This is a genomic window from Pedobacter antarcticus (genome assembly GCF_900112985.1).
Taxonomy (GTDB): domain Bacteria; phylum Bacteroidota; class Bacteroidia; order Sphingobacteriales; family Sphingobacteriaceae; genus Pedobacter; species Pedobacter antarcticus.
Genome location: NZ_FONS01000001.1, coordinates 640772 through 698442, shown reverse-complemented (window position 1 = coordinate 698442; position 57671 = coordinate 640772). Strand labels below are relative to the sequence as shown.

The following is a 57671-nucleotide window of genomic DNA, read 5'->3' as shown; positions in this document are numbered from 1 at the left end:
TGGAGAAACGGTAAGAAGTTAATCCCAAGTGAATGGTATGAGCAGGAAACTGATTAATTATTGAACTTAGTATATAAATATTCTGATATCGCTTGCTGTATTTGTTTTCCTTTTTCAGTATTTCATGTAGGAACTTGTTGTCAAGGTTAAGCTGAATTTAAGACAGATCTCTGAACATTATTTAATGTTGTTATAAACAAAACCAATTTATGAATTATTGATAACTATGGCCAGACAAAAATCAAGTGATTTGAAAGACTTTCAACAATTTTATATTCAGGAAGTTGAGCCTCTTTTGAATAAAGAGCCCAAATATATAAGGCTTGACGGAGGAACGACGGGGAGTAGTAGAAAGGTGTTTGGTCATTTCTCTTACCTTGGTCGCAGATGGAAGGTTGATGAAGACACGCACATAGAAAAGCTTAAAATTGCATATGAAAGATCTCTAAAGGATGTTGCGCCATTTCACATATCACGTACAAAAGGTGGTGAAAATTATTGCTTAGTATTGGACGAGAAATCAACGGTGAAAAAGATGATGTATATCTATGAAATATAACTGTGCTTGGATAATTGCTTCTAATGTTGACAAATATTACAACATTTTTCAACATCGTATAAAAACAACATTTTTTTTTAAAGAAATTAATCTAACTAATGTTTTCAATTATAAACAATGATTGGCTTTCTCATTTTAAGGAGCAGGTGAAGGGTGCGGACAATGTTCGTATAATCTCACCCTTTATAACTGATGTAATGGTGGACCATTTGATCAGGCTTTATGGCAAATCTGAGGTGAAAATTATCACTAGGTATAATATGAATGATTTTCGTTCTAAAGTTTCAAGCTTGTCAGCCTTAAGGAAGTTGGTAGAGAAGGGATTTAAAGTCAAAGGTATAAAACAGCTTCATAGTAAGCTTTACTTATTTGATAATAGGTGTGCAATTATATCATCTGCAAATTTTACGGGAGGTGGATTCTTTGGTAATTATGAACTTGGTGTAAAAATCCTTGATGCTCAGATGATTCTTAAATCTGAAAGTTATTTTGAAGAACTCTTCAATATTGATCCAAAATGTTTGGTTGTTGAGACAGTTAATATGTGGGAAGCTGAACTTGCGACTGCGACTCCATTGAAATCACTTCCACATGATCTAAAAGATTATGGCATGTCACCTTTAAAAGGTAATAATTCAAATAGAAAGTATTTTGTGAAGTTTTTCGGACAGTCTAAATCAAGAGCGGATCAAAATTTTCGAATCCGTGATATGGTAGAAGGTAGTCACTGTCATTTTGCAATAACTTTTTCAGGAAAGAAAGGTAGACCGCGAAGATATAGTGATGGCGATATTGTATATCTAGCAATGATGCTTCCAAATGGGGAGTATGCTATATTTGGTAAGGCAATAGCTATTAAACATCTGGATAAAAGAGATGTTGCGACGACTGAAGATATTAAGTATGTTCCTTGGAAGGAAGATTATGGTGTTTATATTAGGATTAAAGACTCGAAATTTATTGATGCAACGATGGCCGAATGTCCAAAAATGAGCGATCTGATTGAGTCTTTAAGTTACGAATCATTTCACCGAACAAAAATGAGACATGAACAAGGAGAGACAAAGATCAATGTTAGGGATTCACTTCGTCAACAAGCTGATGTTCAATTGAGCGATTTAGGCGCACAGTGGTTAGAAAACAAGTTCGCTATAGCTACTGATAATTGCGGGGAAATCCCAGACGAATTTATCAAAAGTCTATATACGCCAATATTTTAATTTAATGAATTCGCTATGGTTTCGAATTGATAAATACGTTAAATCAAAGGATTTTTTACAATAATTTATGTTATCACTATTGTGTCCAGATGAATGTCTAGGTGGTTGCAATGGCTTTACGCTGACTGAGACCGGCCATGTTAAAATAAGGATCTCTTTCCACTTGCTGATTTTCTGTTCAAACTTTAGATTTGTGGAATTGGAAAAAGAATTGGCAAATTGGCACCATCTTTTTGAAGATAATCTCTTATGATAAAGGTCTGCGGAGAATCAGATGTTTCGCGCATCTGTTGTATGATGATCTGATCTGAGGTTTGAAATTTTAGCCTGATTTTCCCTATTCTTCTAGATTTTCAAAAAAACATTCTAGCGCAGATAAATCTGGAATATTAACTTCCCTTGCATGAGAGCCTTCAAATGGACCAATCACCCCGATCTCTTCAAGTTGGTCTATAATTCTTCCTGCTCTATTATATCCCAACTTTAATTTGCGTTGGATTAGAGATGTAGAACCTTGTTGTTGTATTACGATTAATCGCGCTGCTTCTTTTATCATAGAATCTAACCTCTCTAATTTGATCTTCGCTTTTGGATTGGGGTTATATAGTTTATAAGATTCTGAATAACCCTTTTGTTCTGCAATTCTAACAATTAATTTTTGAAGTTCTGAATATTCAATCAATGGGACATTGGTTTTTATAAGTTGTCCGCTAAAGTCGTAAATTAATTCCCCTGGATCATTAAGTCGTTCTGCTCCCGGAGAATCCAGTATCTTCCTGGAATCACGTTGTGACATAAGCTTAAAAGCGACTCTTAAAACAAAATTGCTTCGTAGTTGAGTTGAGAATGCCGGGATATTTATCTGGCTAGTGGCAGCAATGATATAAATCCCTGTATGAATATTCATTTGAGTGAGTGCAATTAATAGAGCTGTATTACTTTCTGAAAATATAAAAGTAGAAATATCGTCTATGATGACAGTAATATCTGGTAAAAAATGATGTCTCTGCTTGGGGTCAAGTTTTTGTTCTATAAAAAGTGAGTTGTACTGATTAATCGTTTTTACTCCAGCCAATGTAAAAAGACGAATACGCTCCTCCACTTCGTTAATTAGTGAAATTATTGTATGATGAAATTCTGAGGCATGTATAATGCCTGTGCCCGTATATGGCGCTGCCATAAAGTGGCGGTCTAATGTATTGAAAGATGTATAATCTATGCTCTTGCTACCACATAGTATAAGTTTGAGTTGAGATGGGTGTTTGTGAAAAAGCCAAAAAGCTATTTGAGTGTAAATAAATTGCGTTTTTCCACTTCCTGTTATTCCTGCTATTAATACGTTAGGTCGGTTGAAAATATCTTCAATCCGTATTTCAGAATCACAGCCCAAGACAAGTGGGAACTGACAATTTTGCCTTTTGTTTATAGAGTTGATTAAGGCAGCTCTGAATGTTTCAGATACAAGTGAAACTTCTGGGTACTCGTAGTCTGAAAGATTCTCTACCGAATTGTAAACTGAATCAGATATGTTTGACTGTATGTTCTGTTCCTCCATGCGTATTTTTAAGGTCTTATAAACTTAAGCAATTGGTATAATTTATTGGAATTTAAATTTCAAATAGTTTCCTTGTTTAGGAGGATGAATGGTAAAGCTGTCTGGGATTTATTATTTAACTTCTTGCATCATCATATGGTTGGAAAACCTATGTCACTTGCTGTTTTATAAAGGATATGTTTGCCGGCTGATATAATTAATTAAATCTACAATAAAATTAAAAATCAGTACTTTTGCAAAAGATTAATATGACTATTTTTAGCTGTGGATAAAGAAATAAAGGATCAACTTGATTGTAGTGTTATAGACCTTTTTTGTGGAATTGGGGGGTTGTCACATGGGTTTAAAAAGGAAAATTTCAGTGTTACCGCAGGGTATGATATTGATGAAACATGTAGGTATGCATTTGAAGCTAATAATCAAGCTAAATTTCACTCTACTGACGTTTCTGAACTTACTGGTGAAGATTTAATGAAGCATTATAAAAAGGCTAAGATTAAGATCTTGGTAGGGTGTGCTCCATGTCAACCCTTTTCCTCTTATTCTTTCAAGAATAAAGAAGATTACAATGCTAAATGGGGGCTTTTATATCAGTTTTCTAGATTAATAAAGGAAACACAACCCGAGATTGTCTCAATGGAAAATGTGGCCCAATTAATTAATTTTAAAAAAGCTCCGGTATTTGAAGATTTTATTAATGATTTAAAAGATCAAGGCTATTATATTAGTTTTGAGGTCGTAAATTGCCCTGACTATGGTATACCTCAAAATAGAAAAAGACTGGTTCTGCTTGCATCGAAATTGGGTGAAATTAAGTTGATTCCTAAGACACATGATTCGAAGAATTATGTTACAGTAAAGGATATAATAGGTCATCTTCCAGCTATTAATGATGGGGAACACTATAAAGACGATCATCTTCATTTTTCGAGAAAACTTAGCTCTTTAAATAAAAAACGGATAAAGGCTACACCATACGGAGGGGGGTGGAAAAATTGGCCTAAAGACTTATGGTTAGATTGCCATAAGAAGGATTCCGGCAAAACCTATGCAAGTGTATATGGAAGAATGAGATGGGAAGAACCAGCCCCAACTGTTACTACTCATTGTATAGGATATGGTAATGGACGATTTGGTCATCCTGAGCAAGACAGAGCTATTTCACTCCGAGAAGCGGCCTTATTTCAAACATTTCCTATTGATTATAAGTTTTTTGATCCGTCAAAAGAATTGTCAACAGTAACAGTTGCCAGGCAGCTAGGAAACGCAGTTCCAGTAGCTTTGGGACAAGTAATAGCAAAAAGTATAAAACAACACCTAAATTCTATAAATATATGAGTGCAAATGTTGAAAAAGTTGCAAATCTTGAAGTAGAAGAACAGATTAAGGAGACGGAAAAAGATTATAACTACAGATTGGTTGAATGGCCGATTGAGGTTTTAACTAAAAAGTTTATTAAGAAAACAGCAGGCCAAGAATATCGAACTCTCATTAACGCAGAATCAAGTAATTCAATAATTATAGTCCCTGAGTATCAAAGAGAATTCGTTTGGAATGAAGGAATGAAGGCGAAATTTATTGAATCAATTTTCATGAAAGTTCCAATGCCTCCACTTTTCGCATTTACTTTAGACGATGAGGGAAATATGGAATTAATTGACGGGGTACAAAGGCTATCGACAATTAAGGAATTCGTTGATGGGGTATTGGTTCTTAATAATTTAGAGGTCTTAGATACTCTAAATGGTTATAGATTTTCTGAGCTTGAAATTTCAAGGCAGAGAAAGTTTAATGCTCTTTCGTTGAAGATTTACATGTTAGATGAAGAGACTGATGAGGGTGTAAGAGCTGATATATTTAATCGAATAAATTCTACAGGACAAAAGCTAACATCAGCAGAAATAAGAAAAGGAAGTTATTTAAATAATAAATTTTATGATTTCATCCTGTATTGTGTAACCTTGGACGAGTTTACCTCGTTGTTTTCATCAGCTAGAAATGATGATAAATTACGTGGTGAAAAGGAGGAATTAATAACAAGATTCTTTGCTTATTCAGAAAGGTATAATGAATTTGATCATTCTGTCAAAGGTTTTTTAGACGATTATATTAAAGATAAAAACGACGATTTTAGTGATGTTGAAAAACAACAAAAGGAGGATGAGTTAAAAAGAGCACTGCAATTTGTTTCAGAGTACTTCCCTTCCGGTTTTAAAAGAACACCGTCTTCAAAGTCCATACCTAAAGTCAGATTTGAATCAATATCAGTAGGGGTCAACCTTGCGTTGAAAGAAAACCCAAATTTAACAAACCCAGATCTACGATGGCTTACTTCGGCAGAGTATAAAAATTTAGTCACCTCTGGATCTTCTAACAATAAGAGTAAACTGGTTGCAAGAATAGAGTTCGTGAAAAACTGTTTGTTGTCATCCATTAATATAAATGAATTAGATTATGGTGATTCGGGAAGAGTTTGATAGAAGAATAACTGAGATTAACCTTTACTTCGAAATTTTAAAGGTGATTGAATTAGATAAGCCAAAATTGACAGCTTTTGATGCTGTAAGTGACACTAACATTGATATTATATTTGATTCTCAAAAAATTAATATATTTAGAGCTAGCACTTTTTTACTATTATATAACTTAGTAGAATCAACTGTATTTAACTCCGTGATAACCATATTCGACTCAATTAATTCGGATAGACATAATCCTAAACTTAAATATTTCGATGTGATAGATGATGTGAAAAAGTATTGGCTTGATAATGTTTATAAGCACGATGAGAAAATGAAAAAAGATGCCGTGATTAATAATTTTATCAAGCTTTCGAATTTAATATTTAACGAGTCATTGGTGCTAGCATCTTATTACATCAAATATGGTGGATCGTTAGATGCATTTAAGATTCAAGAAACAGCCAAGTCTTTAGGTGTAAATATTGATAAACTGAAAGATGGCTATCGAAAAGATATTCATGGAGAAGCATTTAAAGAGGTGCAGCAAAAACGTAATTGGCTGGCACACGGCGAAAAAACTTTTGCAGAAATAGGCCAAGACTATCCGTTCGGTCGCTTGGATGAGTTTAGACAATATATAGTTGAACATTTGGAAAAGTTCATTATATCTATTGATGACTATATTAGAGATGCATCATATAAACGATCTAACGTTGAAGAAATAGCAGCTGTCGAATAATTTAATAAATGTAGTTAATGATCTGTTTAGTAAAGTATTTAACATTATTAAACGGATCATATTGGCTTTTAATTACCTTTCTTAAGGTATTTTGGTTTAATTAAAGGCATAGTTTTCAGTATATTTATTGTAACATGCTGATTGATATTGCACTTCACTTTTTGTATTGGCAAATAATCGATGATAAATACTGCATAATTACGATAAATACTGACAAGTAAATAGCTTATTGTTAATAAGTTATGTGAATTTCTTTTGTCCATGTTTTTGGATTTATTCTTTTGTTTTTCTGACTTTTGTAGCGCATTTGTAGCTTTTTTCTCCTAAAAATCAGGTGTGAAAATCATCTGGTAGATTATGGCGACTAACGACATCTAATGACACTAAATAACACTTATCGACGCTTAATGACACTTAAATTGGCGAGATAACTACAGGTGTTTTTCGGTAGAATTTGATCAAAAAGCGCCAGTGCTTTAGACTTAAAGCAACAAAGGATGAGTTCGAACATTAAGGTAAAAAGGATTTGTGAATTCTGTGGAAATGCTTTCATGGCAAAGACTACCGTGACTAGATTTTGCAGCCATATGTGTAATAGCAGATACGGAAAACGAAAGGCCAGAGAATTGAAAATAGAGGCCTCTGAAAAGCAAGTTTTAGAGACTATAGCCGCGACCACTAAGAGTATAGTAGTGGCAGAATTTCTAACGGTTAAGGAGGCTGCCAGATTATTGAATACTTCAGTCAGAAGCATTTACAATATCATTCAAAGTGGTAGAATAAAAGCCATTAGGTTCACACCTCGAAAAACACTGATTAAACGAGTTGATCTTGATCAGATGCTTGTACTCCCGGAATTTCAGGTGCCTGTGCTGCGGGCACGTAAAAAGAATCCACATCCGAAGTTCTGCTATTCCATGTCGGAGGCTCAAGAGGCGCTTAATTTTTCTGAGAAAGCGTTGTGGGATCTGCTGAAGCGTAATAATATCCCTAAATACCGTGAAGGTAAGTATAGTTATGTTTTGAAGTCTGATCTAAATAAATTTTCAAACCAAAACAATTAAGTTATGGCGAAAGTGAAAATGAGAATGAGAACTATCGTGAATAACAGAAAAAGCATCGTGCTGGATTATTCACCACCGATCAAAAACCCAACTTCTGGTAAGAAGTTACATCGGTTTGAAACCCTTAAATTATATGTTTATGATGATCCTGCTGACCAGTGGGAGCGGCAACATAATAAGGAAACTATGATGTTGGCTCGTGCAGTTTGTGCCCAACGGCAATTGGATATACAAAATCGTAGGTTTGGTTTTATTTCAGATACGTTAAGAGATTCAAGCTTTATTGACTTTTTTAAAATCGAAGCCCGCAAAAAGCAACAATCTTTTTCAGATAACTGGGGAATGGGGTTAAGATACTTTATAGCCTTTGCTGGTCATGATTTAAAATTTCCTGAGCTCAATGACTATTTATGTGAGGATTATAAAAATTATTTACTTAGTGGACCTGGTATTAGTAGAACTGGAAGGCCTATCTCAAGAAATACGGCCGTAAGCTATTACGCGAAGCTGAGGCATATTTTAAGAATTGCCTACAAAAAGGGCTTAATTACGCAGGACCTACATGCTATTGTTAAGCCCGTTACACCCAAGGAAACACATAGAGAACGGCTTACTCTCGAAGAGTTTCAGCATTTAGCTGAAACACCTGCCGACTCAGATTTGATGAGAAGGGCTGCGCTCTTCTCTGGACTAACCGGATTGAGATTTTCTGATGTAGCAACACTGAAGTGGTCAGAATTACGTGGAACGATCGGGAAATATGAACTTCAGTTTTCACAGGAAAAAACGGAAGCTGCAGAAGTAATGCCTATCTCCGATCAAGCAGTATTTTTTATGGGGAATCAAAATCCTGAGAATACTTTTGTATTTCAGGGATTAAGGTATTCAAGGTTGAAGACTTTCTTTAGGCATTGGCTTGCAGCAGCAGGTATCAGTAAGAATATTACTTTCCATAGTTTTCGCCATACGTTCGCAACATTGCAATTAGAACTGGGAACGGATATTTATACCGTTTCAAAAATGTTAGGTCATAAAGCTTTTAAAAATACGGAGATCTACGCTAAAATTGTAGATAAGACCAAACGTAATGCCGCAGACAAAATTATGCTGAAGATGCTTGACGAAGCTGCCAAGGAGGACTTGGATGAAAATTTATCGAAGAAATCGTTCAAGTTTATCGTGCATCGGAATGAAAAGAAGTACTCCTAGGACGTCTTGATAAAAAAGTGAGATATTAATTGACACAGGTCATTTTACAGTCTTCTTTTTTCGAAGTCTAATCGAATACAGGAAACTTGTTCAAGAGACCATGCCAGAAATATTAACTGGTTGCCTTATTTTTATGATATCCGTGTTATTTTGGTTTTTACCGCAAATGTTAAGTAAAATTTTTATGCTTATTAACTATTTTCATATGCTTTTCTGATTTCAATAACTGTTTTCCTTCTCGAATCAGTGATCCATTTCTTAAGGTCATATTCATTGAAGTATAACCTTTTACCAGGTTTGCTTACTGGGATTTCCCGTCTGCTCACTTTTGTGTACAGGGCGGGTACAGTGACCTTCAGGAATTTTGCGGCTTCTTGAATCTTCAAAATTTCATTTTCACTGGAATCTTCAGGTTGTAAACCCTGAAGCAAATCTTCAATATGCTCTACTTTCTCCAATAGAACTCTGATTACTTCGGGAAGTTTTTCAAAACTAAATGGTTCCATTGGCCGAATTCCTATTTTTTATTATAACAGTCTATTGAGATTAGTACAATATTGTCCTAATAAGATCAAGGAAGTCCCATATGGGAAGTTTTTTTCGAAGTAGGGCACCATTATCGCTTGAGTAGCTCTCGTCTCTCATTCTAATAAGAGCTATTTCTCATTCTTTAATCAAAACAAGATTTCGCTGAGTTTACAGCTCAGTGCGGGACTGATAAGATCTGTAGATGCCCAGGGTGTTGTGTATGATAGGTGCACTTCCAGGCAGTCAATGAAAATGCGGTGACCATACAAGCTGCTGAACTTACCGATAAGAATTACCTCGAAAAGATTGATTGAAACCTGAACAATATCGGTGTTTATGTCAGCTATGTGGTACTGGCGCAGATTATCATGTTTGAAGAGCTGTCTAATATGAAATCTGCTTTAAAGAACGAGCTTGCGGTGTGGATTATGTCATTAATCATTGCTGATTTGATCAGTTATTCCACACAAATTATGGAAATAGCTAGGGTTGAACCTTACTTGCTGCTGTTTGTCGAAGACTTGCTACGCTGATGAAAGCGAGGTTGCTTCGTTAAGCAACTGATCAGCGAGGAGATTAACTCCTCTTTCAGCTCAAAACCAGAGATTATACTTGAAAAGTGACTGAAGTATTGCCAGGGATATTATGATTTTGAAGCGGGCGGAATGTCGTTCATAGCACCCGGGGCAATTATTGAAAATGCAGGACGAAGAAGCCGATTATAGTGGGATGACAGTAAGTTGTAACCTAAAGGTTAGTACTATCAAAAAGGTTAGTTGCATAAAATAGATGGAAAGTAAAAACGATAAAAACGAATTCAAAAGTTTAGCCTGTATTCAAAGTTTAAAGGCTATTGAGGATGCTCTGCATGTTCTGGGAGGTAAGTGGAAATTACGTATTGTAGTAGGAATCGCTAGTGGATATAATCGCTTTAATGAATTACAGAAGGCCGTGGAAGGTATTTCTGCCAGGGTGTTGTCAAATGAGTTGGAGGATTTGGAAACAAATGGTGTTATAGTTCGTAAGGTTGAAGCGGAAGCCACACCTGTCATTGTTAGTTATGAGCCAACTGAATATGCGAATACAGTTATTCCCATTGTAAATACTCTGGCTGATTGGGGAAAAAATCACAGAAATAAACTACAGAATGAATGTCATCTGTGAAGGAATCAAACCGAAAGAACTTGTATCCAGCCTTATCTCTCGCGGCTATCATTTAAAGCATTTTTTTAATATCGCATTTAGCCTATTTAGAACTTTCTAATGCGGTTGGAGTTCTCCCAATTCCCAACTACGCACTGTCAATCCATTAACTTCGAAAATTTCCCTAATTCTTTATGCCTAAGACCATTATAATATCTGTAACTTTTGAAGTTATTTGACAATTCCGCCAAATCGTAAACAAAGGACATGTATGATTATATAAGGGTAATACTGAATTTTAGGTATAATACTGTTCTTTACCAATTTGCGATACTGTCTTGAGGTACACCCAAAACCTTTTCTACGTCTTTTTGAAACAGCTTTTCCTCCATTCTTTCTTCATAATATACCCCCGATCGAGACAGGGTTTTCAGGGTAAGAGAAAGGCATTGGTTTTCCGGTTTGTGCTTTTTATCAAAACAAGGCAAAGCATGTATAGCAAATTAGCTACATTATGTCGCCTTGTTTACAATGATTCTGTTTAAGCCTATCATTCTAGACATTGGTTTAACAATTTTTATAAATACCTCTCCAACATTGAGTAATTAGATCAAATGAAATATCTGAGTTCGAAAGTTATTGACTATCCTTAAGCGTGTTATCTAAAAACATTTCGTTTTTGACATCTGAAGATAATTCAATGAACCTTTCATATTGTTTTAAGGCATCTGCAATGATCTCCCGATGACTGAAATACTCGATATTATAGCCAGGCCGGTTATCACCAAAATAGGTAACCGGAATGAAGGTGCTGTTCTTTTTAATCCCCGGCAGGTTTATTTCATCCACAAGAAATTCCGATATAACTTTCGAGTGCGTTTTGACTCCATACTTAAAATCTTCAATCACTTTATGTTTAATGGTGATCTCGACGGCAAAGGGATGTTCATAAATGGATACAGATGCCACGATCTGTTTTTCCTGAAATGCATTTGCAAGCTCATCCAGTGCCGGCCTAACTGTTTCGGCAATAAAACTATTCACCGCATCCTCTTTCTTATAAGACAGAATATGGTCGAGCCGTTCTTTCCAAAATTCACCCGACCAGTTAGTCGTTGCGGGAGAATATCCTTTCTTGTAATAACCATAATCGATTCGGAGCCCAACAATCAGGCTATAACAGAACATGCACATGATCAGTGAAAAAGGTAATGCAGTAATTAGGGTCATAGTCTGCAGCGACTGAAGTCCTCCAGCATTAAGCAGAACAAGAGACAACAGTCCTAAAAGTACACCCCAGAATATTAATTGCCACTTAGGTGAATTTTTAGCATTGTTAGATGCAATATTGTCCATTACAAATATTCCCGAATCTGCCGAGGTTATAAAGAATATAAATATAATAAATATGGCGAGAATACTCGTTACAGAAGAAATTGGGAATTGTCCAAGAAACTCAAACAGGAGTTTATCAGTATTTTCCACTATACTACTCAGTACGCCACCCCTTGTGCGGTCGAGCCAGGTAGCACTGTTGCCAAAGACTGTCATCCATAGGAAGTTGAAAAATGTTGGTATAATCAATACCGCCCCGATAAACTCCCTTATTGTCCTCCCCCGGGAAATTCTTGCAATGAAAAGCCCCACATACGGAGACCAGGATATCCACCAGGCCCAGTAAAGAATTGTCCAGTTAAAAAACCATGGCTGGGTAGCCTCATCATAGGCATGGGTATTAAAGGTTAAAGTAAAGAATTGCGTCAGGTAGTTTCCTATTCCTTCAGAGAACGATCCAAGCAAGAAAACAGTAGGCCCTAGAATCAATATAAAAACCATCAGCGTTATTGCCGCTATAATATTGAGCTGGCTTAAATATTTAACCCCTTTATTTACCCCCGAAGTTGCAGATATCACAGAAATCAGCATGATAATCAGAACGATTCCGGCCTGATACCAAAAGCCGGTATCCTTTAAAACACCAACCTCAACCAGCCCGGCATTAAGTTGTACTACCCCAAAACCCAATGTAGTGGTAATGCCGAAGAAAGTACTGCACAAAGCAAATGTATCAATGGCATCGCCCGCAGGACCATTTATCCTGTTCTTCAATATTGGATAAAAACAGCTACGAAGGGACAACGGGAGTTTGAACCTGAAGGTAAAATAAGCCAGAGACAATCCGACAATTCCATAAACTGCCCATGCATGTATTCCCCAATGGAAGAATGTATAAAGCTGGGCATTTCTGGACCGCTGAACCTCGTCCAGACCGGAAAAAGCCTTTTCTGTATAATGGGACATAGGTTCGGCTACACCAAAGTACATCAGCCCAATCCCCATTCCTGCAGCGAAAAGCATCGATATCCATGAAAAAAATGAATGCTCCGGTTTCTCATCATCATCCCCCAGACGGATCGTGCCGTATTTGCTAAAGGTTAGTACTAAGAGAAAAATCACAAAAATGGTAACCGACCATACATACACCCAATTTAAATTCACAAAAATCCAGGTTTTAATCACATCTAGTATCAAGGCTGTCTGAATGGGAAAGAAACTTGATACCAGGGTAACAGATATGATAAAGATTAAACTGGGCACTATAATTCCAGGTTTGAAAGTGGAATTTTTCAATGTTCGTTGAATATTATTCATAGTAGGGGCTTTTATTTAACGTTTTACTTTTTTAATTGATGACCACAATTGGAACAAAACCGATCATTCTCATTATGCAGCCCAGTATAACAGTTAGGACATTTAATCTTTGCTGCCTCGGTAGCCCTGGACATCTCAACAGATACGATGCCGGTTGGAACAGCGATTATTCCATAACCTATTACCATCAGTACGCTGGCAAGCATTTGTCCTAAAGGACTTTGAGGCGATATATCACCATAGCCTACCGTAGTAATGGTTACAATGGCCCAGTATATAGACATGGGAATACTGGTAAAGCCACTTGTCTCCCCCTCTATAATGTACATCAGTGTACCTATGATGGTGACCAAAGTAATTACACTGGAAAGGAACATGACAATCTTATAAAGGCTTGCCCGAAGGGCTTTTTTCAAGATATTGCCTTCATATAGGAATTGGGTAAGTTTGAGGATCCTGAATACGCGCAGCAACCTGAAAGCCCTGACAACGACTAGGTACTGGGTTCCTACAAAAAAAAGGCTTAAATACGTAGGGATAAATGCGATCAGATCCACTAGTCCATAAAAACTAAAAATATATCGAAGGGGCTTATGGCTGGCATATATTCGAAGCATATATTCCGCAGTAAACAAAATGGTAAATATCCACTCCAGTATATGGATCGTATGGTAAAATCTTTCCCTTACCGAAGCTACGCTCTCCAGAAAGACAGAAAGTATACTCAGCAGGATTAATATTAACAGCACAACATCAAAGAGTTTCCCGGCCCTTGTATCGGACCTGAAGATAATGATGTATATTTTTTTCCGTATGATGTCGTTCGCTCTAATCATTTTCATGTACCGGTTTTTCGCAAAATAAGATATTAACCCCGTAATAAAACCATGAGGTTTCTTTAAAAATGTATATTTGGAATTTTGAGGTATATGAAAAAGACGACGATAGAAAAGATCATGGCGCCGGTGAGCCATTTTATCCACCTGGAACATACAAGTGGAATTGTACTACTGATCAGCGTGGTGATTGCGATTGCATGGGCAAACTCACCGTTTCATGACTTTTATGAACATCTTTGGCATATCAATTTCACTGTAGGGTTTGATAAGTTTTTGCTTAGCCATCCGCTTCACATCTGGATCAATGACGGTCTTATGGCGATATTCTTCTTTGTAATCGGTCTTGAGCTCAAGCGGGAATTCATGGAGGGAGAACTTTCTTCACTGCAAAAGGCCTCACTGCCCATGACAGCTGCCCTGGGCGGCATGCTCGTTCCGGCAGCGATTTATTTTTTAATTAATAAAGGTACCGATGCCTCGCACGGGTGGGGAATCCCTATGGCAACTGATATTGCCTTCGCGCTGGCGCTGTTATCTATGGCAAGTAAACACATTCCAATTTCGGTTAAAATCTTTCTCTCCGCCCTGGCGGTGGCCGATGACCTTGGCGCAGTGCTGGTTATTGCATTTTTCTATACCGAACAGATTAATTTTATGTCTCTGGGCATTGGGGCAGGATTTTTAATATTGCTGATGGTGGGAAATCGTATGGGGATCCGAAGTGCCATATTTTATCTGGTGCTTGGCATATGCGTTTGGATCGGCTTTTTGCTCTCCGGCGTGCATGCAACAATCGCTGGAGTTCTGGTTGCATTCACTATTCCAGCCGTTACCAGGATCGACGAACAAATCTATTCCAGCAACCTAAGGAAGCTTTCCTATGATTTTGAAATTGATATACCCGAACGTGGAAGCTTGATCACTCCCCTGCAAAATAAGACCATTCAAAAAGTGAAGAGTCTAAGCATGGCAGCTGAAACCCCTTTACAAACCATAGAACATGCTCTCCACCCTTGGGTGGCATTCGGAATCATGCCACTGTTTGCGCTGGCCAATGCCGGCATTGTGATCACAACGGATTTTTTTAGTTCAGTCATTAATCCTGTATCCATAGGCGTTGCCGCAGGACTTATCATTGGCAAATTTATCGGTATTCTATTTTTTTGCTGGATAATGGTCAGGTTCCGGATTTCCAGTTTGCCGGAAGGGGCGAACTGGAAACATATTGCCGGGGTTGCGCTCCTTGCCGGAATAGGCTTTACCATGTCGCTATTTATCAGTGGACTGGCCTTTAAAAATCCTGTGTTTATTGATCAGGCCAAATATGGAATTCTGATTGCATCAATTGTCGCCGGTATACTCGGAACAATTGTTCTAAAGCGTATTGGGAAATCAAATGAGAACGATCAATTGAGCGAAACTAACAACAGTTAAAAAGATCAAACAGCGCCATGGAAAAAAAAACTGATGATGTCCGGAGTGCCATTAAGGCTTTCATTGCAAACCGCTTCAATCTGCATATAGATAAGGCCAATGAAAGTGAGGTGGTGGAATCCATCTCCAAAAATTCAATATTTGTTGGCGGTCCGTTATGGACACTCATCTTTGCAATCATCATCGCATCAGTTGGTCTAAACGTAAACTCAACAGCGGTGATTATTGGGGCCATGCTGATTTCTCCACTGATGGGTCCCATAATGGGAATAGGACTTGGCATCGGTACAAATGATTTTGACCTGGTCAAAAAAGGCGGGCGAAACCTGCTCATTGCCACCTTTATCAGTATCGTAACCTCTACAATATACTTTTATATTACCCCGCTACATGAAGCACAGAGTGAACTTCTTGCCAGAACTACGCCATCAATATGGGATGTCTTCATCGCTTTTACTGGGGGACTGGCTGGAATTATTGCCGCTACCAGGAGGGAAAAAAGTAATATAATCCCAGGTGTGGCTATTGCCACAGCACTGATGCCTCCACTTTGTACAGCAGGCTATGGGCTGGCTATGGGCAACTGGCCATTTTTCTTTGGTGCCTTGTACCTGTTTTTTATCAACAGTCTATTCATCTGTATCTCCACCTACCTTATCGTTCGCTTTTTAAAATTCGATAAAAAACATTTTGAGGATCCGGGTGTCGAAAAAAAGGTAACCAGGTATATTCTTATCAGTGTACTCATTACCATTATTCCTAGCATATACCTTGCCTATGGCATTGTACAAAAAAGCATTTTTGAAAACAATGCACAGACATTTATCCGGGAGCAGTTCAATTTCACCACAACCCAGGTCATCAACCGAAACCTCAGTTACTCGAAAGGCGAAAAAGAGATCGACCTGCTTTTGATAGGTACAGAACTATCAGAGAATGTTGTCAACGCTATAAAGGGAAACCTAAAAAAATACAAACTGGATGGTACCACTCTAAGGATAAGACAAGGACTTAATGCAAGTCAGGAAATCGATTTCTCACAGATAAAGGCCAGCATCATGGAAGATGTATTCAAAAAAGAAAACCAGTTCGGTAGTCCGGTTAAAATCGATAAGCTTTCTCAGGCTTTGCCAGATATCAGATCCGAATTAATCGCCTTATTTCCCGAAATCAAAAGCTACTCACTATCAAATAACGTTATGAACAGGCTGGATACGCAACACAAGGACACAATTACACTTTTCACCGCACAAGTTTCTAAATTACCGACACCCGCTAACCAGATCAGGATCCGCTCCTGGCTGAAGGGTCGGTTGAAAGTAGATTCTCTAAATACATTTTATGCGGGCAAATAATCAATGATAACTACTGCATAATTACGATAAATACTGACAAGTAAATAGCTTATTGTTAATAAGTTATGTGAATTTCTTTTGTCCATGTTTTTGGATTTATCCTTTTATTTTTCTGACTTTTGTAACGCAATTGTAGCTTTTTTCTCCTAAAAATCAGGTGTGAAAATCATCTGGTAGATTATGGCGACTAACGACATCTAATGACACTAATCGCCGCTTAATGACACTTAAATTGGCGAGATAACTACAGGTGTTTTTCGGTAGAATTTGATCAAAAAGCGCCCGTGCTTTAGACTTAAAGCAACAAAGGATGAGTTCGAACATTAAGGTAAAAAGGATTTGTGAATTCTGTGGAGATGCTTTCATGGCAAAGACTACGGTGACTAGATTTTGCAGCCATACATGTAACAGCAGATACGGAAAACGAAAGGCCAGAGAATTGAAAATAGAGGTCTCTGAAAAACAAGTTGCAGGGACTATGGCCGCTACAACTAAGAGTACAGTAGTGGCTGAATTTTTAACGGTTAAGGAGGCTGCCAGATTATTGACTACTTCAGTCAGAAGCATTTACAACATCATTCAAAGCGGTAGAATAAAAGCCATTAGGTTCACACCTCGAAAAACACTGATTAAACGAGTTGATCTTGATCAGATGCTGGTACTCCCGGAATTTCAGGTGCCTGTGCTGCGGGCACGTAAAAAGAATCCACATCCGAAGTTCTGCTATTCCATGTCGGAGGCTCAAGAGGCGCTTAATTTTTCTGAGAAAGCTTTGTGGGATCTGCTGAAGCGGAATAATATACCTAAATACCGTGAAGGTAAGTATAGGTATGTTTTGAAGTCTGATCTAAATAAATTTTCAAACCAAAACGATTAAGTTATGGCTAAAGTGAAAATGAGAATGAGAACTATCGTGAATGACAGAAAAAGCATCGTGCTGGATTATTCACCACCGATCAAAAACCCCGCTACCGGTAAATTACATCGGTTTGAAACCCTTAAATTATATGTTTATGATGATCCTGCTGACCAGTGGGAGCGGCAATATAATAAGGAAATCATGATGTTGGCTCGTGCAGTTTGTGCCCAACGGCAATTGGATATACAAAACCGTAGGTTTGGTTTTATTTCAGATACATTAAGAGATTCAAGCTTTACTGACTTTTTTAAAGTCGAAGCCCGCAAAAAGCAACAATCTTTTTCAGATAACTGGGGAATGGGGGTAAGATACTTTATAGCCTTTGCTGGTCATGATTTAATTAGTAGAACTGGAAGGCCTATCTCAAGAAATACGGCTGTAAGCTATTACGCTAAGCTGAGGCATATTTAAGAATTGCCTACAAAAAAGGCTTAATTCCGCAGGATCTACATGCTATTGTTAAGCCCGTCACACCCAAGGAAATACATAGAGAACGGCTTACCCTTGAAGAGTTTCAGCATTTAGCCGAAACACCTGCCGAGTCAGATTTGATGAGAAGGGCCGCGCTCTTCTCTGGACTAACCGGATTGAGATTTTTCGATGTAGCAACACTGAAGTGGTCAGAATTACGTGGAACGATCGGGAAATATGAACTTCAGTTTTCACAGGAAAAAACGGAAGCTGCAGAAGTAATGCCGATCTCCGATCAAGCGGTCTTTTTTATGGGAAATCAAAATCCTGAGAATACTTTTGTATTTCAGGGATTAAGGTATTCAAGGTTGAAGACTTTCTTTAGGCATTGGCTTGCAGCAGCAGGTATCAGTAAGAATATTACTTTCCATAGTTTTCGCCATACGTTCGCAACATTGCAATTAGAACTGGGAACGGATATTTATACTGTTTCAAAAATGTTAGGTCATAAAGCTTTTAAAAATACGGAGATCTACGCTAAAATTGTAGATAAGACCAAACGTAATGCCGCAGACAAAATTATGCTGAAGATGCTTGACGAAGCTGCCAAGGTAGAGTTGGATGAAAATTTATCGAAGAAATCGTTTAAGTTTATCGTGCACCGGAATGAGAAGTAGCTTATGAGCTATCTCAAAACTTGTAATAGAGCATATATAGTAAAGGATACGGTAAAGCATGCTTCTGATGTTATAATTGTAATATGAATTCACTAACTGCATCATTTCATGAAAAGGATGGGTAAAAAATGAAATAAAATCGCTGGTCTTTTGGATATGTGTCAAACGAAGTTCTTGTGCTTATTGAGTGTTTTTATGCGATCTTCCGCTTCTTTACTGATTTCTATAACTGTTTTCTTTCTTGAAGCAATGATCCATTTTTTAAGCTCATACTTATTGAAGTATAACCTTTTACCAGGTTTGCTTACTGGGATTTCCCGTCTGCTCACTTTTGTGTAAAGGGTGGATACAGTGACCTTCAGGAATTTTGCGGCTTCTTGAATCGTCAAAATTTCATTTTCAGTGGAATCCTCATGCTGTAAACCCTGAAGTAAATCTTCAATATGCTCTACTTTCTCAAATAGAACTCTGATTACTTCGGGAAGTTTCTCAAAACTAAATGGTTCCATTGGCAGAATTCCTTTTTTTGTTATAACAGTCTATTGAGATTAGTACAATATGGTGCTTTTAAGATTAAGGAAGTCCCATATGGGAAGTTTTTTTAGAAGGAGGTTACCATTATCGGCTTGCACCGGTGATCTTCGGCGCCATTGCCGTAGCATAATCATAATAGATTTTCTAATTGGCCAGAAACATAATATTGTCAAGTTCGCAGGAGTATAAATGGAACTACGAGTGCCACAGATTAATGTTCCATCACTTGGCAATAATACAAACAGATGCTTAAAATATCGTTTTTATTCATTTATTAAAACAAGCTTTTAAAACAGCAAATTTTAGACGCGAATTTGCAAATACAATACAAATCAACATAATAAGAGACTATCTCATATTGAAACAGCCTCTTTGCAAAATCAAATTCAACCGTTACTTATTTACATAAGTATTCAAATTTATATACAGTTGAATCTATTGCCTCCTCCGCATTCATGGATTTTAATTTGGTTATCTGCTGCTTGTCGTTTTTTGAATACGTAAATGTATACTTGCCGATAGATTTGACTTGGAACTTGGGTAGTTTTCCAAAATAGCCTGCATTAGTCAGGATTGCCATTCCATATGTATTATTTATCGGTGTCGGTATACGGTGTAAAGATCTCATATGATATATAGGTGTGAGATCTGCTACTGGCAACGCCTGATAGGGTTGATCGGTGCTATAAGAAAATGAATAGTTTGCATTTTGGCTATTCAACTTATCATTAATATTGGTCAGGTTGCCACCAGAGTAAGTAAATGTGGTCTGCTTATCTCCTTCCTTAATAGCTGTAAGGAAACCTTCATTGTCATATATAAAGTCAAGCACTAAATAATCTTTCAATTCCGTATCTCCCCAATAAGTGTTTTTAGCTTTTCGAACCAGATGTGTGATCAGCTTTTTGTCATTAAGGGTATAATAGTCTGTTACAGTGTTTGGTTCTTCATTTGCATACTTAAGGATAATTTTATCACTGTAGTATTCAAAAGAAATCTGATTGCTTCCTGTTGGAGCAAGAAAAATCCTTCCCTGCGCATCAAATGTGAATCCGACGGTCGTCGGAGTACTGACCCTTTCTCCCATATGCCACTTGCTGCTGAAGGAAACGACATTGCATACGGGCTCTGGTGTTATCGGCTCTTCCTTTTTGGAATCATCTTTTGAACAACTCGCGAACATCAAAGAAAAGACGAGAGCTGAACAGGTTAATTTACTAAAAATATTCATTGCGTATATTATTTAAGGGTAAAGAATTTCGATTGGAAATTATCAGATATGTTTTTCATCAAGTTCGGTTGCTGTGCACCTACGCTAGGTGCTACCCAACTGTCGAACGACTGTAAGAGGGTTTTAATGTCTCCTTTCAAATGGATTTGACTCTGGGAGCCAATGGCGATTTCAATAGGACTTTTAAGGTTTACTGTAATCGTACGATAACTCTCGTTTAATCCAGTTTCAATCTTTATTACCTTGGTGGTATTGTCTTCTGCCAGTCCATTCAGACTGCTAAAAATATAACTGGTATGCCACATCCAGGATATATTTGTCATCCCATTCATAGTGGATAATTCTCCAGATGTGATACTCAGATTGTCATTTTTCACCGCATCAACACCGACAGCAAATTCTAATGTTTTATATTTTCCATTTGGTATATTCTGTAGAGATACGATTTCACGCTTACGAGCACCGTATTGATAATTACCATCCTGTACTGCGATGTCTCCGGTCTCTTCAATCAGGTAGTAGCTATTAGCAACCTGATACCATGTTCCGTCCTCTTTTTGAAGCCTGAGGTTACTTATCCAGTAACGGAAATCTGTGAAGCTAAATTTCTTTCCATCCACTATAAAAGTCTTTTGCAGCTGGAAATCATCATTACCAACCACATTGTCGAATTCGATATTCAAGGTGCCGGCCTCTACTAATGTTTTCTCTTTTTTACAGGATGACATTGAGGCCACCAATATGAGCGCTATTGCACTTTTTTTTAAGAACATAATCTTTCTTTTTAAGCTGGTTTCTTTCATCTGTTTTTACACCACGCCGGTTAATTTTATATGCTGTGGCGGTGGCTTTAATATTTAAACTTTCTTTTCTACAGCAAAAAGGAAACCTGAACAAATGGTATGGAATCGCAAAAGTACCGATATCACTCTGTTACGGAGTTTCGTTTTTTAGGCCTTTTATTGCGTTTTACAACACTAAGCGCAATTTTTCCAACTAGAAATGTAATGTCACCCACTAATATTGCTCAATATTATAATCGTGTTTTTTTTGCTTTCATTCGGAATATAAAAGGTTCGTTGGCCTATTTTTACATGATAGTTTTTAGCTGGATTTTTTGTGTATTTCCCAGAGTAAGGTTATCTGGCAATAATATTTCCGGTTCATAAATAAACTTTAATTTGTTTTCAGGCTTATTTATGTTAAATAATCAATCCGATTATTTTGAAATTCAATCATGAATACAAATACGTTGTGGAGTTTGCTTTTTTAGCCTAACTTTGCGCTAAATTATGTTTAAAAGCTATTTTGCTATATTCTTATTATGCTGTCTGATGTTTACAAACTTCAGCAGGATGTTTGTATTTAGCGCTTTTAAACTCAATCAGAAATATATTGCCAGTACGCTATGTGAAAATAGGGATAAGCCTGAAATGCATTGTAATGGTAAATGTTACCTCACCAAAAAAATCAAACAAGCTGAGGAAAGAGAGAAAAAAGAGGAGCAAGATGGCCAAAAGAAAAATTTTCAAGAAAATTATATTTTAAGACAATGTTCTGTTGAATTTCCTTTTTCGTTTGAGTTGAAAATGGAACATATTATCGAGGATGATTCATTTTTGCCAAAGCAAACTTCTGAAGTTCTTCATCCACCACCAACTCCGCATCATTTCTTGTCATAACAGCCTTTTATAACAATATTCTTTGTTATGAAGGGGTGCCGTATTCTGCGGTTTCCCGTAGAACAGATTTAATAAATTAATTAACAATTTTTATCCCTGTGCACTTCAAAATGGCTTCAGGGGTGTTAGGTGTGCTATTGCAATCCGTCAAGGATATTGCATGGCAAAATTTATAAACATTAAGAAAATGAAAAAATTACTATCTATTATAGGTTTATCTGCTTTATTATTTACTTCATGCTCAAAAGACAACGATACTATTCTGGTAGAAGCAGACGGCAAAGCAACTGTTTCTTTTGATGCGGTTTTCGGAATTCAGGATTTCGCATTGAATAAGAACTTTACTTTAGGAACAAACACCTTAAATTTTAATAAGCTACGCTATTGGGTTAGTAATGTCGTCCTTGTAAATTCAAAGAACGAGGAATATAAAGTGCCTTCTTCCTACTATCTAATTGAAGAAACTGGAGCAATTAATCTTACCGGAGTGAACAACGACTTGCCGACAACTATTTACCCGGCAACAAAAAGGGAAGATGTGGTATTGAAAGAGATTCCCGTTGGTGATTACAAATCCATCAAATTTTCAATAGGTGTAGAACAAAAATACAATGATAATTTGAGTTTACAAACTGGCGAGCTTTCGCAATTGAACGGGATGACCAATGTTTCCTGGATGTGGCTAACAAGCTATATTTATTCTTCTTTAGGCGGAACCGTTACTAATGGAACTACCTCTAAGACGCTAAAAGTGGAGACGGGATTAAATGCCAATTACAAGACTGTTACATTGGACTTTCCAGCTACCGTGCGTATAAGTTCTTCAAAAGCGACAAGTATAGTTTTGAATGCGGATATCTCAAAATCGATTGATGGTTTGGATGTTTATACAACAAATACAGTCGGCGGTTCGCAAGCAACTGCAATGACAACTGTTGCAACGAACTATTCGACAAAAGTATTTTCAGTAAAATCAGTAAACTAATCCAATGACAGGTAAGTTCGCATATTTGCCTATTACTGTCTTTATACTTTTACTGGCCGCGGTATCATCCTGTAAAAAGGATGTTCCGCTGGAGGAAAATAATCCGGGACCTCATGCTGTAAAGCTACAGGTCCCGGGTAACTTCCCCGCTGCTAAACAGGAACCGGACAACCCATTAACTGCTGAAGGAATTGAACTGGGCAGGATGCTTTTTTACGATGTCAGGCTTTCTGGTAACAATAGGATTTCCTGTGCCTCTTGTCATCGTCAGGATCTTGCTTTCACTGATGGGGTAGCTTTAAGTACCATTGGCGTTTCCGGAAAAAAGTTAGACAGACATGCTCCATCGTTATTTAATCTGGCTTGGGCAAAAACCGGACTGTTTTGGGATGGTGGTTCAAAAAATCTAGAATCTCAGGCGTTCGGGCCTTTGACCATTGCTGACGAGATGCATCAGGATCTTTTAGTATTGGAGGCTGAACTCAAACAGATTCCAGATTATGTAAGTCGGTTTAAGCAGGCGTTTAATGAAGATATTAAATCTACAAACGTGGTTAAGGCATTAGCCCAATTCCAGCGGACGCTGATTTCCGGTACTTCCAGGTACGATAAGTACAAAAGAAGTGAAGCAGGTGCCAGCCTTACCACTATTGAATTGCAGGGAATGAACCTGGTGAATAGCAAGTGTAAGTCTTGCCATAGCGGGGAGTTGTTTACAGATGATGGTTACCACAACAACGGTATCGATGCTACTTTCAGCGATGATCACGAGGGGATTTTTCAAGGACGTTTCAGGGTGAGTTTCGATCCGAACGATATCGGCAAGTTTAAGACCCCTTCATTAAGAAATGTAATTATCACCCCGCCTTACATGCATGATGGTAGGTTTAAAACCATTGAAGAAGTATTGGACCACTATCAGTCTGGGATTAAGATCTCTCCGACTATAGATCAGCTGTTGTATCAGAATCAGGGGCAGGCAGGTATACCTCTCTCCAAAACAGAAAGGGAAGCCATCATAGCTTTCCTGGACACACTTACTGACTACGAATTTATTAACAATAAAAAAATTAGTAATCCTAATGAATAAAATGATGAATATTAATGGAAAAAGATTAAAATCAGTGCTGCTTTTCAGCTTCATGCTGGTAATCGCGGCTTGCTCCAAAAAAGACGATCCCACTCCAGACTTTCAGGAAGAAAACCTTGCTCCACTTTCAGTCGAGTTTGACAATATTGTTGGAGAAAGGACATTAACTTTTGACAATACAGGTAGTCCTTATAGAAATGCGGCGGGTGAGGCATTCACTGTGTCGAGACTTCAATATTTTATCAGTAACATTAAGGTAACCACAGCAGCTGGGAACACCTATACCGTAAAGCAGGATAGTAGTTATTTCTTGATTAAAGGTGATGATAAAGCTACCCGGTTTGCAAAGGTGAAAGTGCCTGAAGGTGATTATACCAATTTGACATTCACTTTAGGTGTGGACAGTTTGCGCAGCACCATGTCCATAGACAAACGTACGGGGGTACTCGATCCGGCAGCTGGTGGTGGCCATGATGGTGGTGGTATGTACTGGGGCTGGAACAGCGGGTATATCTTCTTCAAATTCGAGGGGAACTCGAATGTTGTATCAGATGACGCGAATGGTGATCCTACAGGTAAGAAACAGATGAAATACCATATTGGCTTTTTCGGCGGCTATAGTGCACCTACACTGAATAACATTCAGGTGATTAATGTGGATTTAAGGACAGCGGGGATCGCTAAAGTGAGGAAAGACCGTCAGAGTAACATTCATCTATTTGTGGATGTCATGAAGGTCTTTAATGCTAAAAATAGTTTCAAAATTGCTGAACATCCAAATGTGATGTTTGATGATTTTACCGCTAAGATTGCAGCGAATTTTCTTGAAATGTTCAGACATGATCATACTGAAAATTAAATAACATGAATAAGAAACATTGGATCGTATTGTGTCTTTTTGGCTTTTTTATACTGGCCTGTAAGAAAGACAACCCGATCAAAGAAGAGATAGAGAAATTTCTGGGCTTTCAGAAACCATCGAATTTTCCTGAGCCTGTATATAACTTTGCCAATAATCCGGTCACTAAAGATGGATTTGAGCTAGGTCGGGCACTGTTTTATGAACCCAGACTTTCCCGTAACAATACCATTACCTGTGGATCCTGTCATATCCAGTCATCCGCATTTACACAGCATGGACATGATGTAAGCCACGGTATTGATGACCGACTAGGAACACGAAATTCACCGCCAATTATGAACTTGGCCTGGAATAAGGCCTTTATGTGGGGAGGCGGCGTATTTGATCTTGATCTGCAGCCCATTACGCCAATCACTACACATGAAGAAATGGACGAGAATCTTGAAAATGTATTGAACAAGATCCGGGTCTTGCCTAAGTATACAGCCATGTTTAAACGTGCTTTTGGAACAGAAGAAGTAACAACAGCACGTTTTATGAAAGCCTTGTCTCAATTTATGGTGATGTGCGTAAGCAGCAATTCTAAATACGACAAGGTGATGCGTAAGGAATCGGGCGCAACCTTTACATCGGATGAGCAGGCAGGTTATGTGCTGTTCAAAGACAAGTGTGCCTCTTGTCATTCCGAGCCTTTATTCACAGAGGGGTCTTTTCGTAACAATGGTTTAGGTATCAGTACGATCAATGACAAAGGTTTATTTGGGGCTACGCTTATCGAAACAGATAAATATAAGTTTAAAGTACCATCACTAAGGAACTTGCAATATACTGCACCTTATATGCACGATGGGAGGTTTTTATCACTGGGTGGTGTGCTGGAGCATTACAATTCAGAAGTTCAGGATACACCTAATTTAGATCCGCTATTGAACCAAAATGGACAACTTGGTATAGCGCTAAATGAAGATCAGAAAGCTAAACTCATGGCTTTTCTGAATACCCTGAATGATACGGAGTTTATAAATAATAAATTGTTATCAGAACAATAGATATGAAAAAGAACATAATGATTGCACTGGTGCTAGTCATGATTAGCATAACTGCTACCCGAGCATGTGATATTTGCGGCTGTGGCGTTGGGAGCTATTACTTGGGGATTTTACCGGAGTACAATAAGCGTTTTCTGGGAATGCGCTACCAGTATAAAAGCCTGAGTACTCATTTAGGGCCAATGGGCGAACGTACTCCAATTACAGCTGATGAAACTTACCAAAGTGCAGAACTTTGGGGAGGCTGGAATTTTGGGACCAGGTTTAGGGTATTGGCATTTGTGCCTTACAATTTTAATAAGCGGGAAAGCCTGACTGGAAACGGTACAAAGACAGGTTTGGGAGACATTGCGGTAATGGCATATTACAATTTGTTTGACCACAAAGGTACTTTAGGTGATCGGTTGCTGGTTCAGTCTTTATGGATCGGTGGAGGGGTTAAAGTGCCTACCGGGAAGTATGAACCTACTGAACGTTTAGCGGTAAGTGAATCTCCAAATAATTTCCAGTTGGGAACTGCTAGTACCGATTTTACCCTTAATGCCGCTTATGACATCCGTTACAACGATATGGGGATCAATGCCAATGTCAATTATAAAATCAATACCGAAAATAAGTACGATTACCGGTATGGCAATAAATTTACCTCCAATGTTTTGGCCTATTATAAATTTAGAGTAGCCAATTCAGTAACTGTAGCGCCAAATATAGGCGTATTATATGAAACTGCCGTTAAGGATGTTGATGGTAAAAAATATGATGTCGAGGTTTCAGGTGGATATTCATTATCAGCTGTAGGAGGTGTGGAAGTCGGAATGAAAGGTTTGTCTTTCGGTGCCAATTATCAGAATGTACGCTCGCAGGATCTTGCTGGAGGCAGAGCATATGCCGGTAACCGTGTGATGGTACACATGTCCGTACCTTTTTAATTGATAAGAATATAGAAACGGAATTATCAAAATTAGTTGCAAAGAATTAAATCTTACTATATGAAGAAAATCACACAAATATGCTTTTTGACCATAGGGTTGCTAGCCTGTAAAAACGGAGCGGACTATAAAGTAATCAGACAGGAAGTGTTAGATGCACATGATAAGGTCATGCTGGATGGAGAAGTGGCGATCACCAATAAGATGAAATTGGATACGCTCGGTACCTCGCTCGATAGTCTTGTCAAAATTAAGGTTATTTCAGATACACTTGTGGAACGTCAGAAAATCACCGCTCTTCAGGCTGAACTGAATCATGCTGACGAGCAGATGAACGATTGGATGCATAATTTTAAAGCAGACCTTGAAGGAAAATCGAAAGACGAAGCTGCTATTTATTTTAAAACCGAAAAGGAAAAAGTTCAATCATTGGATAGCTTATATCAGGAAGCAATTAAGGCATCTGAAGCTTATCTCTCGAAATTTAAAAAATAATGAAGTATTTTAAATTCATCTTCCTTCTTGTGTTTTTTGCAGCCTGTAAGCAGGACAAACGTTTGCCGATCCTTGGGGGAAGAGAAGTGGTGCAAAAGATGATTGACGGAAAGCAGGTCACAGATACAGTTTACCAGACTATTCCTGCGTTTCGCTTTTTAAACCAGGATAGTAGTGCCGTGACCAATAAAGATTTTGATGGCACAATATACGTTGCAGATTTCTTCTTTACTTCTTGTCCTACTATTTGTCCAACCATGCACCGGAACTTATTGAAGGTATACCAGAAGTTTAAAGGAAATAAGGAAGTAAAACTATTGTCGCATACCATTGATGTAAAATATGATACGCCCTCGAGATTAAAGGCTTACGCCACCAAGTTAGGTATTGAGGGTAATCAATGGGAATTTTTATGGGGTTCGAGGGATTCCATCTATAGTCTGGCACAAAAAAACTACTTAGTAGCAGTTAAAGAGGATAAAAATGGTCCAGGCGGATTTGTACATCAGGGGTATCTTGTACTGGTAGATAAAGATAAACGAATCCGTGGTGCTTATGACGGCACAGTATCGAATGAAGTGGAACAGTTAGTGAAGGATATGGATATTTTGCTAAAAGAAAATAACAAATGAGACGCACGGGTATAGCTAAGTACACATTGTTTATATTATTCCTTTCTGTACTATCGGCTTGTACCGATAATAAGGCTGTTGAAGTGCATGGCAGGAGGAATATTAATGTTGCCATATTAGTGTACCCTGGGGTTGAACTACTGGATTTTGCAGGGCCCTTTGAAGTATTTAATAACACAGAAGGATTTCATGTTTTTACCGTTGCTTCAGAGCCAGGTAAGATGTTTACGAGCAAGGGCTTTGTTTTTTTACCGGATTATAATTTGAATAATGCACCCGAACCAGACGTATTAATTGTACCAGGAGCACCGCTAACTGAACTGACCTATTTAAATAACAACGTTGATTTAGGTAATTGGATTGGCCAAAAGAATAGGACAACTAAAATTGTTATGTCTGTGTGCACTGGAGCCTTGCTATTATCGCAGCTTGGATTGTTAGATGGTAAAATTGTAACTACTCATGCCTCTATGTTAGATACACTGCAAAAACTTAGTCCTAAGGTTAAGGTGCTATCCAATACTGATGTAGTCGAACATGGAAAACTAATATCTACTGCTGGTATTAATGGTGGGATTGATGGTGCACTTCGTATCGTTGCAAAACTGAAAGGAAATAAGGAAGCTTTGTTTACTGCTGCCATATTGGGCTATGACAAATGGATTCTTAAAAACGGATCGAGAAAACCAAGTAAATAGGATATATGAAAAGATTAATAATGATTTGTACAATAACATTGCTGTTTAGCCAATTAAAACAAGCAAGTGCGAATGAAATAAATTCGGCTGGAAAAATGAACACGATGCGATCGGACACCACCAAAATTAAAATAGCAGAAAAGGATCTAGCAGATAAAAAAGATCTGGTTTGTGGTATGCATGCCTTCAAATTCCTAAAGGACACAGCTGTAGTAGATAAAAAAATCTATGGTTTTTGTAGTAAATCTTGTAAAAGCCGGTTCATTAAGAATCCGAAAGCGTATCTTAAAACTATATAGTAATAGCCTTGAAATCTATACTGGTATTATTTTCCGTTCTATTGTTTTCTGCTTGTTCCAGAAACGAAATCCGGCTGCCCATCCTTGGGAATGCTGAGGTGATCGGAAATGATACCGTTTATCAAACGATTAAGCCTTTCTCGTTTACAGATCAACGTAGTGAACCTGTCACAAATGATACTTTTAAGGGAAAGGTCTATGTAGCCGATTTTATCTTTTTATCCTGTCCGACAATTTGTCCAAAAATGACGGTCGAGATGAAAAAGGTTTATGATGCCTATCAAATGGATAACGATGTCTTGTTTTTATCACATACCATTGACCCAGATCACGATACCATAAGTAAGCTCAAAAAACATAGTGATCAATTAAATATTGATCCCGAAAAATGGAGATTTGTAACTGGTGAAAAAGAAGCCATTTACTCCATTGCCACAAACAGCTACTTTGCTACTGCATATTCAGATCGTAAAGCACCGGGTGGTTATGTACATAGCGGGGGTTTATTACTGATCGACAAGAATAGGCATATTCGTGGAGTATATGATGGAACCAATGCTGAGGAAACGAAAAGGCTGATCTCAGATTTAGAGATCCTATTGAGGGAACAGTTCCCTGAGAGGGCTGACAAATGAAAAAATTACTATCCATATTTTTATTGGCTGCTTTTTTATTTCAAAGCACAAATAAGCTGTGGATCATGGTTTCCTTTTACGTTCAGCAAGATTATATTGCAAAGAATAGTTGTATCAACAGGTTCGATTTGATTCCAATCTGTGCAGGTCAATGTTTTCTGACCAATCAACTTAAAAAAAGCGATAAACAAGAGCAGAATATACCTGATATCAAATTAAAGGATACCCATCTTTTTTTCATGATTGCTTTTAATTTTACGCTCAATTTTGCAGAAACCTCAATTTTTGCACCGACATTACACTTACAGCCTAAACGTCACCTTAACACATCTATTGCCTCTGTTTTTCATCCTCCCAGGCCCATCGCGATTGCTATAGTTTAATTCATTTCACTTAACACAACGAATACATCATGCAAACAACAGCATTACCTGTTTGTAGCATTGGGGTTTTTGGTGATGACATTAAGCATTTCTGGATGGGAGAACTATCTGGTTTAGTCGACATATTTCCGATCCTGGAGCAACCTCACAGACAAAATTTTTATACTTTATTGCTGATAGAGAGTGCCCTAGGGGAAGTTCAGGTTGACAACCAGTGTATTCGACTGAACTACAATGCCAAAGCGATCATCATTAAGCCAGGCTGCATATCAAAAATAGATTTGAACAGGCAGGCAAAGGGCCACGTCATCTGCTTTACTGAACAGTTTTTTTTATTAAGATACAATAACAATATTCTATACCAATTTTCATTCTTAAGGCGTGAAGCAGATTCAAATATACGTTTAAGAGATGAAGAACTCATACGTTGGGGACAGCTTATTAACTTATGCTCCGAAGAATTTATGAAAGGAGAGAGTGAAGCTGAAACTGTGCTGCGCTCTTATTTAAATATCATTTTATTTGAATTGGACAGACGCTACAATCCATCCGGATTTCTGAAAATCAAAAATATGAAACAGGAAAAGATCCAGCAGTTTGAGACACTAATAGATTCGAACTTCAGGTTGAATAAAATGCCTTCTTATTATGCTAATTTACTCAATCTGAGCCCAAATTATTTGAATAAGATCTGCAGGGAAGAGACTGGTCAAACTGCTGGCGATCTGATTAGAAAACGTATTACAATTGAAGCGCAGCGGTTATTGCATTATACGAACTTATCAGTCAATGAAGTCGCAAATCAGTTGGGTTTTGAAAGCCTGTCCTACTTTGTAACTTCTTTCAAAAAGCAAACTAGTCAGACACCTGAACAATTCCGAAAGGGACAAAGCTAAACCCTTAAATATGAAAACTAGTCTTTCACTTAAAAAATCAAATCATGTTACAAAGTCTTCTGGCATGCTCTGCAGCAGCGCCTGTAATTATTTTTTCTTTTCTGTTGATTAAGCTTAACCTTCACTCGGACTTTCAAATTGCATCTGATTATTATTCGAATAAAAAAACAGACGTTGATATTGAGCGATTATTCGAATCGCATTTTGAAAAGTTAATCTCTGTTGAACTCAATAGCAATAGAGAGATGCTTTCAGCTTATGTTGATGCTAAAGCAAACGGGACTTACAGCTTGCTGACCATGGAAGGAGAAAAGATTCTAAGCGTCAAAAAAAATAGCGTTGGATGGTCTGTAGTACAAATAGGTTCAACTTTGGAAGACCCGCTTCAATTTGTGACGCCTTTAATTCTGATGCTAGAGCAGAAGTTTTATAATTAAACAATTGCATCCTGTAATAAAAAGGAAGAGCTAGGAGCGAGTAAAAGAGATTAATAATAGCTTAACATTTATAGATATTTTGAATACGAAAACACGATACTGCCAGCTTAATGTATTTATTTTATTTGCAGCCTTCCTTGCTCAAACATTCAGCAGGACATTTGTGCTTGCAGATTATTATATCAATACTGCAAAGTATGCTAATAATTGTGAAAACAAGTCCAGACCAAAAATGCATTGCCAGGGCAAGTGCCAGATGATGAAAAAACTTATAGATGCTGAGGAGAATGAAAAAAAAGAAGCTGATAAAGTTCGCCTAAGTAATTCGTACATCGCCTTCTTCCAAAAATCAGATGTTATTGTTTTTCTACCCCTAATTAATGATCATCCATTCAGCATGTCATTTCCTGACTATGTATGTAATTATAGCAGCCGCTATATTGATACCATCTTTATACCACCCAAGGAGTCTGCTTAAAGTTTTCATTTTTAATGTGCCGTCACGAACAGTTTGTAAGCGTTGTTTGCAAACAACATTATTTGACATTCGGGACTGACAGCTATTTTGTTATTTTAACTATGCTATTAAGCGATCTTATGAAACTCCTATATACAATATTTATACTCTTGTTTTCCATTACAACTTTTGCTCAAACCCTTGATGGAACAATCAAAACACAAAGCGGGGAACCGGTGCCACTAGCCAATATTAGTGTTTTAAACAGCACAAAAGGGACTACCTCTGATAAACAAGGCAGATTTACCCTAATTTTAGCGGAAGGAAATTATCAGCTATCAATAAGCGCAATTGGTTTTGCCACTCAATTTAAAAATCTTACCATAACCAATAATGCGCCCATCAATTTAATGATTCGACTTCAGGTTGCCAGTCAGCAACTGAACGAAGTAATGGTGACCGCAGATAATAAGCAGCAGGATGTTCAAAAAGTTCCTGCTGCAATTACTGTGTTAGGTGCCAAACAGATTAGGGACTACCGTCTTTGGGATATTACCAACCTGACCGCTATTGCGCCTAATTTGTTTACCGTAGAACATGGTAACAGTACCAGCTCTAATTTCTTCAACATACGCGGGGTGATGGGCTTTTCCAATGAACAAGCTGTGGCCACCTATGTAGATGGTGTTTACCAATTTGATTACTTTTCTGCGCCACCATTGTTCAATGATATACAAAGCATTGAGATCCTGAGAGGTCCCCAGGGAACGCTCTATGGGCGTAATGCTTTTGGTGGTGTGGTAAATATCACCACCAAACAACCAGGTAATACACCAAGTGGCTATTTTGAAGCCACGTTTGGCAATTACGGACAACAGCGTTATACTGCTAGTCTATCAAGCCCAATTGTCGCGAATAAACTTTTTGCCAGTGGCTCCTTTACCTATAATCACCGTGGATCGATATATTACAACGAATTTACAAAAAGTGGTTTCGACCGGAGAGAGGATTACTCGGGCAATTTCAACTTGCGTTACCTGCCATCGGCGAACTGGTCACTTGCACTGAATGCAAAATTAGAAAATGACAATGATCGTGGCAGCTTTCCCTGGCTGGGCTCAATTGAAGAGGTATTCGCTAAACCATACCAGGTAAACACCAACAACACGAATGTGGAACGGCGGAAAAATTTCAATACCTCTTTAGCCGCCAATTACTACGGCAAACATTTTAACTTTACTTCGGTGTCTTCTTACATTGACTGGCATGCTTATTATGAGGGAAAGGGGGTTGATTATGATTTTACTCCTTTAGATGCCCTGAGTACCGCACCCGATCAGCGTCAGCATATTTTTTCGCAAGAAATTAGGTTTGCCTCGCCATCGGCAAGTCAGAGCCAGCTTAAATGGGTAGCAGGAGCTTACGGATTCACGCAAAACACCCATATGAATGCACCTACTTTCTTCGGGCCGGACTACGTGTTACTTGATCCTAAAGCTACCAATGCCCCATTCACCAGCACCAGTTTGAGCCGCGGTAATAACAAAGGTTACGCATTTTTTGGACAAGCAACTTATGCCATCACAGACAAACTGGACTTTACTGCGGGTATCCGCTATGACCACGAGACCCGTAGTCTGAATCAATACACCGATTACGAGAAGGATCCTGATCCGGTGGTCTCATCACCAAAGCAATATTACAAAGCGGACTTCAATGCTGTAACGCCAAAGTTTGTGCTGAGCTATAAGTTAAAGGATAACATGTTATTGTACGGGAGTTATGCACGTGGTTTCCGTGCTGGTGGGTTGAATACGAACGCAACAGATCCCGCACAGGTTCCTTACCAGCCCGAACATTCGGATAATTACGAGATCGGTTGGAAAAACATGCTTTGGAACAATAAGATGAAGTTGAACCTTACCGCTTTCTACCTGGAACAGCATAACCAACAAATCAGTACGGCAATGGACGGCATCAATGCATTGATCCTAAACGTTGGAGAAATGCACAATAAAGGTGTGGAACTGGAACTAACGGTATTGCCAGTAAAAGGTTTGCAGATCGACTGGAATGCCAGTTATTCCCATGCGCGCTATACATCGCTGTTATTGTACAGTGCTGACGCAGGTGCAGTGGTCGACTTTAAAGGAAATAAACCGATCAATACGCCGCCGGTTAGTTCAATGCTGGCTGCCCAATACTCCTACGACTTCGCAGGTAGCAAACATAACCTGTCTGCATTTATCCGAGGAGAATATCGCTATCTGGGTTCATATGAATTTGATTTTATCAACGATAAGAACCAGTCTGCCTACAGTTTATTCAATTCAAAAGCGGGTATAAGTACAATACATTTTGAACTAAACTTTTGGGCCCGAAATATCACCGATAAAAAGTATATAGCTTATGGTTCTTTCAATTCATTCCTGTTAGGAAGCCCAAGAACTTATGGAACCACTCTTATTGCAAAATTCTAAACAAAAAGAATGATGAAAAAACTAATTTTTGCTGCCACCATGATCTTCATGCTTGCAGCTTGTAAAAACAAAACAAAGGATCCAGAAACAACCACAACAAAAAGCCAGACTGAACAGATACCTGTAAGCTTTCCTGAGCCTAAAGTTAAGATTAAGACCGTAGGTATTTTGCTTTATGATGATTACGCTGTTCTTGATGCGATGGGTCCCTACCACGTATTGAGCGAACTTATGGGTGCTAAGGTGTTTTTTGTAGGGCGGCATAAAGGACTCATCACCACTGGAAATGGCCTGAAAGTGCAGTGCGACTCTTCGATCGCTGAGGTAAAGCAATTAGATATCTTAGTTATTCCTGGTGGGCTGAATGAAACTTACATGGCAACAAAAGATACCGTTCTGCTAAACTGGATAAAAGCGATTGACGCCAACTCTAAATATACCGCAAGCGTGTGCACCGGTGCCTGGATCTTAGCTGCTACCGGTTTATTAAAAGATCAGGAGGCCACAACACATTGGTTTGGGAAGCAAATACTAAAGGATCAATTTGGGATAAATTCTGAAAATACGCGGTACGTAAAAAGCGGTAAATATTGGACTAGTGCCGGTGTTTCGGCAGGTATTGACATGAGCCTGGGCATGATTAACGAAATTATGGGCGAAAAGTATACACAAATGGTCATGCTGGACCTGGAGTATGATCCACAACCACCGGTCAAAGGTGGGAGTGAACAGAAAACCGATAAAAATATTGTAGAGAGCCTGCGTTCTATGTACAACAATGCTGTAGCGCCGCTATTACATCCGCAGACTGCATCGAAAAAAATAAAGATTGATAATGACAAAGATCCGGTTTGTGGTATGTCTCTAGCAGCGGGCTATGCAGACACGTTGAATTACAAATTCAAAGTACTTGGCTTTTGTTCGGCTATGTGTAAAAACAGTTTCAAAAGAAATCCAGCGGCTTATCTGGGAACAAAATAGACTGCAACAAATAGCACATGGATTTCAGAAATATGAAAGAAGTTTTGATTTTAGTCAGCTAGCAAGTAATATTTGGCGATATACACTCGGTAAAGTGTATCGTTGCTGTAAGTCTGGAGTTGAAAAGTTAAATCAGTAATGTGTTTATAACAATATAGGTGCACTTTTTTCAATATAGAAAGCCCATTTAACACATCAAGCAGGATTGTTTTTATAAACATCCTGCTTTTTTATTTCTACTGATTTAGACGTTTATATGGGATTTTTGTATCCTAATATTTTTGATATGGATATTCCTTTGTTTCATCTGGACTGGCTCAACAATCGGATGTTGATTGCTTTGATCGCTACACTTCATGCGCTGATTAACCATTCTTTGGCCGTGGGTTTTATTCCACTGGTCACCTGGCTGGAAAACAAGGGGGTAATGAACAGCAAGCCGGATCAGATCACCGACGCCAAATGGGATAAGATGGTCTACAATATGATGTGGACAGCTTTTATCATTACTACAACTATAGGTGCAATGACTGGAGTTGGTATCTGGTTTTCTGTTTCACTAGTCAGTCCAAACTCCATTGCCAGCTTAATCCGGGTGTTTTATTTCGCCTGGTTTACCGAGTGGACGGTTTTTGTGACTGAAGTGGTTTTGATCCTAATTTATTTTCTAACCTGGAAAAATGCGAATAAGTCGCTAAAAGCGAAGATACGGCATATCAAATTTGGCTGGTACTTAAGTGCGTTTTCCTGGGTTACAATGGCCTTGATTGTTTCTATTCTGGGTTTTATGATGGATCCGGGAAACTGGAACAATGACCGGACATTTATGACAGCCTTTACCAATCCCTTGTATCTTCCTCAATTGCTTTACAGGACACCGCTGGCAATGGTTCTTGGTGGGACTTTTGGATTCTTTCTGGTTTTTTTATCTAACAGCAATCGAATTTAAGTTCCTCAAAAATAAAGTAACAAAAGAAACGGTCATGATACCACATTCTATTATGATCGAAGCTGAAATTCTTAATGGCATTATCGTTTGCAGGGGTCTACTAAGGATACGTTGACTTATGAAGAACACTTTGGGATTAGATTAGTAGATTTACGAGAGGTTAAGGATAATGGGCGAGAAGGCGAAATCGTTAATAAATATAGGTATGTTTAAAATAAACATCAACACTAAGGTTACACATCCTACTATCCAAGCATTGATTTAGGTAGTATCCAAATTACTGACGAGGATGAGCTAATAGCGATGCGTTTCAATGATTATGCAAGCATTCTTATTCTAGAGGGGGAGAAAAGTTCTTTTCAGACAATATGTTGATGCATATTGCAAAGAACTCAATAACAATAAGAGAGATTTGCTTTTGAAGACTATTTCCGTGAATTATCTGCTAGTCTAGGGTAAATTGGTAAGGGGCAGTACCATGATGACCAACCCGACATCGAAAAGTCATTTCAGCTTGTTGATCAGGTCTGGACGATTACGAACGAGATCTTTGAGAAAAAGGTATACAAATTGTCCAAGAGCGGTATGTTATTCTGGGATACGGGGAAATTCTAATCAACTTGAAGACAATATTAATTACGATCAATTGTCGCCAGTGCCTGATTCATACAAACCGCTTAATTTCTCCAAAGTTTTCCACATAACTGGTGAGAAGACCACGGATGTTAAATTTGAAGCTATTTTGTTTAACATCAGTATTAACTGATTGATATTTAATAACTTATGTATTGTGTATTGGAAAGTAATATTATTAGATGCCGCCGAAATTCAAATTATTTTCTCATTTCACGGATATATAAACGAAGTGTTTGGATTTAATGCAATAAGTATTGTTCCATTGTCCGTGTAGATATTTCAGCAATTTTATCTGCTAAAAATTTTGGTTTGATGACTTTGACATGTGATCCGTAACTTAAAATAATCCCAATGAATTCATAATTAATAATCAGTTCGTATTCCAAAATTAAACCGGAATCTGATGAGTCTTCTATAATCACCTGAGACTTATGTAAAGGCTATGTCTTAATATAGTTACCCTCTTTTGATGTGAAATGTAATTGAACTGTATCAATTTTTTTGTCCATTAAACTGATACCTATGCAATTACTTAGATACTCTTTAGTGTTTATAAATTTATTGTTAATATAAGGAGTACCGATTTCAGTAAGAAGTTTAATTCTATCTAGACCATAAGTCCGAATGTCGCCTTTTGTTTCATTGAAGGCAACTGCATACCATCTATTACGGTATTCTTTTAAAAAGTAGGGATGTATTGTTTGGCTATTTGAAACTTCGTATCCAAATTTCTGATATGAAATATTTAATGCTACTTTTTTCTGGATAGCGTTAATGATTATGTCAATAAATTCTAAACCCTGAGCGACCGTTGTTTTCTCAAACTCTATGAAATCAAGTATGCTCTCATGATTACTTTTCTTTGCTCTATTTACAACCCTAATGATTTTGTCAATCATTAAACGAAAAAAAATTATGGCAACTAACCCGCCTAAAGGAGATGGACACCGCAATGGTGCTGTCCGCGAAAGAAGTCAAACGTATAACCCTTCAACAGAGCAATGGGTAAAGCGAGACAGTAACACAGGTAAATTTATGGATGTTAAACAGGATGGTACACCGTTCAAAGGAGTAAGAAAGGAGAAATAATGGCGAATAGATATGTGTTAAATTTAAATGAGCAAAGTAATGGAGATTATGAAGTTCATAAAAACGGATGTTCTTTTTTTCCAAAGACAAACTATGATGAATTAGGTGAGTTTTATTTGTGCTCCAGTGCAGTAAATGAAGCCAAGCGTAAATATCCTTATAAGAAAATTAATGGATGTTATTACTGTGCTAAAGATTGCCACACTAGTTAGTAATCATTAGCAATTTAGATAATTAATGTTTTTATGGAAAATTTATAACTGCCTCCTTGAAGAAAGGAGGCTTTATTTCTTTAAGAGGTTTTTTTTAACCAATTGAGTGTTTTTTAATTTTATTTTAAGTAATAAATTTCGTGTTTTTATTTATAAGAGTTGAAATGCATACGTCCGATTTAGAGTTTGAGATTAAACATGAAAAATATCTGATCACCATTTAAAATCTGAGGGCACCATAATTTCAGTAAAGAATGCTGTGAGAGAGATTACTGACGCTTTAGTTAGCATAGAAAAATTAAAGGTGCAGGGTACAATCGCTGCTGAACGCATGAATACGTTTAAAAACGTGACTTCAAATGCATCACTATTATTTAAAAATGGATCGGCCAATACATTGAAGTCATAATTGCATAAGACAATTTTTGTAGGGCGAATTGGAATTGGCTTCATTGAAGAGGGGTTTCAACGTCTTTCGTAGAATGAAAATTACAGATGCAAATTTAACAACGCCAAGCCGTCGAGTATCAGTTTTAAAGCAATATCAGTGAAAATGGTAAATAAATCGGTAACCTGTCTACATGCTATGCAGACAATATTAGCGAAATTTGAATCATAGATAATCCGGTAAAAGAAAAGATATATAAGAAATGAGTTGCATTAACTAGCATAATTTTCGAACAATAATCCAGAGACTCTATTAAAATTTAAATAATAAATGGTAATATTCAGTAGGAAACCGAAAGCAGAAAAAAGTTAAAGTGCGGTCTGCCTGAATCCGGTTACACATTAAGAATATAACATTGTAAATAAAAAATAGAGCTGATGAATAATTTTATAAAGTGCTTCCTCATATTTTGTTTAATCTTAAATGCAACTGTAATGAATGCCCAAAATAAAACGGATGTACCAACTTTTTTAGATGACCAGGAAAAAAGTTTGGTCCGTATTTCTGCACTAACAGCAGTTGGAGATCTAGAACAGCTAACGGCTCAATTGAATGCGGGGATGGATTCCGGGTTAAAGGTTAACGAAATCAAAGAGCTATTGGTTCAACTATATGCGTATTGTGGTTTTCCTAGAAGCCTTAATGGAATCAATACTTTTATGAATGTTTTGTCCGACCGGAAAACGAAAGGCATTATCGATAAACAAGGAAATGCTGGTAAGGTTCCGGATAGCAATCGCGACAAGTACGAAGAAGGTAGAAAAGTTCTGGAAATATTAACTAAATCTACTCAAGTCAAACCTGCACCAGGTTTCGGAGAGTTTGCTCCACGAATAGATGCTTTTCTAAAAGAACACCTGTTTGCAGATATTTTTGAAAGTGATGTATTGAATTTCAAACAACGGGAATTGGTTACCATTGCTGCATTAACTGCAATGACGGGTGTTGAAGCACAGTTGAAATCCCATGTTGGTATGGGAATCAATACAGGTATTACCGAAGATCAATTGGCTGAAGTCGCTGATTTAATCCAGAAAACAATCAATATTACCCAGGCAAATACTTTGAGAAAAGTGTTGTCAAGGCCTGAGCATCCTATCGCAGCGCCAGATATGTTAGTACGCATTTCTGAAATAGAGATTATTCCTGAATATTTGGAAGCCTACAATAGCATTTTGAAAGAAGAAGCCGCGGCATCTGTTAAAGTTGAACCTGGGGTTATTGCAATTTTTCCAATGTACGTTATTGAAAATCCGAACCAGATCAGGATCATCGAAATCTACGCCAATAAGCAGGCTTATCTATCACATCTGGAAACAGCTCACTTCAAGTTATACAAAACAGGAACTTTGAAAATGGTTAAATCATTAAAATTGGTAGATATGAATTCTATTGATCCTGAAACTATGAAATTGATATTCAGCAAAATGGGGAAATAAGCGCAATTCACATAAACTCTACCTTTATCAAACTGATCATTACAAGGCTTTATTAACTTTATTTTTTATCTCCCTGATAAGTAATCTTAAAGATAGTGCCTTTCAGATCATCAGCGACATATAATGCGCCATCAGGTCCTTGTGCGATGCCCATAGGACGGTGCTTATAAGGACCTTTAGGATTGGCAAAATCTACCCCTGCAAAATTATCAGCGAATATTTCCCATGGTCCGGATGGCTTTCCATTTAGAAAAGGTACAAAAGCAACTAAGTAACCCTTGTTCATTGACTGCGATTGACCGTGAAAAACGATGAAGGCTCCGTTTTTATATTTCTCCGGAAACATATTGCCGGTATAAAACAACATGTCGTTCGGCGCAAGGTGTGCAGGGAAATCTGCAACAGGAGCGAGGTACTTGTTGTCAATAGATTTTTTACCATCGCCGCCATATTCAGGAGCTACAATATTCTTATGCAGAAATGGGTCGTAGTAGACATAGGGCCAACCGCCATCGGAGCCTTTACTCAGCTCATACAGAGTTTCTGCAGGTAATGCTTTTTCCTGCTCCTGGGTATATAGTTTAGGGAATTTTTCCTTCAGTCCACCACGTCCATGTGGAGCTACAAAAAGTGATTTTGTAACGTTGTTCCAATCCAATCCCACCACATTTTTTAATCCTTTTGCGTAATGAAGCGAATTAGAATAGCTTTGATTGAGTTTATTTGTACTGAATTGCCAGATGCCACCTACTGAGTCGAGCAATTTACAGTTGGTTAGACCATTTCCTGCAGCATCAGTGCAAGTCTCATCATAAGAACCAATGGCAACGTATAGATTATTTTCATCATCAAGCGCTATGCTTTTTGCATTGTCCCTCCCTTTGTCCACCAGGCCCTCGACCAATACTTCTGCTTTAGCAGTGTCTATCACTTGCCCCTGTGCGTTTAGTTGATACCTATAGACGCCGCTATTGGAAGATGAATACAATTTATTATCCTGTATGCGGATGCCGGTACCCGGATAGTTGGCAAATCCCATAGTTTTGTCCATTTTTCCATCCTTGTCTGTATCGCTTAAAAAAAGGATTCCATTTCCATTTTTCAGTTTACTAAGCTTTACATAAATATCCCCGTTTTTGTTGACGGCGAGATGGCGTAAAGCACCTAGCGAATCTGCAACGACGCTGGCAGAAAAGCCATTTGGCAATACAAGTTCTTTTGCTGCGCTATCTGTAGCATTATTTGAAGCCGTGTCCTGAGGTGCTGTTTGGCAGCTTGTGAAGAGAAGTATACCTAGTAGGTATGTAAAACCTTTTCCACAGTAGTTTACTGTATTATTCATGTGTAATTGTTCCGGTGATTTTGGAGTTATCGGTTTATATTGGTTGATATTTTGATTCCGTCAACTGAATGGATTCAGGTCTAAAGTAGTAATAAAAAATTCTAAAAAAAGAAGAAGCAACGATTATACTGATCATACCAATTGAAAAATGTGAAAGACTTTATTCTGAATAGTATTAGTAGGGGTAAGTGCAGGCGGAGAAGCAGAATTTATAATATCTAGACCAACAATGCGTTATAACAGTGAAAAATCTGGTAAATTGCCGGAATTATAACCCTTCTTTTTATTCCAACACCCGATTCTGGCACATCTGTTTGTTCGCGTAAAGTAGATCAAACATGATCATATGTCACAAAAAGTAAAATTTTCATCGGCTTCCAGTCCGCATTTTTATGCAACTATCAGAGCCCGGGTAGAACAGTTTTTTAACCAACATGAATTGAGCCGAAATGCAAATGCTCACATGTGGGGAAAGACTGTGTTTTTCTTAACCGGTTTCGCTGGGCTTTACATCGTTATACTTTCCGGGATAACACCCACCTGGCTGCTTTTGCCACTTGCAGGGGCGCTTGGTATGTTTAGTGCTTTTGTCGGCTTTAATGTTTGTCATGATGCCATTCATGGTGCACTTTCGGGAAATAAGAACGTGAACAAGTTGTTTGGATTCATTTTCAATCTGATTGGTGCTAATCCGTATGTATGGAGCCTAACGCATAATGTCGTACATCATACTTATACAAATATTCCTGGACATGATGAAGACATAGAAGTGGCTCCAGGTTTGATTCGGATAGCTGAGGAAGATGAGGTGAACGCTATACAAAGGTTTCAGCATTGGTATGCTTTTCCACTTTACAGCCTTGCATCTCTGTCATGGGTCTTTCGAAAAGATTACGTGAAATTCTTCCAAAAGACGATTGGTGCCCATCAAAACAGACACCCTAAGCTGGAGTATTTCAACTTATTTTTTTATAAAGCGTTATACTATTTCCTGTTTATTGTACTGCCGTTACTAGTACTGGATGTTAGCTGGTGGCAGTTTGTTATTGGCTTTCTGGTTTTACACATTACCGAAGGTTTAACCATGGGACTGGTATTTCAGCTTGCGCATGTCGTAGAAGGAACTAGCTTTCCTTTGCCTAATGATAGCAATTGCATGGAAGAAGCCTGGGCTGAGCACCAAATGCGGACGACTGCAAATTTTGCAACCCAGAATAAGGTTGCCGCATTTTTCCTTGGTGGATTAAACCGTCAGATTGAGCATCATTTGTTTCCTAAAGTCTGCCATATACATTACGGTGAAATTTCGCTTATTGTGAAGCAGACAGCATTAGAGTTCAATTTGCCTTATATTGAAAACAAAACTTTCTTTTCCGCATTGCGCTCACATTTTGTAACACTTAGAAGGTTTGGAAAAGAGGCAGCTAAAGTTATTCCAGAGACTGTTAATTGAAAAAAACTGCGAGATAGGAAATAATGTAGTGGTAACTGAATAACAGGCTAAAACTCAATTTCAGATTGTTCTTAACGTGGTAAACAGCAGGGGCAGCCAAAGCCAGAATCGTCATCATCATCTTCATAATTTGACAGGGAGAAATTTTCAGGCGATTGCAATGTATTTCCAGCCAAGTTATTATGGAAAGATTCACCTAAAGACAATATCCGTGCGTGGTTTGGTCGCTGTTCAGTTGTTTCCTGGGGATGCTGTTCTTCTGCGATGAGCTTAAATATAACTTCGTCTCTTTCCATTGAATTTTTAATATATGATCATATTAAAAGCACCACGGCAAAACCGTGGTGCTTTTAATTTTAAAGAATGATTTCTACACTGATTAGCTCGCGGGCTTGTTTTGCTGCGGCGACTAAGTTTATTAAAGCGGCTTTAGTTTCCGGCCATTTACGGGTTTTCAAACCACAGTCTGGATTTACCCAGAGATTACGTGCAGGAAGGAGATTCGCTGCTTTTTCCAGTAGTGCGGTCATTTCTTCGGTACTCGGCACCCTTGGTGAGTGAATATCGTATACTCCGGGACCGATTTCATTTGGATACTCAAAATTGGCAAAGGCCTCTAATAGTTCCATCTGTGATCTCGAAGTTTCAATCGTGATTACGTCCGCATCCATCGCCGCGATATGTTCAATAATATTGTTGAACTCGCTGTAGCACATGTGTGTATGTATCTGGGTTTCATCTTTTACTCCACTTGCCGTAATTCTAAAAGCATTAACTGCCCAATCAAGATAGTGCGGGTGTTTCGCTTTTCTTAATGGTAAACCTTCACGGATAGCAGCTTCATCTATCTGTACGATGCTTATTCCAGCTTCTTCAAGTGCCAGAACTTCATCACGGATAGCAAAAGCAATCTGGTTGGTGGTAATATCGCGTCCCTGATCATCACGTACGAATGACCATTGTAAAATGGTTACCGGACCGGTTAGCATACCTTTCATCGGTTTTTCGGTTTGCGCTGCGGCAAAAGTGCTCCAGCGCACCGTCATATCCTTTGGACGGCTCACATCACCATAAATAACCGGAGGTTTCACACAACGACTTCCATAACTCTGTACCCAACCATTTTTCGTGAATAGGAAACCATCCAACTGCTCACCGAAATATTCCACCATGTCATTACGCTCAAATTCACCGTGTACGAGTACGTCCAGGCCAATTTCTTCCTGCCAGCGGATCGCTTCGATAGTTGCCTGCTCTATCGCCTGTTCATATTCTTCCAGGCTCAAGTCACCTTTTTTGAATTTTGCACGCAATTGACGGATGTCATCAGTCTGTGGGAATGAACCGATTGTTGTGGTCGGGAATGCTGGAAAATTGAAACGTTCATGGTGTAAACGCTGACGTATAGGAAAAGCACTTTGACGTGTCGCATCTGCCTCAGTAATTGCCGCAATACGATCCTTCACTGCTTGTTTATGTACCTTTTGTGAAGTACGTCTGCTTTGTATAGCGGCCTTGTTAGTTTCCAGTAAAGCTGTATTGCCTTCCACAATCTGACGGATTTCACTTACTTCATTCAATTTTTGTTTAGCAAATGCCATCCAGTTTTTGATCTCCGGATCAATGGCTGTTTCCAGATCCAAGTCGATCGGGCTGTGCAGCAATGAGCAGGACGGAGCGATGATTACCCTGTCAGAACCCAATTTTTCCACGGCTTTATTGATTAAAGCGAGAGATTTTTCATAGTCGTTTTTCCAGACGTTACGACCGTCTATTACACCCAGAGAAAGTTGCAGTGTATCCGGGATCAGTGAAAGTACTTCTTCCAGTTGCTCGGGAGCACGAACCAGGTCAATATGTAATGCCGCTACTGGAAGGTTTACCGCAAGCTCTGTATTGTCTAGTAGAGCTTCAAAATAAGTAGTCACCAGAATTTTAACACCACTTGCGCTACGTGAGATAAGACGATAAGCATAATCAAAGGCTTCTTTTTCTTTCTTTGACAGATCCAATGCCAGGCACGGCTCGTCTAACTGGATCCATTTGGCGCCCTGAAGTCTTAAGCGGTTAATGATTTCCACATATACCGGTACCAATTTTTTGATCAGATCAATGCGCTCAAATCCCTGTTCTTTTTCTTTGCCAAGCAACAAATAACTTACCGGCCCAAGAAGAACAGGTTTCGCCTTATCTCCAAGCTGTTGTTTTGCGTTGTTGTATTCACTAAAGATATTTTCATTAAAGATCTTGAATTCCTGGTTAGCAGTAAATTCAGGTACGATATAGTGGTAGTTGGTATCCAGCCATTTAGTCATCTCCATTGCGGTAATGTCCAGGCCATCTTTCTGATAACCACGCGCCATTGCGAAATAAAGATCAATTTCATGATTAGCTTTTACCTGCGAGAGTACAGGCGAATAACGCCCGGGAATTACTCCCAATAATAAACTGGTATCTAATACCTGGTCATAATAGCTGAAATCGTTACAAGGAATTAAATCGATGCCCGCATTAAGCTGGGTTTGCCAGTTTTGTTCTTTGATGGTACGGGCTACCTTATTTAATTCTGTAAGGTCAATTTTACCTGCCCAATATTGCTCACAGGCTTTTTTCAGTTGTCTTTGGCTCCCGATTCTAGGGTAGCCGAGGTTTTGTGTTAACATTTCTTTCAACTTTTTAAATGGTTAATAATCATTGTAAAAAGTCCTTCCTGACTTCAGGATGCCTGTATAAAAGAAGGTTAAGAAAGAAAAATACAGATATAGGCAGGCATAGCTAACCTATAAGGTTTTACCTGTTGTATATGTATCAATCTGACTTTAAGCTTCAATCGCGAAAGCATCGTCAATATAGAACAGGCAGGTATCCTGACTTGTAACAGCTTTTATCGTCCTTCCCGCTATTACGCAGTGGAGCTCTTGGATAAAAACCTTCATATGTTACTTACAGTTGCGCGACAGTACGTGATTTACACACGATTCCCTTTTAATTCACAGCTAAGTAAAACCTTTTCCAATTGTTGAAATATGTAAAGAACTCTAATTATACAAATCAGCTTTAAACTTCAACAAAGATACATTCGAAGATTATAAAACCTTACTTATATAAATATTCAGATAAAACGTCCTGTTTTTTGATATTTTAAAGTTTATAACGCTGTTAATGTATTACTTTTACTGCGTCTTAAGGAGATTATTCTATGAATGAATTAGATGAAACTGATTTGCTGTTACTGAAGATATTAGCTAAAAATGCAAAACACACCAATAAAGAACTTGCAGCCCTTGTAAACCTTTCTCCTTCGCCGGTTTTTGAGCGGATGAAGAGACTGGAGGGCAATGGATACATTAAAAAATATATCGCAATTCTGGATGCGGAGAAATTCAACCAGGGTTTCATTGTTTTTTGTAACATCAAGCTTAAACAACATGATAAGAAAATAGGCCACAAGTTTGTGGCTGATATTATGGATATTGATGAGGTTGTTGAGTGCCACAACATTTCAGGAGATTATGATTTTATACTCAAAGTATACGCGAGGGATATGAAGCATTATCAGGATTTTGTTTTCAATAAACTCGGTTCCGTTGAAAGTATAGGAAGCACGCATAGCACTTTTGTGATGGCAGAAATAAAAAATACCCATAACATTAGCTTTTAAGGGAATCCAGTTTTGAGTTTATAGCCGATGGTATTTAACCTGAGGTATAAGTTTAAGCAACAAAAAAAATCATATAATGGAAGAATCGTGGACTAACAGATGGAATAAAAGATACAGCGCTAAGGACTTTGCGTATGGTAAAACACCTAATTCCTATTTTAAAGAACAAATTGAGCAGCTTAATCCTGGGTCTATTCTTTTGCCAGCTGAAGGTGAAGGACGTAATGCAGTATTTGCTGCAAAACTTGGCTGGGAAGTCTCAGCCTTTGACATTAGCATTGAGGGGAAAATGAAAGCCTTGGAGCTCGCAAAAAGTAATAATATGTCTATTGATTACAAAGTTGGCGAGCTTCAGGAATTAGAATATGCAGACGAAGAGTTTGATGTTATTGCACTTATATATGCCCACTTTCCGGCAGCAATTAAATCAATATATCATCAAAGACTTGACCGTCATTTAAAAATGGGAGGTATAATAATTTTTGAAGCATTTAGCAAAAATCATATTGATTATGTCTCAAATAATGAAGCTGTCGGCGGTCCAAAGGATGTAGAGTCCTTATTCTCAATTGATGAAATTAGATCAGATTTTAAAAACTATGAAATAATAGAATTGGTCGAAAAAGAAATTGAATTAAACGAAGGCCTTTACCACAATGGCACAGGAAGCGTTATTCGATTTGTCGGAAGGAAAATGCATTGAATAAACATTACTTTTAAAGAGTGACTTACATCCTTTAGACTTGTAGATAGTAGCTTTAATTTTGCTTTTAACTCCCAGCTAGGTTGCTATGATATTTTCCCTGTCTTAAGCAAGTTCTCGGCGTAAAGCCACATGATATCAGTACATATTTTTTATGAGACAATTCAGAATTGACCGAATAAAAAAACAATATTTGTTATTCGGACAGTTGGCTATTAAAGGTGTTTTACGATGGTAGTTGATAGGTAGACGAGTGTAATTTTAATAGAATAATGGCAGAGTCAAATCAATTGCTTTTCTTTTTTAGTGTCTTAGGAGCTTTTAATGGTTTCTTACTGTCATTATACTTTGCAGTATATGCAAAAAAGAAAATCTTCACTAACTATTTTTTATCGTTACTATTGCTGGTTTTGAGCATTAGAATTATTAAATCTGTATTTTTCTATTTCAATCCTCACTTATCGAATATTTTCATTCAGGTTGGACTTTCTGCATGCGTTCTGATTGGTCCATTTCTTTTTTTATATCTGAAATCATACGCGGAAGATGAAAAGCCAAACTGGGCAAAGCATGTAATCCCTTATGTGGCGGTAATAACACTTTTAGGTTTTTTTTATCCTTACGTTGAAAATCGTATAATGTGGAGTAAATGGATTATAAAAGCAATCTCTGCTCAATGGTTCATTTACATTGTTTTGTCCTTAAAATACCTGCAGCCTATTATTCAAAAATTCAAGGAGAGAGAAAGTTTGAGAAAAATAGATATCTGGTTAATGAGTATCTACTTGGGGGTTGCATTTATATGGCTGGCCTATACAACCTCAGCTTATACCTCTTATATAGCCGGAGCTTTATCATTTACATTCGTTTTATACATAATTGTTTTGCTTTTAATTTTCAGGAACAGCAGTGGAGTTGATTTTTTCCTGGAAAAAGAGAAGTATAAAAACAAGGAGATTGATCAAAAAACGATAACTATAATTGAACAAAAACTATCAATAATAGTGGAGAAGGAGCTTTTTCTAAATCCAAATTTCACGCTTGAAGAAGCTGCAAAAGAACTGAAGGTAACCAAGCATATTTTGTCTCAGTATGTAAATGAGATACTAGGTAAATCTTTCTCTAATCTTATCAAAGAATACAGAGTTGAAAAAGCAAAGAAGCTATTGGAAACTGAAAAGAACTATACAATCGAAAGTTTGGGCTATGATAGTGGGTTTAACTCAAAATCGACCTTCTTTATAGCATTTAAAAAAATAACGGGTTTAACCCCCGCAGAATATCAGAAATCGTATGCTAAATGAGTTTGATATTATAGAATAAGACTTCTAGTTTATAAACCAAATCCTTTAATAGACTTCTGTAGCACACATTTGCACTCATTATTTAACAATTAAAAATTTTAAAAATGAGAAAAGTGTTTTTATTTATTGGACTTTGTCTTTTGTTTATGAATGCAAGTGCACAGGTAGATGATACTACAAGTGATTTGAACTCGATCCAAAAAACGTTAAACCTCTACATTGTCGGGCAATCTACCAGCGACTCCGTTATGGTCGGGCAATCATTTCATGACTCCTGGCAACTGAAATTTTTCAGAGACAACGAATTTACAGTAGTACCTAAATCAAAGTACCTCGTCGGTTATAAAAAACGCGACACTAAACCCAACAATTGGTCTGGCCGTATTGTGTTTATTGATATCTCACACGATATTGCCATTGCAAAAGTTGAAATTAGTACGCCGAGTTTGTTATTTACCGACTATTTCAATCTCCTGAAAATCAATGGGGGCTGGCTTATTGTAGATAAGATTTCCACTCGGATTCCTCATAAAAAAGTCGAAGTACCTGCAGCCAAATCATAGAATCAACGACGTCTTCATCTTAAAATCAGACCCTAAAAGTTCCCTTTATATGATTAAAATAATAATCTTATTGCTTGTTTTAATAGGTTTAGATCCGGCAACTATTTATGCGCAGAAAAAAATCCTGTTTGTCACTTCAAATCAAAGCTTTTACGGAAATACAAAAATAAGCGCATCCAATCATTTTGAAGAAATTGTCATTCCATATGACATATTTATAAAATCCGGATACACCGTTGACTTCGTCAGTCCAAAGGGGGGCGCTGTTCCAATTGGTTATATTAATTCTTCGGACAGTATTCAAAAAAAGTATTTGTATGATGCTTCGTTTATGGACAAATTGGAGCATACGATGAAACCCGCTGAAATTATTGCAGGTAACTATTTAGCCATTTTCTATAGTGGGGGTGGCGCTGCCATGTTTGGTGTGGCTGAAGACACAACGATTCAACAAATCGCAAGGGAAATTTATGGTAGAAATGGTGTTGTTTCATCAATATGTCATGGAACAGCGGGGCTGGCATTTTTAAAAGATGCCATTGGAAATTCATTGTATAAAGGAAGAAAAATCACAGGCTACCCAGACAAATTTGAAAATAGAGATATGGAATATTACAAAACATTTCCTTTTTCAATGGACGAAGCAATTAAAAATAATGATGGAAATTTTGTTTTTTCTGAGGAAGGATTGGATGGTTTCTTCGTTGTTGATGGCAGATTTGTAACTGGGCAAGATCCAACTTCTTCTTCCAAGGTAGCAAATGAAATCATCTCAATTCTAAGAATTACCGGGAGTAAAAAGAATGAAAATATGCGTTAAGCATGCTTTCATTCTTTTAGTATTTGGGCTGGGCTGACGAGCCCGGAACAACTCACAGTTTAACCAGACTTAGGTAGCGTAAACCAGAAAGTGCTTCCCTGACCTGGAACGCTATCTACCCCAATTTCACCCTCGTGCCGGCGGATGATACTGGCACTGATAAACAGGCCCAGTCCCAGACCGGAATATTGCTCCTGTTCGTGCACGGCCTGGTAGTACCGGTCAAAAAGCAAGGGAATCTTTTCTTGTGCGATCCCAGGTCCATTATCGGTAATAGAGACCTTTACAAAGGCCTGCCCATCCTGGATCTCTGTTTTCAACTCTGCAGATCCAGGCGCGTATTTGACGGCATTACCGATTAAGTTGGTGAGCACGCGGCCAATACGTTCTGAATCGGCATAAATCATCAGGTCTTTATTTCCGGTCAGCGTAAAAGATTGCGTATCTGAAGAAACAAACTGTTCGCTTATTTCCTGAGCCAGGTCATACAGGTTGAAAGTCGTCTTTCTTAGCTCCAGCTGATCCTGGTAGTTCTTTCCGGCATTCAGTAGATCGTCTATGATAGATGAGATTCGGTTGATACCTTTATTGGCTTGCATAATCAAAGTTTTTACGCGCTTTGAGATTCCATCCTGCTTGATACTCAGCAGTTGCAGCGAGGCCTTCAAACTGGTGACGGGGGTTTTCAGCTCATGGCTGGCAATACTAATGAAATCGTCTTTATGTCTTTCTATCATTTTGTCGGTGGTAATGTCATTGATCACACCGATTAACTTTACAGGGTTACCATTTTGGTCATGTTCGGCTTTTCCTTTGACATTGAGCCATTGGAGTGCCCCGTCCGGCCTGTTAAGTTTGACCTGGATATCCATACCTCCCTCTGCCTCAATATTCTGGATTGCAGACTTAAAAGCCGGCAGGTATTCTGCCGAAATATGAGGGTAGTAATTCTCCAGTGTCCAGTGTTCCTGTCTTTCGCGGTACCCGAAAAGCTCATCATGATCTGGTGATCGGAAGACTTCATGGGTTTGTAGGTTTAATTCCCAAATTGCTGTTCCTGAGTATTTTAATGCGATATTTAAACGTTTTTGGCTATCCTGAAAAGCTTTCATTGCAGTAACGTCATCCAGAACGGTAAAGCCATATGTATGGTCACGGTCTTCGTATAAAATGCTGGTTACGTTTACCCATACCAGCGTGCGGTCTTTACGGTAGAGACAGACTTGCAATTTAAAAAATGGTACTTGTTTTGACCACAGTTCTTCCTGAAGATGATGCCAGTGGGAAATGTATTCTTCACAGGCATGATCCAGAATTTTAGTGCCTTCAATTTCCTCAGGCTGGTAACCCAAAAGTTCGCATAGCGCCCGATTAACTTTGATGATGGTCAAATCAGAGCGGATGATCTTAGTTGCAACACTGGTCAGATCAAATATGGTGTTGAATTTGGTGTCACACTCCAGGAATCGTTTCTCAAAATGGTTGAGCTCAATTTTTTTTTCTTGCATACCAATCTTAAATAATGTATCTGACAACAGTGATTTAACTATTCTGTTTTGCAAATTGATCACTGTGCCGGCGTAATTTCAAAAATTATATTGTATAGAATTTAAAAATTTAGGATGAACTTCAGGGTTCGTTATTTACAGCATTCATTGTAAAATCGGCTATTTACTCAGATAATAATAAAACAAAGCTTTAACGATCTGGCTCATGGACCTCTTACCTGTAACCCATTCAGATACGCTTTCCCGATCGATGCCAGTGTCAAAAGCAATTTGCTTAATTCGTATGCCTTTTTGCTGCATCATTTTTTCAATCCAAGCGGTATTGACTAAACTGGCAGGTGAAGGCTGGAAAGTTTCCGGACTGACAATTATTTGATAACCAGGTAAATGCTTTCTAAAGAGATCTTCTGTTCTTTTGATCAGCGTCGCTTCAGTCGCATATTTTCCTGAGGTAGTTTCTCCCTGGGCAGTTTCGACTTCGATAGTTTTGTCGCTGACTAATCGGATATTGAAATTTGTATTGGACTGCTCCTGATGCCTGGTGGCCGCTTTGTCCAGTTTCATGATTTTATCTGTGCCCAGGCAGGGCTCGAGTAGGTTAATATTCTGGATACTGCTCATGTGTGTGTTTGCTTAGTTTTAATAGTTTCTTAATAGATATGTTTTGTCTTCATATTACGGGAGCAGGATTATGCAGACTATTAATTAGTTTAGTAGCAACATGCATTACCGTTTGTTCGACGATTTGTTCGTGACTGCCATGGAATAGCAGACGCTCACTAAACCAGTGTTCGCCTTTAAGAATAGCAGAAATGAACATTGTGCCGACAGGTTTTTCGGGAGTTTCGCTGCCACCGGGACAAGGAAGTCCAGTGATTCCGATGTGGATGTCTGCCGGGATCAGGCCGGTCAGTCCACGTGTAATTGCATCGGTGACCTCGGTCGATTCGGGACTGAATTTGTCCAGCATCTCTTGCTTAACATGTAATACGTCACTTTTCAGCTTTGCATTATAACATACAAAGCCGCCTTGAAGGAACCTGCCTGCATCGCAGGCGAGAGAAAACGCTGCGGACGCCTTTCCAGCTGTTGCACTTTCTGCAAAGGCTAGCGTTAAGTTTGACCGGATCAGTAATTTTGCTGCCGTCTCTATTAACTGTTTCATTTCAGAATTGCTCATTTGTTGATGTTTTGGCTTTGGTGATAACAAATTTGAGGCGCTCAGGTTTTAGCGGCCTTGCGAGTTCGTGATTAACATTTTTGAAAACCATCTTTTATTTAAGTTGTTCCATCACCGCGTACCTGTAGGAGCTATTCGTAGACGAGTTAAGAGATATTTTAGGTGCAGAAAGCACTATGAGATTGCCAGCTATGGTTAATTGCTTGCAGCTACTTTGGCCGAAGAGAAAGACACAGACTGCTTGCTCACGGAAATCGCAATCACTGAAGCCAATACAGGTGCGGTAGTTTAAATTGAATCTGATCGTTTATAATCGGTTACCGAATGAAAGTCCCGTATTTACGGGATTTTTCAGTTCCTCTCAGGATATACTCAAGTTAATTAAAATGGATTATGAAAAATACTAAAGAAATTAATCCCCGGGACGGTCATACAGAAAGCCCCTGGCAAAGTGTGGTGTCTTCTGTTTCCGACGCAGCGTATGCGTCAACCGGTACGGGCATATTTGACGTGATCATAGTCGGCGCAGGTATCACCGGACTTACTACGGCGTTGCTATTGCAGAAGGCGGGGAAGAAGTGCCTTGTATTAGAAGCCGGAAAAGTTGGCTTTGGCACTACTGGGGGCACCAGTGCACATCTGAACACATTTTATGATGCGACTTATCCGGAAATTGAAAGCGACTTTGGTAAGCAGGCAGCAAAACAGGTAGCTGATTCCGGTAAAGAAGCCATGGCGATCATTGACGCGCTGGTCAAAGAATATGGAATAGATTGCGACCTGGAATATAAGGATGGTTACCTGTTTTCTGAAAATGAAAAAGAGACTGTCCAGCTCCGGGAAATTCTGGAAGCTTCCAAAAGAGCGGGGATTGCAGTGGCAGAGGTTGAAAACAACGATGTTCCGGTGCCCTTTAAATTGGCAATACGTTTTGCACATCAGGGTCAGTTTCACCCATTAAAATATATAAATGGATTGTTAAAGGCATTTCAACAGCTAGGTGGAACGGTAATAGAAAATTGTTTTGTGAGTGCGCATAAGGAGCTGGATAATGGTGTGGAGCTCGTTGCCGGTGAGCATACTTTCCAGGCCGGGCATCTGATTTATGCAACGCATCTGCCGCCCGGAATAACAGCTTTTAGTTTTCGTTGTGCGCCTTACCGAAGTTATGTTTTGGGGCTGAGACTTAAAGATAAAGCCGAAAATTACCCAACCGGACTGGCTTACGACATGCAGGAACCTTATCATTATTTCAGAACGCATGTAGTAAATGGAGAGCCGTTATTGATTGTTGGCGGAGAAGACCATAAAACCGGGCATGATGATCCGGAGCAGGCCTTTGTGAATCTGGAGAAATATGCTCATCAATACTATCAGGTTGAATCAGTCGTGTACAGGTGGTCTTCACAATATTATGTCCCTGTGGACGGCTTGCCTTATATCGGGCGTCTTGGTGCTTCAAAAGGGAATATTTATATAGCCACCGGATTTAACGGGAACGGGATGATGTTTGGAACTATCTCAGGGAAGATTATCAGTGACCAGATATTGGGTGTTGAAAACCTTTATGGCGATCTCTACGCCCCCGCCCGGCTAAAGCCTGTCGCAGGGTTCTGTGAATTTGTGAAGGAAAACGCAGATGTAGCCTGGCACTTTGTAGCTGACCGGTTTGGCACTGAAGACATGGATAAGTTGTCGGAGCTTAAAAACGGTGAAGGAAAAATAGCTGAGTTTAAGGGGCAGAAACTGGCTGTTTATAAAGACCAGAAGGGTAAAGTGACGGCGTTAAGCCCTGTTTGTACCCATGCCGGGTGCTTTGTTAATTTCAATACAGCAGAACAAAGCTGGGATTGTCCATGCCATGGGGGGCGGTTCGATACCTCTGGAAAGGTTATCTGCGGACCACCCCAGGCCGACCTCCTGCGCGTCGATATTTAGCCGTCGATCTTCTCCAACCGTATTGGCCAGGGTTAATATTATACTTGATTTAACCAAAAGTTAATGTAGTCATGTGTTGGTATCCTTAACATTTGCTGCACACTTTGTTCGGAGTTTGTTCGGACTTCCTTCATTGTTCCTTCATTCGAGATCGAACAAATAGCGAAGGGACATTGAAGGATATTTGAAGGAGATTAGATTGAATGCCGGGAGATACATGTCGCGTGGCGATAATTCTGGAGCATCTCTTCTCTCCGGGAAAAGGTTATATTTTCAAAGATGGAACTGTAATCTAAACTCTTACCGGGATGGGCATAGATGACAATTTACGATTACATGATTTGTAATGTTTTTAGAGTTTTCATATAAAATTTATCAATTAACATCATTTAATTTGCGTTTTTTATAGAGAAAAACATATTTTTATAGCGGAGCAATAAAATTAGACGTAGCAATCATAACAAAGCGGTTTCGATAATCATCCCTTCCCTTTGGCAAATTAAAATTATCTCCGAAGCATGATATCGTACATCTGATGTGCAGATATTTTACCTGTCATTTTTAATATTTAAACCAATAAATGGATTTATCGATTAACGAGTTTATGAATAAAATAAAAGTCCGGAATGCCCACGAACCGGAGTTTTTACAGGCTGTATATGAAGTAGCTGAGTCAGTGGTACCTTTCAGTGAGAAAAATCCAAAATATAAGATCAATAAGATTTTAGAAAGGATGACAGAGCCCGAACGGGTAATTATTTTCAGGGTTCCCTGGTTAAACGATAAAGGTGGAGTAGAAATCAACCGTGGCTTCCGGGTACAGATGAACAGTGCAATTGGTCCTTATAAGGGGGGCTTGCGCTTCCATCCTTCGGTAACTCTGAGTGTACTTAAGTTTCTTGCTTTTGAACAGGTATTAAAAAACAGCCTTACCGGTCTTCCTATGGGTGGGGGTAAAGGTGGTTCGGATTTCGACCCTAAGGGGAAATCAGATGCGGAAGTAATGAAATTCTGCCAAAGCTTTATGACGGAGCTATATCGCCACGTAGGTGCCGACGTCGACGTACCAGCAGGTGATATTGGCGTAGGAGCCAGGGAGATTGGATTCTTATTTGGTCAGTACAAAAGAATAAAAGGTGAGTTTACAGGTGTATTAACAGGTAAGGGAAATGAATGGGGCGGGAGCTTGATTCGTCCGGAAGCAACCGGTTATGGCGTAGTCTATTTTGTGCAGGAAATGCTGAAAGCTCGCGGAGATGTTCTTAAAGGAAAGACTGTTGTGGTCTCCGGCTCAGGAAATGTCGCACAATATACCGTTGAAAAATGTATTGAGGAGGGAGCGAAGGTGGTTACACTTTCCGATTCTGAAGGCTTTATCTATGATCCTGAGGGAATTGATACAGCTAAACTGCGTTTCGTTATGGAGCTTAAAAATACGCAGCGTGGAAGAATTAAGGAATATGCAGAGAAGTTTGGCTGCGAGTTTTTTCCTGGTCAAAAGCCATGGGGCATAAAATGCGATATTGCTTTCCCTAATGCTACTCAGAATGAACTGGATGATACAGATGCCAGAGTTTTGATAGATAATGGATGCATCTGCGTTGCTGAAGGTGCCAATATGCCTTCTACACCTGAAGCTATTCAGGTGTTCGAGCAAGCGAAAATACTTTATGCACCAGGCAAAGCTGCTAATGCTGGTGGCGTTGCAGTTTCAGGTCTGGAGATGTCCCAAAATTCACTCCGTTATTCATGGGGCAGGGAAAAGATTGATGACAAATTGAAATCGATTATTCAGCAAATCCATGAGTCCTGTGTGAAATATGGTACAGAAGAGGACGGTTATGTAAATTATGAAAAAGGTGCCAATATCGCAGGTTTTGTAAAAGTTGCAGATGCAATGATTGCTCAAGGCATTGTATAGAAATTATTGTTAGTGTTGACGGGGCTGAAAAGCCCCGTTTTTGCTTATATAGTCCGAGCTCATCATGGCCGTGAAATCCCGCCATAGAAGGCTGCTTTTTCAAAGAAATTTGTTCTTGAAAGTCCTGCCAGTGCAACTTCCTGCATAATTTCTCTCAAAGCCGAAAGTACATCTTCTGTATTTTTAGTGTCGTATTCTCCAATCCATTCTTTAATCATAATTTCTCCAGTGTTTTAATGAGCATGCTTAAACTCCCTTTTTTTGGCGCATCTTCAATCCAGGAATGTAGTGCCTCAAGATTGAGCTTGTGAAGCCATTCTGCATCTATTCGAAGATCGTCCAGCAAGAAATTACGGGTTTGGACCGGACTTCGCAAAACCAATCCGGCCGTGGTGATGATCTTGTCGCAAATTGCTTTTTCGGGCATTGCCACAAGGGCAACTTGTCCTGGAGATAACTCTATACTCTTGATACCAAAACTGTAATAAGGAGATGGCATATACCGGTAGCTAAACCTGCCTTTTAGGTTTTTGAATTTTTTGGAGAGTTTCATGGTAATCGAACTGACTTCGTAGACTCGTTCAGGGATCAAGCCCCAGTACGACATAGCTGATTCAAGCGATACACAGCTTGGTCCCCATAAATGATTTGCAATCAGGAAAGTTTCAGGGCTGGGTAAGTTTGTTTTTATACCGGGAATGTAAAGACCCTTCTTGAGCGAGATGAGCTCACCGCTCTTAATAAGTTCACTGATCTTATCGTTAGGTCTTTTATAATCCTTAAGTATCTCCAGCAAAACTTGCCGGGTTAAGGGGGCATTCGTATAGGGTCTGACTAGATATTTAAAGTCCATAATTTAACAGGATGTATGTAGGGATATGAATTGATAACCGGAAATAATCCGATTATAGTAGAATAATTTAACAGGATTTATGTAAGGATATGAATTGATAATTATGATCTTTTATACATCCTTTACGACGG

General features: G+C 38.5%; 59 protein-coding genes and 1 riboswitch (1 of these 60 cut by a window edge). Of the genes, 42 read left to right on the top strand and 17 right to left on the bottom strand.

Features of this window, described 5'->3' with window-relative positions; translation table 11 throughout:
* The 3 genes from BM192_RS02970 to BM192_RS02960 form a co-directional block, all read left to right on the top strand.
* Nucleotides 1–57, top strand: the 3' portion of a protein-coding gene (locus BM192_RS02970) for a DUF3732 domain-containing protein (protein WP_037444968.1). Its footprint begins 1944 nt before the window's first position; 57 of the gene's 2001 nt are visible here — the last part of the coding sequence; its start codon lies off the left edge, out of view; the stop codon is at nucleotides 55–57.
* Between the two features lie 169 nt (nucleotides 58–226).
* Nucleotides 227–559, top strand: coding sequence for a hypothetical protein (locus BM192_RS02965; protein WP_037444967.1), 333 nt, complete (start codon nucleotides 227–229; stop codon nucleotides 557–559).
* 98 nt (nucleotides 560–657) lie between these two features.
* Nucleotides 658–1779: a phospholipase D family protein gene (locus tag BM192_RS02960; protein ID WP_037444965.1), complete on the top strand. Its 1122-nt coding sequence runs from the start codon at nucleotides 658–660 to the stop codon at nucleotides 1777–1779.
* A gap of 337 nt (nucleotides 1780–2116) precedes the next feature.
* Here the strand turns inward: BM192_RS02960 and BM192_RS02955 are convergent, their stop codons facing one another.
* A complete protein-coding gene (locus BM192_RS02955) occupies nucleotides 2117–3334 on the bottom strand; it encodes a DNA translocase FtsK (RefSeq protein ID WP_051760333.1) in 1218 nt (405 codons plus the stop codon).
* A gap of 264 nt (nucleotides 3335–3598) precedes the next feature.
* Here BM192_RS02955 and BM192_RS02950 point away from each other — a divergent pair, with 264 nt between their 5' ends.
* From BM192_RS02950 to BM192_RS02925, 5 genes are all read left to right on the top strand, one after another.
* Nucleotides 3599–4672, top strand: coding sequence for a DNA cytosine methyltransferase (locus BM192_RS02950; RefSeq protein WP_201771438.1), 1074 nt, complete (start codon nucleotides 3599–3601; stop codon nucleotides 4670–4672).
* Entirely contained in the window at nucleotides 4669–5811 is a 1143-nt protein-coding gene (locus BM192_RS02945) for a GmrSD restriction endonuclease domain-containing protein (RefSeq protein WP_037444961.1), read from the top strand. Before BM192_RS02950 ends, BM192_RS02945 begins: the two co-directional genes overlap by 4 nt.
* The gene (locus tag BM192_RS02940) at nucleotides 5789–6535 is read left to right on the top strand and encodes an MAE_28990/MAE_18760 family HEPN-like nuclease (protein WP_037444960.1); all 747 of its coding nucleotides are present in this window, start codon (nucleotides 5789–5791) and stop codon (nucleotides 6533–6535) included. The genes BM192_RS02945 and BM192_RS02940 overlap by 23 nt, the downstream gene beginning before the upstream one ends.
* Before the next feature lie 497 nt (nucleotides 6536–7032).
* Nucleotides 7033–7599, top strand: coding sequence for a helix-turn-helix domain-containing protein (locus BM192_RS02930; RefSeq protein WP_037444958.1), 567 nt, complete (start codon nucleotides 7033–7035; stop codon nucleotides 7597–7599).
* A gap of 36 nt (nucleotides 7600–7635) precedes the next feature.
* Nucleotides 7636–8808 carry a site-specific integrase gene (locus tag BM192_RS02925; RefSeq protein WP_234797500.1) on the top strand — a complete coding sequence of 391 codons (1173 nt, stop codon included), beginning with the start codon at nucleotides 7636–7638 and terminating at the stop codon, nucleotides 8806–8808.
* A 191-nt stretch (nucleotides 8809–8999) separates the two neighbouring features.
* Here the strand turns inward: BM192_RS02925 and BM192_RS02920 are convergent, their stop codons facing one another.
* On the bottom strand, nucleotides 9000–9314 hold the full coding sequence (locus tag BM192_RS02920) for a helix-turn-helix domain-containing protein (RefSeq protein WP_037444956.1): 315 nt from the start codon (nucleotides 9312–9314) through the stop codon (nucleotides 9000–9002).
* Between the two features lie 811 nt (nucleotides 9315–10125).
* On the opposite strand from BM192_RS02920, the gene BM192_RS02915 reads away from it, so the two are divergent.
* Nucleotides 10126–10500: a winged helix-turn-helix transcriptional regulator gene (locus tag BM192_RS02915; protein WP_037444950.1), complete on the top strand. Its 375-nt coding sequence runs from the start codon at nucleotides 10126–10128 to the stop codon at nucleotides 10498–10500.
* A 615-nt stretch (nucleotides 10501–11115) separates the two neighbouring features.
* Here BM192_RS02915 and BM192_RS02910 read toward each other — a convergent pair.
* Together BM192_RS02910 and BM192_RS02905 are read right to left on the bottom strand one after the other, a co-directional pair.
* Entirely contained in the window at nucleotides 11116–13131 is a 2016-nt protein-coding gene (locus BM192_RS02910; protein ID WP_037444946.1) for a BCCT family transporter, read from the bottom strand.
* 23 nt (nucleotides 13132–13154) lie between these two features.
* The gene (locus BM192_RS02905; protein ID WP_037444944.1) at nucleotides 13155–13973 is read right to left on the bottom strand and encodes an ion transporter; all 819 of its coding nucleotides are present in this window, start codon (nucleotides 13971–13973) and stop codon (nucleotides 13155–13157) included.
* Nucleotides 13974–14060: 87 nt separating this feature from the next.
* Between BM192_RS02905 and nhaA the strand changes: the two genes are divergently transcribed.
* The 5 genes from nhaA (at nucleotide 14061) to BM192_RS02880 (ending at nucleotide 18766) form a co-directional block, all read left to right on the top strand.
* Nucleotides 14061–15404 (top strand): Na+/H+ antiporter NhaA, encoded by a 1344-nt coding sequence (nhaA, locus tag BM192_RS02900; protein WP_051760329.1) that lies wholly within the window; start codon nucleotides 14061–14063, stop codon nucleotides 15402–15404.
* Between the two features lie 17 nt (nucleotides 15405–15421).
* Nucleotides 15422–16759 carry a TIGR00341 family protein gene (locus BM192_RS02895; RefSeq protein ID WP_037444942.1) on the top strand — a complete coding sequence of 446 codons (1338 nt, stop codon included), beginning with the start codon at nucleotides 15422–15424 and terminating at the stop codon, nucleotides 16757–16759.
* A 310-nt stretch (nucleotides 16760–17069) separates the two neighbouring features.
* Nucleotides 17070–17636 (top strand): helix-turn-helix domain-containing protein, encoded by a 567-nt coding sequence (locus BM192_RS02890; protein WP_037444931.1) that lies wholly within the window; start codon nucleotides 17070–17072, stop codon nucleotides 17634–17636.
* Nucleotides 17637–17639: 3 nt separating this feature from the next.
* On the top strand, nucleotides 17640–18089 hold the full coding sequence (locus BM192_RS02885; RefSeq protein ID WP_051760327.1) for a hypothetical protein: 450 nt from the start codon (nucleotides 17640–17642) through the stop codon (nucleotides 18087–18089).
* Nucleotides 18090–18229: 140 nt separating this feature from the next.
* A complete protein-coding gene (locus tag BM192_RS02880) occupies nucleotides 18230–18766 on the top strand; it encodes a site-specific integrase (protein ID WP_051760324.1) in 537 nt (178 codons plus the stop codon).
* 161 nt (nucleotides 18767–18927) lie between these two features.
* On the opposite strand, the gene BM192_RS02875 is transcribed toward BM192_RS02880, so the two are convergent.
* The 3 genes from BM192_RS02875 to BM192_RS02865 form a co-directional block, all read right to left on the bottom strand.
* Nucleotides 18928–19275 carry a helix-turn-helix domain-containing protein gene (locus BM192_RS02875; RefSeq protein WP_037444930.1) on the bottom strand — a complete coding sequence of 116 codons (348 nt, stop codon included), beginning with the start codon at nucleotides 19273–19275 and terminating at the stop codon, nucleotides 18928–18930.
* Between the two features lie 422 nt (nucleotides 19276–19697).
* A complete protein-coding gene (locus BM192_RS02870; protein ID WP_139218393.1) occupies nucleotides 19698–20531 on the bottom strand; it encodes a DUF4595 domain-containing protein in 834 nt (277 codons plus the stop codon).
* A gap of 8 nt (nucleotides 20532–20539) precedes the next feature.
* Nucleotides 20540–21304 carry an MbnP family protein gene (locus tag BM192_RS02865; RefSeq protein WP_037445155.1) on the bottom strand — a complete coding sequence of 255 codons (765 nt, stop codon included), beginning with the start codon at nucleotides 21302–21304 and terminating at the stop codon, nucleotides 20540–20542.
* A 561-nt stretch (nucleotides 21305–21865) separates the two neighbouring features.
* Between BM192_RS02865 and BM192_RS02860 the strand changes: the two genes are divergently transcribed.
* The 17 genes from BM192_RS02860 to BM192_RS02775 all read left to right on the top strand — a co-directional run bounded on the left by BM192_RS02860 (nucleotide 21866) and on the right by BM192_RS02775 (nucleotide 36470).
* Nucleotides 21866–22213, top strand: a complete 348-nt coding sequence (locus BM192_RS02860; protein WP_051760319.1) for a hypothetical protein — start codon at nucleotides 21866–21868, stop codon at nucleotides 22211–22213.
* A 187-nt stretch (nucleotides 22214–22400) separates the two neighbouring features.
* The gene (locus BM192_RS02855) at nucleotides 22401–23198 is read left to right on the top strand and encodes an MbnP family protein (RefSeq protein ID WP_081857584.1); all 798 of its coding nucleotides are present in this window, start codon (nucleotides 22401–22403) and stop codon (nucleotides 23196–23198) included.
* A gap of 4 nt (nucleotides 23199–23202) precedes the next feature.
* Nucleotides 23203–24288: a cytochrome-c peroxidase gene (locus tag BM192_RS02850; protein WP_037444922.1), complete on the top strand. Its 1086-nt coding sequence runs from the start codon at nucleotides 23203–23205 to the stop codon at nucleotides 24286–24288.
* The gene (locus BM192_RS02845) at nucleotides 24281–25147 is read left to right on the top strand and encodes an MbnP family protein (protein WP_234797499.1); all 867 of its coding nucleotides are present in this window, start codon (nucleotides 24281–24283) and stop codon (nucleotides 25145–25147) included. Before BM192_RS02850 ends, BM192_RS02845 begins: the two co-directional genes overlap by 8 nt.
* A gap of 5 nt (nucleotides 25148–25152) precedes the next feature.
* Nucleotides 25153–26199 carry a cytochrome-c peroxidase gene (locus tag BM192_RS02840; protein ID WP_037444921.1) on the top strand — a complete coding sequence of 349 codons (1047 nt, stop codon included), beginning with the start codon at nucleotides 25153–25155 and terminating at the stop codon, nucleotides 26197–26199.
* A 2-nt stretch (nucleotides 26200–26201) separates the two neighbouring features.
* Nucleotides 26202–27128, top strand: a complete 927-nt coding sequence (locus BM192_RS02835; protein WP_037444920.1) for a transporter — start codon at nucleotides 26202–26204, stop codon at nucleotides 27126–27128.
* A 60-nt stretch (nucleotides 27129–27188) separates the two neighbouring features.
* On the top strand, nucleotides 27189–27623 hold the full coding sequence (locus tag BM192_RS02830; RefSeq protein WP_037444919.1) for a hypothetical protein: 435 nt from the start codon (nucleotides 27189–27191) through the stop codon (nucleotides 27621–27623).
* A complete protein-coding gene (locus tag BM192_RS02825; RefSeq protein ID WP_037444918.1) occupies nucleotides 27623–28255 on the top strand; it encodes an SCO family protein in 633 nt (210 codons plus the stop codon). The genes BM192_RS02830 and BM192_RS02825 overlap by 1 nt, the downstream gene beginning before the upstream one ends.
* The gene (locus tag BM192_RS02820) at nucleotides 28252–28953 is read left to right on the top strand and encodes a DJ-1/PfpI family protein (protein ID WP_051760317.1); all 702 of its coding nucleotides are present in this window, start codon (nucleotides 28252–28254) and stop codon (nucleotides 28951–28953) included. Before BM192_RS02825 ends, BM192_RS02820 begins: the two co-directional genes overlap by 4 nt.
* Before the next feature lie 5 nt (nucleotides 28954–28958).
* A complete protein-coding gene (locus tag BM192_RS02815; protein ID WP_051760315.1) occupies nucleotides 28959–29252 on the top strand; it encodes a hypothetical protein in 294 nt (97 codons plus the stop codon).
* A gap of 8 nt (nucleotides 29253–29260) precedes the next feature.
* Nucleotides 29261–29887, top strand: a complete 627-nt coding sequence (locus BM192_RS02810) for an SCO family protein (RefSeq protein ID WP_037444915.1) — start codon at nucleotides 29261–29263, stop codon at nucleotides 29885–29887.
* Nucleotides 29888–30299: 412 nt separating this feature from the next.
* Nucleotides 30300–31166 carry an AraC family transcriptional regulator gene (locus tag BM192_RS02800; RefSeq protein ID WP_037444912.1) on the top strand — a complete coding sequence of 289 codons (867 nt, stop codon included), beginning with the start codon at nucleotides 30300–30302 and terminating at the stop codon, nucleotides 31164–31166.
* 44 nt (nucleotides 31167–31210) lie between these two features.
* Nucleotides 31211–31603, top strand: coding sequence for a hypothetical protein (locus BM192_RS02795; RefSeq protein ID WP_037444905.1), 393 nt, complete (start codon nucleotides 31211–31213; stop codon nucleotides 31601–31603).
* Nucleotides 31604–31682: 79 nt separating this feature from the next.
* Complete coding sequence (locus BM192_RS02790; RefSeq protein ID WP_037444903.1) at nucleotides 31683–32081, top strand: hypothetical protein; 399 nt, start codon at nucleotides 31683–31685, stop codon at nucleotides 32079–32081.
* A 119-nt stretch (nucleotides 32082–32200) separates the two neighbouring features.
* Nucleotides 32201–34540 carry a TonB-dependent receptor gene (locus BM192_RS02785; RefSeq protein WP_037444901.1) on the top strand — a complete coding sequence of 780 codons (2340 nt, stop codon included), beginning with the start codon at nucleotides 32201–32203 and terminating at the stop codon, nucleotides 34538–34540.
* A gap of 9 nt (nucleotides 34541–34549) precedes the next feature.
* A complete protein-coding gene (locus BM192_RS02780) occupies nucleotides 34550–35521 on the top strand; it encodes a DJ-1/PfpI family protein (RefSeq protein ID WP_051760309.1) in 972 nt (323 codons plus the stop codon).
* A gap of 286 nt (nucleotides 35522–35807) precedes the next feature.
* Complete coding sequence (locus tag BM192_RS02775) at nucleotides 35808–36470, top strand: hypothetical protein (RefSeq protein ID WP_201771437.1); 663 nt, start codon at nucleotides 35808–35810, stop codon at nucleotides 36468–36470.
* Nucleotides 36471–37345: 875 nt separating this feature from the next.
* Here BM192_RS02775 and BM192_RS21400 read toward each other — a convergent pair.
* Both BM192_RS21400 and BM192_RS02765 read right to left on the bottom strand, forming a co-directional pair.
* Nucleotides 37346–37528 carry a WCX domain-containing protein gene (locus BM192_RS21400; protein ID WP_037444899.1) on the bottom strand — a complete coding sequence of 61 codons (183 nt, stop codon included), beginning with the start codon at nucleotides 37526–37528 and terminating at the stop codon, nucleotides 37346–37348.
* Nucleotides 37529–37546: 18 nt separating this feature from the next.
* Nucleotides 37547–38005, bottom strand: a complete 459-nt coding sequence (locus BM192_RS02765) for a helix-turn-helix transcriptional regulator (protein ID WP_037444897.1) — start codon at nucleotides 38003–38005, stop codon at nucleotides 37547–37549.
* 16 nt (nucleotides 38006–38021) lie between these two features.
* On the opposite strand from BM192_RS02765, the gene BM192_RS20865 reads away from it, so the two are divergent.
* The 3 genes from BM192_RS20865 (at nucleotide 38022) to BM192_RS02755 (ending at nucleotide 40294) form a co-directional block, all read left to right on the top strand.
* On the top strand, nucleotides 38022–38195 hold the full coding sequence (locus BM192_RS20865) for a hypothetical protein (RefSeq protein WP_088776012.1): 174 nt from the start codon (nucleotides 38022–38024) through the stop codon (nucleotides 38193–38195).
* Between the two features lie 471 nt (nucleotides 38196–38666).
* Nucleotides 38667–38816 (top strand): hypothetical protein, encoded by a 150-nt coding sequence (locus BM192_RS20860; RefSeq protein WP_157282966.1) that lies wholly within the window; start codon nucleotides 38667–38669, stop codon nucleotides 38814–38816.
* A 473-nt stretch (nucleotides 38817–39289) separates the two neighbouring features.
* Entirely contained in the window at nucleotides 39290–40294 is a 1005-nt protein-coding gene (locus BM192_RS02755; RefSeq protein ID WP_051760307.1) for a carboxymuconolactone decarboxylase family protein, read from the top strand.
* A 58-nt stretch (nucleotides 40295–40352) separates the two neighbouring features.
* Here BM192_RS02755 and BM192_RS02750 read toward each other — a convergent pair whose 3' ends face one another.
* Nucleotides 40353–41636, bottom strand: coding sequence for a PQQ-dependent sugar dehydrogenase (locus BM192_RS02750; protein WP_051760305.1), 1284 nt, complete (start codon nucleotides 41634–41636; stop codon nucleotides 40353–40355).
* A 346-nt stretch (nucleotides 41637–41982) separates the two neighbouring features.
* Here BM192_RS02750 and BM192_RS02745 point away from each other — a divergent pair, with 346 nt between their 5' ends.
* Entirely contained in the window at nucleotides 41983–43089 is a 1107-nt protein-coding gene (locus BM192_RS02745) for a fatty acid desaturase family protein (RefSeq protein ID WP_037444895.1), read from the top strand.
* A gap of 71 nt (nucleotides 43090–43160) precedes the next feature.
* Here BM192_RS02745 and BM192_RS02740 read toward each other — a convergent pair whose 3' ends face one another.
* Together BM192_RS02740 and metE are read right to left on the bottom strand one after the other, a co-directional pair.
* The gene (locus BM192_RS02740) at nucleotides 43161–43385 is read right to left on the bottom strand and encodes a hypothetical protein (RefSeq protein WP_037444894.1); all 225 of its coding nucleotides are present in this window, start codon (nucleotides 43383–43385) and stop codon (nucleotides 43161–43163) included.
* 60 nt (nucleotides 43386–43445) lie between these two features.
* Nucleotides 43446–45752: a 5-methyltetrahydropteroyltriglutamate--homocysteine S-methyltransferase gene (gene metE / locus BM192_RS02735; protein WP_037444893.1), complete on the bottom strand. Its 2307-nt coding sequence runs from the start codon at nucleotides 45750–45752 to the stop codon at nucleotides 43446–43448.
* Nucleotides 45753–45929: 177 nt separating this feature from the next.
* Nucleotides 45930–46115: riboswitch (cobalamin riboswitch) on the bottom strand.
* Between the two features lie 173 nt (nucleotides 46116–46288).
* On the opposite strand from metE, the gene BM192_RS02730 reads away from it, so the two are divergent.
* The 5 genes from BM192_RS02730 (at nucleotide 46289) to BM192_RS02710 (ending at nucleotide 50140) form a co-directional block, all read left to right on the top strand.
* Nucleotides 46289–46750 (top strand): Lrp/AsnC family transcriptional regulator, encoded by a 462-nt coding sequence (locus BM192_RS02730; protein WP_037444892.1) that lies wholly within the window; start codon nucleotides 46289–46291, stop codon nucleotides 46748–46750.
* A 76-nt stretch (nucleotides 46751–46826) separates the two neighbouring features.
* The gene (locus tag BM192_RS02725) at nucleotides 46827–47453 is read left to right on the top strand and encodes a class I SAM-dependent methyltransferase (RefSeq protein ID WP_037444891.1); all 627 of its coding nucleotides are present in this window, start codon (nucleotides 46827–46829) and stop codon (nucleotides 47451–47453) included.
* Between the two features lie 410 nt (nucleotides 47454–47863).
* Nucleotides 47864–48757, top strand: a complete 894-nt coding sequence (locus BM192_RS02720) for a helix-turn-helix domain-containing protein (protein ID WP_157282963.1) — start codon at nucleotides 47864–47866, stop codon at nucleotides 48755–48757.
* A 104-nt stretch (nucleotides 48758–48861) separates the two neighbouring features.
* Nucleotides 48862–49320 (top strand): nuclear transport factor 2 family protein, encoded by a 459-nt coding sequence (locus BM192_RS02715; RefSeq protein WP_051760303.1) that lies wholly within the window; start codon nucleotides 48862–48864, stop codon nucleotides 49318–49320.
* A gap of 49 nt (nucleotides 49321–49369) precedes the next feature.
* Nucleotides 49370–50140: a type 1 glutamine amidotransferase domain-containing protein gene (locus BM192_RS02710; protein WP_074963874.1), complete on the top strand. Its 771-nt coding sequence runs from the start codon at nucleotides 49370–49372 to the stop codon at nucleotides 50138–50140.
* Nucleotides 50141–50199: 59 nt separating this feature from the next.
* Here the strand turns inward: BM192_RS02710 and BM192_RS02705 are convergent, their stop codons facing one another.
* The 3 genes from BM192_RS02705 to BM192_RS02695 form a co-directional block, all read right to left on the bottom strand.
* Nucleotides 50200–51648 (bottom strand): PAS domain-containing sensor histidine kinase, encoded by a 1449-nt coding sequence (locus tag BM192_RS02705; RefSeq protein WP_139218392.1) that lies wholly within the window; start codon nucleotides 51646–51648, stop codon nucleotides 50200–50202.
* Nucleotides 51649–51807: 159 nt separating this feature from the next.
* Nucleotides 51808–52269 carry a helix-turn-helix domain-containing protein gene (locus tag BM192_RS02700; protein WP_037444887.1) on the bottom strand — a complete coding sequence of 154 codons (462 nt, stop codon included), beginning with the start codon at nucleotides 52267–52269 and terminating at the stop codon, nucleotides 51808–51810.
* A gap of 49 nt (nucleotides 52270–52318) precedes the next feature.
* Nucleotides 52319–52828: a CinA family protein gene (locus BM192_RS02695; RefSeq protein WP_201771436.1), complete on the bottom strand. Its 510-nt coding sequence runs from the start codon at nucleotides 52826–52828 to the stop codon at nucleotides 52319–52321.
* 393 nt (nucleotides 52829–53221) lie between these two features.
* Between BM192_RS02695 and BM192_RS02690 the strand changes: the two genes are divergently transcribed.
* Nucleotides 53222–54766, top strand: coding sequence for an FAD-dependent oxidoreductase (locus BM192_RS02690; protein ID WP_037444878.1), 1545 nt, complete (start codon nucleotides 53222–53224; stop codon nucleotides 54764–54766).
* Nucleotides 54767–55346: 580 nt separating this feature from the next.
* The gene (gdhA, locus tag BM192_RS02685; protein WP_037444876.1) at nucleotides 55347–56687 is read left to right on the top strand and encodes an NADP-specific glutamate dehydrogenase; all 1341 of its coding nucleotides are present in this window, start codon (nucleotides 55347–55349) and stop codon (nucleotides 56685–56687) included.
* 62 nt (nucleotides 56688–56749) lie between these two features.
* Here gdhA and BM192_RS20705 read toward each other — a convergent pair whose 3' ends face one another.
* Both BM192_RS20705 and BM192_RS02680 read right to left on the bottom strand, forming a co-directional pair.
* Nucleotides 56750–56905 carry a hypothetical protein gene (locus tag BM192_RS20705; protein WP_176763495.1) on the bottom strand — a complete coding sequence of 52 codons (156 nt, stop codon included), beginning with the start codon at nucleotides 56903–56905 and terminating at the stop codon, nucleotides 56750–56752.
* Nucleotides 56902–57540: a type IV toxin-antitoxin system AbiEi family antitoxin domain-containing protein gene (locus tag BM192_RS02680; protein ID WP_037444874.1), complete on the bottom strand. Its 639-nt coding sequence runs from the start codon at nucleotides 57538–57540 to the stop codon at nucleotides 56902–56904. Before BM192_RS02680 ends, BM192_RS20705 begins: the two co-directional genes overlap by 4 nt.
* Nucleotides 57541–57671: the final 131 nt, after the last annotated feature.

Excerpts from the sequence above, each read along its gene's own strand:
- BM192_RS02965 (WP_037444967.1), top strand. The coding sequence starts at position 227 with ATGGCCAGACAAAAATCAAGTGATTTGAAAGACTTTCAACAATTTTAT.
- BM192_RS02885 (WP_051760327.1), top strand. The coding sequence starts at position 17,640 with ATGGCTAAAGTGAAAATGAGAATGAGAACTATCGTGAATGACAGAAAA.
- BM192_RS02890 (WP_037444931.1), top strand. The coding sequence starts at position 17,070 with ATGAGTTCGAACATTAAGGTAAAAAGGATTTGTGAATTCTGTGGAGAT.
- BM192_RS02725 (WP_037444891.1), top strand. The coding sequence starts at position 46,827 with ATGGAAGAATCGTGGACTAACAGATGGAATAAAAGATACAGCGCTAAG.
- BM192_RS02690 (WP_037444878.1), top strand. The coding sequence starts at position 53,222 with ATGAAAAATACTAAAGAAATTAATCCCCGGGACGGTCATACAGAAAGC.
- BM192_RS02940 (WP_037444960.1), top strand. The coding sequence starts at position 5,789 with ATGGTGATTCGGGAAGAGTTTGATAGAAGAATAACTGAGATTAACCTT.
- BM192_RS02865 (WP_037445155.1), bottom strand. The coding sequence starts at position 21,304 with ATGTTCTTAAAAAAAAGTGCAATAGCGCTCATATTGGTGGCCTCAATG.
- BM192_RS02880 (WP_051760324.1), top strand. The coding sequence starts at position 18,230 with ATGAGAAGGGCCGCGCTCTTCTCTGGACTAACCGGATTGAGATTTTTC.
- BM192_RS02910 (WP_037444946.1), bottom strand. The coding sequence starts at position 13,131 with ATGAATAATATTCAACGAACATTGAAAAATTCCACTTTCAAACCTGGA.
- BM192_RS02780 (WP_051760309.1), top strand. The coding sequence starts at position 34,550 with ATGATGAAAAAACTAATTTTTGCTGCCACCATGATCTTCATGCTTGCA.
- BM192_RS02680 (WP_037444874.1), bottom strand. The coding sequence starts at position 57,540 with ATGGACTTTAAATATCTAGTCAGACCCTATACGAATGCCCCCTTAACC.
- nhaA (WP_051760329.1), top strand. The coding sequence starts at position 14,061 with ATGAAAAAGACGACGATAGAAAAGATCATGGCGCCGGTGAGCCATTTT.
- BM192_RS02700 (WP_037444887.1), bottom strand. The coding sequence starts at position 52,269 with ATGAGCAGTATCCAGAATATTAACCTACTCGAGCCCTGCCTGGGCACA.
- gdhA (WP_037444876.1), top strand. The coding sequence starts at position 55,347 with ATGGATTTATCGATTAACGAGTTTATGAATAAAATAAAAGTCCGGAAT.
- BM192_RS20865 (WP_088776012.1), top strand. The coding sequence starts at position 38,022 with ATGGCAACTAACCCGCCTAAAGGAGATGGACACCGCAATGGTGCTGTC.
- BM192_RS02875 (WP_037444930.1), bottom strand. The coding sequence starts at position 19,275 with ATGGAACCATTTAGTTTTGAGAAACTTCCCGAAGTAATCAGAGTTCTA.
- BM192_RS02765 (WP_037444897.1), bottom strand. The coding sequence starts at position 38,005 with ATGATTGACAAAATCATTAGGGTTGTAAATAGAGCAAAGAAAAGTAAT.
- BM192_RS02840 (WP_037444921.1), top strand. The coding sequence starts at position 25,153 with ATGAATAAGAAACATTGGATCGTATTGTGTCTTTTTGGCTTTTTTATA.
- BM192_RS02905 (WP_037444944.1), bottom strand. The coding sequence starts at position 13,973 with ATGAAAATGATTAGAGCGAACGACATCATACGGAAAAAAATATACATC.
- BM192_RS02960 (WP_037444965.1), top strand. The coding sequence starts at position 658 with ATGTTTTCAATTATAAACAATGATTGGCTTTCTCATTTTAAGGAGCAG.
- BM192_RS02755 (WP_051760307.1), top strand. The coding sequence starts at position 39,290 with ATGAATGCCCAAAATAAAACGGATGTACCAACTTTTTTAGATGACCAG.
- BM192_RS02800 (WP_037444912.1), top strand. The coding sequence starts at position 30,300 with ATGCAAACAACAGCATTACCTGTTTGTAGCATTGGGGTTTTTGGTGAT.
- BM192_RS02820 (WP_051760317.1), top strand. The coding sequence starts at position 28,252 with ATGAGACGCACGGGTATAGCTAAGTACACATTGTTTATATTATTCCTT.
- BM192_RS20705 (WP_176763495.1), bottom strand. The coding sequence starts at position 56,905 with ATGATTAAAGAATGGATTGGAGAATACGACACTAAAAATACAGAAGAT.
- BM192_RS02930 (WP_037444958.1), top strand. The coding sequence starts at position 7,033 with ATGAGTTCGAACATTAAGGTAAAAAGGATTTGTGAATTCTGTGGAAAT.
- BM192_RS02850 (WP_037444922.1), top strand. The coding sequence starts at position 23,203 with ATGACAGGTAAGTTCGCATATTTGCCTATTACTGTCTTTATACTTTTA.
- BM192_RS02895 (WP_037444942.1), top strand. The coding sequence starts at position 15,422 with ATGGAAAAAAAAACTGATGATGTCCGGAGTGCCATTAAGGCTTTCATT.
- BM192_RS02795 (WP_037444905.1), top strand. The coding sequence starts at position 31,211 with ATGTTACAAAGTCTTCTGGCATGCTCTGCAGCAGCGCCTGTAATTATT.
- BM192_RS02920 (WP_037444956.1), bottom strand. The coding sequence starts at position 9,314 with ATGGAACCATTTAGTTTTGAAAAACTTCCCGAAGTAATCAGAGTTCTA.
- BM192_RS02855 (WP_081857584.1), top strand. The coding sequence starts at position 22,401 with ATGAAAAAATTACTATCTATTATAGGTTTATCTGCTTTATTATTTACT.
- BM192_RS02870 (WP_139218393.1), bottom strand. The coding sequence starts at position 20,531 with ATGAATATTTTTAGTAAATTAACCTGTTCAGCTCTCGTCTTTTCTTTG.
- BM192_RS02845 (WP_234797499.1), top strand. The coding sequence starts at position 24,281 with ATGAATAAAATGATGAATATTAATGGAAAAAGATTAAAATCAGTGCTG.
- BM192_RS02705 (WP_139218392.1), bottom strand. The coding sequence starts at position 51,648 with ATGCAAGAAAAAAAAATTGAGCTCAACCATTTTGAGAAACGATTCCTG.
- BM192_RS02775 (WP_201771437.1), top strand. The coding sequence starts at position 35,808 with ATGGATATTCCTTTGTTTCATCTGGACTGGCTCAACAATCGGATGTTG.
- BM192_RS02745 (WP_037444895.1), top strand. The coding sequence starts at position 41,983 with ATGTCACAAAAAGTAAAATTTTCATCGGCTTCCAGTCCGCATTTTTAT.
- BM192_RS02695 (WP_201771436.1), bottom strand. The coding sequence starts at position 52,828 with ATGAGCAATTCTGAAATGAAACAGTTAATAGAGACGGCAGCAAAATTA.
- BM192_RS02945 (WP_037444961.1), top strand. The coding sequence starts at position 4,669 with ATGAGTGCAAATGTTGAAAAAGTTGCAAATCTTGAAGTAGAAGAACAG.
- BM192_RS02750 (WP_051760305.1), bottom strand. The coding sequence starts at position 41,636 with ATGAATAATACAGTAAACTACTGTGGAAAAGGTTTTACATACCTACTA.
- BM192_RS02825 (WP_037444918.1), top strand. The coding sequence starts at position 27,623 with ATGAAGTATTTTAAATTCATCTTCCTTCTTGTGTTTTTTGCAGCCTGT.
- BM192_RS02730 (WP_037444892.1), top strand. The coding sequence starts at position 46,289 with ATGAATGAATTAGATGAAACTGATTTGCTGTTACTGAAGATATTAGCT.
- BM192_RS02915 (WP_037444950.1), top strand. The coding sequence starts at position 10,126 with ATGGAAAGTAAAAACGATAAAAACGAATTCAAAAGTTTAGCCTGTATT.
- BM192_RS02785 (WP_037444901.1), top strand. The coding sequence starts at position 32,201 with ATGAAACTCCTATATACAATATTTATACTCTTGTTTTCCATTACAACT.
- BM192_RS02860 (WP_051760319.1), top strand. The coding sequence starts at position 21,866 with ATGTTTACAAACTTCAGCAGGATGTTTGTATTTAGCGCTTTTAAACTC.
- BM192_RS02710 (WP_074963874.1), top strand. The coding sequence starts at position 49,370 with ATGATTAAAATAATAATCTTATTGCTTGTTTTAATAGGTTTAGATCCG.
- BM192_RS02715 (WP_051760303.1), top strand. The coding sequence starts at position 48,862 with ATGAGAAAAGTGTTTTTATTTATTGGACTTTGTCTTTTGTTTATGAAT.
- BM192_RS02815 (WP_051760315.1), top strand. The coding sequence starts at position 28,959 with ATGAAAAGATTAATAATGATTTGTACAATAACATTGCTGTTTAGCCAA.
- BM192_RS02830 (WP_037444919.1), top strand. The coding sequence starts at position 27,189 with ATGAAGAAAATCACACAAATATGCTTTTTGACCATAGGGTTGCTAGCC.
- metE (WP_037444893.1), bottom strand. The coding sequence starts at position 45,752 with ATGTTAACACAAAACCTCGGCTACCCTAGAATCGGGAGCCAAAGACAA.
- BM192_RS02740 (WP_037444894.1), bottom strand. The coding sequence starts at position 43,385 with ATGGAAAGAGACGAAGTTATATTTAAGCTCATCGCAGAAGAACAGCAT.
- BM192_RS02955 (WP_051760333.1), bottom strand. The coding sequence starts at position 3,334 with ATGGAGGAACAGAACATACAGTCAAACATATCTGATTCAGTTTACAAT.
- BM192_RS02835 (WP_037444920.1), top strand. The coding sequence starts at position 26,202 with ATGAAAAAGAACATAATGATTGCACTGGTGCTAGTCATGATTAGCATA.